Source organism: uncultured Deefgea sp., assembly GCF_947072475.1.
Taxonomy (GTDB): domain Bacteria; phylum Pseudomonadota; class Gammaproteobacteria; order Burkholderiales; family Chitinibacteraceae; genus Deefgea.
This window is the reverse complement of the sequence record NZ_CAMTIA010000020.1, coordinates 1-55,032: the sequence shown is the minus strand read 5'-3', so window position 1 is coordinate 55,032 and position 55,032 is coordinate 1. Positions and strand designations below refer to the sequence as shown.

At 48.0% G+C, this 55,032-nt stretch carries 45 protein-coding genes and 1 pseudogene; 35 read left to right on the top strand and 11 right to left on the bottom strand.

The features are described 5' to 3' along the window. A partial coding sequence (locus Q0V82_RS08730; protein WP_297574770.1) for an HDOD domain-containing protein occupies positions 1-2,188 on the bottom strand: 2,188 nt, incomplete at its 3' end. A 181-nt stretch (positions 2,189-2,369) separates the two neighbouring features. Here Q0V82_RS08730 and pnuC point away from each other — a divergent pair. The 12 genes from pnuC to Q0V82_RS08670 all read left to right on the top strand — a co-directional run bounded on the left by pnuC (position 2,370) and on the right by Q0V82_RS08670 (position 15,660). Then, on the top strand, positions 2,370-2,918 hold the full coding sequence (gene pnuC, locus Q0V82_RS08725) for a nicotinamide riboside transporter PnuC (protein ID WP_297574768.1): 549 nt from the start codon (positions 2,370-2,372) through the stop codon (positions 2,916-2,918). Next, positions 2,915-3,433 carry an ATP-binding protein gene (locus Q0V82_RS08720; RefSeq protein ID WP_297574766.1) on the top strand — a complete coding sequence of 173 codons (519 nt, stop codon included), beginning with the start codon at positions 2,915-2,917 and terminating at the stop codon, positions 3,431-3,433. The genes pnuC and Q0V82_RS08720 overlap by 4 nt, the downstream gene beginning before the upstream one ends. Before the next feature lie 279 nt (positions 3,434-3,712). Continuing rightward, positions 3,713-4,039, top strand: coding sequence for a preprotein translocase subunit YajC (yajC, locus tag Q0V82_RS08715; RefSeq protein WP_173534178.1), 327 nt, complete (start codon positions 3,713-3,715; stop codon positions 4,037-4,039). A gap of 48 nt (positions 4,040-4,087) precedes the next feature. Continuing rightward, positions 4,088-5,911 (top strand): protein translocase subunit SecD, encoded by a 1,824-nt coding sequence (gene secD / locus Q0V82_RS08710; RefSeq protein ID WP_297574764.1) that lies wholly within the window; start codon positions 4,088-4,090, stop codon positions 5,909-5,911. Positions 5,912-5,928: 17 nt separating this feature from the next. Next, positions 5,929-6,864: a protein translocase subunit SecF gene (secF, locus tag Q0V82_RS08705; protein WP_297574774.1), complete on the top strand. Its 936-nt coding sequence runs from the start codon at positions 5,929-5,931 to the stop codon at positions 6,862-6,864. Positions 6,865-7,028: 164 nt separating this feature from the next. After that, positions 7,029-7,670 carry a DedA family protein gene (locus Q0V82_RS08700; RefSeq protein ID WP_297574762.1) on the top strand — a complete coding sequence of 214 codons (642 nt, stop codon included), beginning with the start codon at positions 7,029-7,031 and terminating at the stop codon, positions 7,668-7,670. Beyond that, complete coding sequence (gene bioC, locus Q0V82_RS08695; protein WP_297574760.1) at positions 7,667-8,563, top strand: malonyl-ACP O-methyltransferase BioC; 897 nt, start codon at positions 7,667-7,669, stop codon at positions 8,561-8,563. Before Q0V82_RS08700 ends, bioC begins: the two co-directional genes overlap by 4 nt. Further along, the gene (bioD, locus tag Q0V82_RS08690; RefSeq protein WP_297574758.1) at positions 8,560-9,264 is read left to right on the top strand and encodes a dethiobiotin synthase; all 705 of its coding nucleotides are present in this window, start codon (positions 8,560-8,562) and stop codon (positions 9,262-9,264) included. Before bioC ends, bioD begins: the two co-directional genes overlap by 4 nt. An 18-nt stretch (positions 9,265-9,282) precedes the next feature. Continuing rightward, positions 9,283-9,849 (top strand): SCO family protein, encoded by a 567-nt coding sequence (locus Q0V82_RS08685; RefSeq protein WP_297574756.1) that lies wholly within the window; start codon positions 9,283-9,285, stop codon positions 9,847-9,849. A 22-nt stretch (positions 9,850-9,871) separates the two neighbouring features. Then, positions 9,872-10,633, top strand: coding sequence for a flagellar brake protein (locus tag Q0V82_RS08680; protein WP_297574754.1), 762 nt, complete (start codon positions 9,872-9,874; stop codon positions 10,631-10,633). Positions 10,634-10,880: 247 nt separating this feature from the next. Then, the gene (locus Q0V82_RS08675; protein ID WP_297574752.1) at positions 10,881-12,761 is read left to right on the top strand and encodes an MFS transporter; all 1,881 of its coding nucleotides are present in this window, start codon (positions 10,881-10,883) and stop codon (positions 12,759-12,761) included. A 118-nt stretch (positions 12,762-12,879) separates the two neighbouring features. Then, positions 12,880-15,660, top strand: coding sequence for a M16 family metallopeptidase (locus tag Q0V82_RS08670; RefSeq protein ID WP_297574750.1), 2,781 nt, complete (start codon positions 12,880-12,882; stop codon positions 15,658-15,660). A gap of 45 nt (positions 15,661-15,705) precedes the next feature. On the opposite strand, the gene Q0V82_RS08665 is transcribed toward Q0V82_RS08670, so the two are convergent. The 3 genes from Q0V82_RS08665 to Q0V82_RS08655 form a co-directional block, all read right to left on the bottom strand. Beyond that, entirely contained in the window at positions 15,706-16,197 is a 492-nt protein-coding gene (locus Q0V82_RS08665) for a TIGR02281 family clan AA aspartic protease (RefSeq protein ID WP_297574748.1), read from the bottom strand. 61 nt (positions 16,198-16,258) lie between these two features. Continuing rightward, positions 16,259-18,187: an ATP-binding cassette domain-containing protein gene (locus Q0V82_RS08660; RefSeq protein ID WP_297574746.1), complete on the bottom strand. Its 1,929-nt coding sequence runs from the start codon at positions 18,185-18,187 to the stop codon at positions 16,259-16,261. A gap of 332 nt (positions 18,188-18,519) precedes the next feature. Continuing rightward, positions 18,520-20,688 (bottom strand): DUF1631 family protein, encoded by a 2,169-nt coding sequence (locus Q0V82_RS08655; RefSeq protein ID WP_297574744.1) that lies wholly within the window; start codon positions 20,686-20,688, stop codon positions 18,520-18,522. A gap of 196 nt (positions 20,689-20,884) precedes the next feature. Between Q0V82_RS08655 and Q0V82_RS08650 the strand changes: the two genes are divergently transcribed. The 4 genes from Q0V82_RS08650 to Q0V82_RS08635 all read left to right on the top strand — a co-directional run bounded on the left by Q0V82_RS08650 (position 20,885) and on the right by Q0V82_RS08635 (position 29,812). Further along, complete coding sequence (locus Q0V82_RS08650) at positions 20,885-25,612, top strand: NAD-glutamate dehydrogenase (RefSeq protein WP_297574742.1); 4,728 nt, start codon at positions 20,885-20,887, stop codon at positions 25,610-25,612. A gap of 79 nt (positions 25,613-25,691) precedes the next feature. Further along, positions 25,692-26,795 (top strand): peptide chain release factor 2, encoded by a 1,104-nt coding sequence (gene prfB / locus Q0V82_RS08645; RefSeq protein ID WP_297574740.1) that lies wholly within the window; start codon positions 25,692-25,694, stop codon positions 26,793-26,795. A gap of 69 nt (positions 26,796-26,864) precedes the next feature. Continuing rightward, positions 26,865-28,385, top strand: a complete 1,521-nt coding sequence (gene lysS / locus Q0V82_RS08640) for a lysine--tRNA ligase (protein WP_297574738.1) — start codon at positions 26,865-26,867, stop codon at positions 28,383-28,385. Positions 28,386-28,549: 164 nt separating this feature from the next. After that, complete coding sequence (locus Q0V82_RS08635; protein WP_297574737.1) at positions 28,550-29,812, top strand: integrase arm-type DNA-binding domain-containing protein; 1,263 nt, start codon at positions 28,550-28,552, stop codon at positions 29,810-29,812. A gap of 163 nt (positions 29,813-29,975) precedes the next feature. On the opposite strand, the gene Q0V82_RS08630 is transcribed toward Q0V82_RS08635, so the two are convergent. Then, a complete protein-coding gene (locus tag Q0V82_RS08630; RefSeq protein WP_297574736.1) occupies positions 29,976-30,317 on the bottom strand; it encodes a hypothetical protein in 342 nt (113 codons plus the stop codon). A 607-nt stretch (positions 30,318-30,924) separates the two neighbouring features. Here Q0V82_RS08630 and Q0V82_RS08625 point away from each other — a divergent pair. The 11 genes from Q0V82_RS08625 to Q0V82_RS08575 all read left to right on the top strand — a co-directional run bounded on the left by Q0V82_RS08625 (position 30,925) and on the right by Q0V82_RS08575 (position 37,968). Next, positions 30,925-31,140, top strand: a complete 216-nt coding sequence (locus Q0V82_RS08625) for an AlpA family transcriptional regulator (protein WP_297574735.1) — start codon at positions 30,925-30,927, stop codon at positions 31,138-31,140. A gap of 17 nt (positions 31,141-31,157) precedes the next feature. After that, complete coding sequence (locus Q0V82_RS08620; protein WP_297574734.1) at positions 31,158-31,886, top strand: hypothetical protein; 729 nt, start codon at positions 31,158-31,160, stop codon at positions 31,884-31,886. A gap of 12 nt (positions 31,887-31,898) precedes the next feature. Then, complete coding sequence (locus tag Q0V82_RS08615) at positions 31,899-32,126, top strand: ogr/Delta-like zinc finger family protein (RefSeq protein ID WP_182077190.1); 228 nt, start codon at positions 31,899-31,901, stop codon at positions 32,124-32,126. A gap of 107 nt (positions 32,127-32,233) precedes the next feature. After that, on the top strand, positions 32,234-32,572 hold the full coding sequence (locus Q0V82_RS08610; RefSeq protein WP_297574731.1) for a hypothetical protein: 339 nt from the start codon (positions 32,234-32,236) through the stop codon (positions 32,570-32,572). Between the two features lie 89 nt (positions 32,573-32,661). Further along, positions 32,662-33,099 carry a hypothetical protein gene (locus Q0V82_RS08605; RefSeq protein WP_297574730.1) on the top strand — a complete coding sequence of 146 codons (438 nt, stop codon included), beginning with the start codon at positions 32,662-32,664 and terminating at the stop codon, positions 33,097-33,099. An 87-nt stretch (positions 33,100-33,186) separates the two neighbouring features. Beyond that, a complete protein-coding gene (locus Q0V82_RS08600; protein ID WP_297574729.1) occupies positions 33,187-33,708 on the top strand; it encodes a hypothetical protein in 522 nt (173 codons plus the stop codon). Further along, on the top strand, positions 33,701-33,973 hold the full coding sequence (locus Q0V82_RS08595; protein WP_297574728.1) for a hypothetical protein: 273 nt from the start codon (positions 33,701-33,703) through the stop codon (positions 33,971-33,973). Before Q0V82_RS08600 ends, Q0V82_RS08595 begins: the two co-directional genes overlap by 8 nt. Then, positions 33,973-34,344, top strand: coding sequence for a DUF1484 family protein (locus Q0V82_RS08590; protein ID WP_297574727.1), 372 nt, complete (start codon positions 33,973-33,975; stop codon positions 34,342-34,344). Before Q0V82_RS08595 ends, Q0V82_RS08590 begins: the two co-directional genes overlap by 1 nt. A 10-nt stretch (positions 34,345-34,354) precedes the next feature. Next, the gene (locus Q0V82_RS08585; protein ID WP_297574724.1) at positions 34,355-35,452 is read left to right on the top strand and encodes a toprim domain-containing protein; all 1,098 of its coding nucleotides are present in this window, start codon (positions 34,355-34,357) and stop codon (positions 35,450-35,452) included. Then, positions 35,445-37,286: a DUF927 domain-containing protein gene (locus tag Q0V82_RS08580; protein ID WP_297574722.1), complete on the top strand. Its 1,842-nt coding sequence runs from the start codon at positions 35,445-35,447 to the stop codon at positions 37,284-37,286. The genes Q0V82_RS08585 and Q0V82_RS08580 overlap by 8 nt, the downstream gene beginning before the upstream one ends. A 367-nt stretch (positions 37,287-37,653) precedes the next feature. Then, positions 37,654-37,968, top strand: a complete 315-nt coding sequence (locus Q0V82_RS08575) for a hypothetical protein (protein ID WP_297574720.1) — start codon at positions 37,654-37,656, stop codon at positions 37,966-37,968. A gap of 387 nt (positions 37,969-38,355) precedes the next feature. Here Q0V82_RS08575 and Q0V82_RS08570 read toward each other — a convergent pair whose 3' ends face one another. Next, on the bottom strand, positions 38,356-38,673 hold the full coding sequence (locus Q0V82_RS08570) for an HU family DNA-binding protein (protein ID WP_297574718.1): 318 nt from the start codon (positions 38,671-38,673) through the stop codon (positions 38,356-38,358). A gap of 170 nt (positions 38,674-38,843) precedes the next feature. Between Q0V82_RS08570 and Q0V82_RS08565 the strand changes: the two genes are divergently transcribed. From Q0V82_RS08565 to Q0V82_RS08550, 4 genes are all read left to right on the top strand, one after another. Next, positions 38,844-40,070: an MFS transporter gene (locus tag Q0V82_RS08565; protein ID WP_297574716.1), complete on the top strand. Its 1,227-nt coding sequence runs from the start codon at positions 38,844-38,846 to the stop codon at positions 40,068-40,070. Between the two features lie 174 nt (positions 40,071-40,244). Next, positions 40,245-41,942: an FAD-dependent 5-carboxymethylaminomethyl-2-thiouridine(34) oxidoreductase MnmC gene (gene mnmC / locus Q0V82_RS08560; RefSeq protein WP_297574713.1), complete on the top strand. Its 1,698-nt coding sequence runs from the start codon at positions 40,245-40,247 to the stop codon at positions 41,940-41,942. 114 nt (positions 41,943-42,056) lie between these two features. Continuing rightward, positions 42,057-42,323, top strand: a complete 267-nt coding sequence (locus Q0V82_RS08555) for a DUF2917 domain-containing protein (RefSeq protein ID WP_297574712.1) — start codon at positions 42,057-42,059, stop codon at positions 42,321-42,323. A gap of 140 nt (positions 42,324-42,463) precedes the next feature. Further along, entirely contained in the window at positions 42,464-42,763 is a 300-nt protein-coding gene (locus Q0V82_RS08550) for a hypothetical protein (RefSeq protein WP_297574710.1), read from the top strand. 25 nt (positions 42,764-42,788) lie between these two features. Here Q0V82_RS08550 and Q0V82_RS08545 read toward each other — a convergent pair whose 3' ends face one another. The 5 genes from Q0V82_RS08545 to Q0V82_RS08525 form a co-directional block, all read right to left on the bottom strand. Then, the gene (locus Q0V82_RS08545; RefSeq protein ID WP_297574708.1) at positions 42,789-44,252 is read right to left on the bottom strand and encodes a PLP-dependent aminotransferase family protein; all 1,464 of its coding nucleotides are present in this window, start codon (positions 44,250-44,252) and stop codon (positions 42,789-42,791) included. Positions 44,253-44,345: 93 nt separating this feature from the next. After that, positions 44,346-44,693 (bottom strand): cell division protein FtsB, encoded by a 348-nt coding sequence (gene ftsB, locus Q0V82_RS08540; RefSeq protein WP_297574706.1) that lies wholly within the window; start codon positions 44,691-44,693, stop codon positions 44,346-44,348. A 97-nt stretch (positions 44,694-44,790) separates the two neighbouring features. Next, entirely contained in the window at positions 44,791-46,086 is a 1,296-nt protein-coding gene (eno, locus tag Q0V82_RS08535) for a phosphopyruvate hydratase (protein ID WP_297574704.1), read from the bottom strand. 57 nt (positions 46,087-46,143) lie between these two features. Then, on the bottom strand, positions 46,144-46,983 hold the full coding sequence (kdsA, locus tag Q0V82_RS08530) for a 3-deoxy-8-phosphooctulonate synthase (RefSeq protein ID WP_297574702.1): 840 nt from the start codon (positions 46,981-46,983) through the stop codon (positions 46,144-46,146). A gap of 176 nt (positions 46,984-47,159) precedes the next feature. Continuing rightward, positions 47,160-48,815: a CTP synthase gene (locus tag Q0V82_RS08525; protein WP_297574700.1), complete on the bottom strand. Its 1,656-nt coding sequence runs from the start codon at positions 48,813-48,815 to the stop codon at positions 47,160-47,162. A gap of 592 nt (positions 48,816-49,407) precedes the next feature. Here Q0V82_RS08525 and phbB point away from each other — a divergent pair. The 4 genes and pseudogenes from phbB to Q0V82_RS08505 form a co-directional block, all read left to right on the top strand. Beyond that, a complete protein-coding gene (phbB, locus tag Q0V82_RS08520) occupies positions 49,408-50,142 on the top strand; it encodes an acetoacetyl-CoA reductase (protein ID WP_297574772.1) in 735 nt (244 codons plus the stop codon). A gap of 276 nt (positions 50,143-50,418) precedes the next feature. Further along, positions 50,419-51,579, top strand: coding sequence for an efflux RND transporter periplasmic adaptor subunit (locus Q0V82_RS08515; RefSeq protein WP_297574699.1), 1,161 nt, complete (start codon positions 50,419-50,421; stop codon positions 51,577-51,579). Between the two features lie 11 nt (positions 51,580-51,590). Continuing rightward, positions 51,591-54,719 carry an efflux RND transporter permease subunit gene (locus tag Q0V82_RS08510; RefSeq protein ID WP_297574697.1) on the top strand — a complete coding sequence of 1,043 codons (3,129 nt, stop codon included), beginning with the start codon at positions 51,591-51,593 and terminating at the stop codon, positions 54,717-54,719. After that, positions 54,712-55,032, top strand: a pseudogene (locus Q0V82_RS08505) (hypothetical protein); the annotation flags it as partial. The gene Q0V82_RS08510 and the pseudogene Q0V82_RS08505, both read left to right, overlap by 8 nt.

Below are 55,032 nucleotides of genomic sequence, written 5' to 3'. Positions count from 1 at the left end.
GTTTATCACCGTAAAATAAACCAATGGTTTTTTTATCCAACACCAAAGGAAAAACAATCAAAGTTTGAGCGGGTAACAGCGCTCGATACCAAGACGGAATACGCTCAGCAATATTTTTTGCATTAATGTCTTCAACCAATACATCCGCTTGCTGAGTCAAAACCCACTGAAAGAGATCGATTGCCGGCTCTAATTTAAATTGAAATTGCGGCAAAACTTGTTCAATATCCGCGCCAAAACCAAAACGCGCCACCATCGCAGCTAACTTGCTGTCACGAGTACAAAACAAAACGCGCTCAAAGCCCACGCTGCGGTACATGGTTTCTAATATCATGCGCAGTACATCGTTTAGTTTAAATTCGCCCACCAAGGTGTTGGTGATGTCTTGCACCCCTGCCGCTAAGCTTGCCGCCGTACTCGGCGTCGGCATCGCTGGCAGGCGAATCACGGCGGCTTGCATCCCGTCTATGTCTGCGTCTTCTGCAGGTATATCGCTATGCGCCACCAGCTTCTTAATGCTGCGGGCAAATACACTGCCTTGGACATCGACCCCTAGAATCGACAAATAAGACAAGTATTGCTGAGCTGCCGAGCGCAATACCTCATGATAAGCACTGTCTTTCCATGCTAATGCCCCGGCATAGCGCTGAATGACTTGCTGTAAATGCACCGTTGACGCTTTCCCCGTCAAGCTCACCAAGGGCAATAAATCGACCGATAGACTAGCAAATACCCGTAAACGTTCCGCTTGCGTTTGCGGCGTATACCGCGCACTGGGCAATGCCTGCAGGCTTTGGGTAATCCGTGCCGGAAAATGCCACGTCTGCATCACTGCAGCGGCCAGTTCGCGATAAGTCATCCCCAGCACGGCTTCTGCCGCCACGGTTTCACTTTCTTGATACTGCGCTTCGCGCTTATTGATTTCTAAGCTTTCTTCATGAAAATAATACAAGGTCAGTAATCGGCCTAAATGCTGAAACACCCCGCAAATCAGCAACTCCTCGACATCTCGCCACCCGCTTTTTAAACCCAGTTCGCGCGCTAAAATGCCGCCAAAAAAGCTTTGCAATACCGCCTCACGTACACGCTCGGCCTGCCCTTTGTTTTGCATGTGCTCAAACAACAATAAAGTAATGGCTAAATTTCGAACTGTATCAAAACCTAAAATGACAATCGCTCGAGAAATCGTACTAATTGACCCACCAAATTGAGCGTAGTTGGCAGAATTAACCATTTTGAGTAATTTATTGGTTAAAGAAAAATCCTGCAAAATCACACTCGATAGATTTTGCAAGCGCTCACCCTCAACATCGTTGAGTTTATTAATGGCGCATATGGTTTGCGAAAGCGATGGAAAATCGGCGGTATGCCGCATGCGCCGCAGCAAAAAATCCAAGGTGCTATTGCGCTGTGCGGCATGCTCATGCTGATGCTCGCTACTGAGTAGCCATGCGGTGAGTGCCGCTTGCAAGGCCACAATATCGGGATAAGTCGGCGTTTCGCCCGCATACAGCGCCATCATCAGCAACTGATCTAATGATGGATCAATCGCGGCATTGTACGTTGACGGCACCACCCCGCGATCAATGCTCGCCACTAACTCAGGCATGGCGTCTTGCGTTAAACCTTGACCGCTTAACATTTGATACAACATCAGGCCATAAGCAAAAACCAGCGCCGATGGCCCATCGGAGCGGCGGGCTGCTGCCTCAGAGCGCAAAGCCGCATCGCCATACAAAACACCGGGGCTGATGGCAAAATCCATTAGCTTTACTGAGCTATTCGCGGTTAAAAACACGTTATGCAACGCACTGGCGGCGGCATTGACGCCCTGCTGTGCCGCTGCAATGGCCGCGCTCAATATCTGCGATAGCCATTGCACAGCAACAACCGGCGCGACAGGGCCCGTCGCTTGCACATACTCAACCATCGTCTGGCCTTCTAGATACTCAAAAACAGCACAAGGATGACCTTGGTCCACCACGATTTCGTACAGCGTCACCCGATTGGGGTGCTTAAATTGGCATAAGGTTTGGGCCGCTTGCAGCTGATCAATCGCGTGACTATGCAGCACCTTGAGTGCGACTCGCCGCTGCTGCTGGGTATCGTTGACCAAATAAACTAAACCGTACTGGCCCTGCCCTAATTTTTTTTCAACGACAAAGCGGCCATTGGCAAAGCTTTTCATTTCTGGCTTCCTTTTTTTCTCTATTCAATATAGTCTGCGGCCTAAAAAACGCTGCCCTCGGGCGCTCGTCTGTTGATCTTCAGCATTTCGCGCTGCAGTGAGCAAACCGAGGTTTTAAATCCTGGCCGCGCCACTTGCTGTGCCACGCATTCACGACACAATGCATTAACCGGTAAATTGAATGAGTACGATTGAAATTTTTGGCTTTGTAATTAGTTTATTGGCTATTTATTTAGCCACCCGCCAGCACCGTTTGACATGGCCTTTGCAAATGATCGCCAGCTTGTTGTATGTGTATTTATTTTTAGAGGTCCATTTATATGGCGAAAGCCTATTGCAGTTGGTCTACGCCGGTATGGCCGCCTATGGTTTTTATCATTGGCGGAGTCAAACCCATCATGCAGATTTCAAGGTTGAACGCTTAACTCGCAAAGAATGGCTCTATATCAATGTCATTGGTATTGCTCTGTTATTACTGGTGGCGCAATTTCAAGTACAATTTTTGCCCACTGACGTGCCTTATTTGGATTCCAGTGTTTTTATTTTTGGCTTAATTGCACAGTGGATGCAAGCCCGTAAAAAAATCGAAAACTGGCTGTATTGGATTGTGCTCGACATTATTTCAGCCGGCATTTATTGGTATAAAGATTTGCATCTTACGGCGGTGCTGTATCTTATCTTGACCGTTTTGGCCATCACCGGCTGGCTTAATTGGCGCAAAAAAGCATGATGCGCATTGCCATTGTTGGTCCTGAATCTTGTGGCAAATCGACGCTCGGCAAAGCCTTGGCAGATCACTTTCAATGCGGCTATGTCGCTGAATATGCTCGGGAATATTTTGCGACCCATTCGCATCAAAATTACGACCTCCACGCGGTGATCACCATTGCGCAAACGCAATACCAACAAGAAAACGCGATGGCCGCCAAGCATGCGCATTTAATTTGCGATACTTCGCCTTTGGTGTGCCGGATTTGGGCGCAAGTCAAATTTGGCCACTGCCCGACAGAGATTGAGCAATTGGAGTTGGCCACATGCTATGACGGCATTTTGCTGTGCGCGCCCGATTTGCCGTGGCAAGCCGATCCATTGCGAGAAAACCCAGAAAATCGCGCAGCGTTATTTGATATTTACTTACAACACTTAAACGCGGGCAGTACCCCATTTCGGATCGTGACCGGTCATGGCGCGCAAAGATTGGCCTGCGCACGACAACAATTAAGCACGATGGGTATTGATCTGTAGCCTTTGATGCATAAAAGCCACCGGAATATACTGCAATATACAGTTGGTATTTTGCACAGAATGCCAAAGGGGCGTGTTGACGATGCGCGGCAATCACGACACACGCTCTTTTTTTGCCCCAAAACAGCGACTTCCCGTGAACTTTATGACCCAGCGCAGAACTTTTTACCCCCAGCTTAGTCATGATGAATGCCGCCGATAAAATGCAGAGCGGTGGATTTTAGCGGCGACACCCGCTAGAATAGTCCGCCTTTGTTTGGCTTACACACTGGAACCCATATGTTGATTGCACCTGCTTTCGCTAATGCTGCTGCGCCAGGCGCAGAAGCAAGCTTTATGTCATTTTTGCCAATGATCGCTATTTTTGCGATTTTCTGGTTTTTAATGATTCGCCCACAACAGAAAAAAGCAAAAGAACTTCGTGCCATGCTCGAAGCACTGCAAAAAAATGACGAAGTCATCACTACCGGTGGCGTCGTTGGTAAGATCGTTAAATTAAACGACCAATTTGTTACGCTTGAATTGTCAGACAATGTTGAGATCTTAGTTCAGCGTGCGGCCATCGGTCAGCGCCTGGAAAAAGGCACCCTAAAAAACAATAAATAATAATCAATGATACGGCAGCCTTGCTGCCGTATTTGTTGGGGCCCATGCATGAACCGCTATCCTCTTTGGAAGTACCTTCTTATTGTTGCGTCGATTCTGATTGCAGCGATTTACACGATTCCTAATTTCTACGGTGAAAGCCCTGCGCTACAAATCTCGAGCGCCCGTGCAACGATTAAAGTCAGCAATGCCATGGTGGCACGTGCCGACACCATCTTAAAAGCGATCAACGTCACGCCAGTTGACAGCTATTTCGAAGGCACTTCAGTTAAAGTTCGCTTTAAAGATACCGACGTCCAACTTAAAGCCAAAGATGCAATCCAAGCAGCCCTAGGCGACGACTATATCGTGGCGTTGAATTTAATTTCGGACACCCCAGTTTGGCTGACTAAGCTACACGCCAAGCCGATGGTACTGGGTCTGGATTTACGCGGTGGCGTGCATTTCTTGCTCGAAGTGGACATGAAAGCGGCCGTTGATAAAGCCCTAGAAAAAACCGCCGGCGATGTACGCCGCGAACTCAAAGACAAAAAAATCCGTTACGGCAAAGTTAGCCGCGAACGTGATCGCGTTGAAGTACAGCTACGCGACGAAGCAACACTTAAAGCCGCCAATTTCGCGGTGCGTAAAATCTTGGGCAATCTAAAAGTTCAAGACATTGCCGAAAATGGCACTTACAAACTCGTCATCACCTATCCCGCAGCCGAGATTACCAAACTTAAAAACGACGCCGTATTACAAAACATCACCACACTACACAATCGGGTGAATGAATTGGGCGTCGCAGAACCCGTGATTCAACAGCAAGGTGAAGGCCGCATTGTCGTGCAATTGCCTGGCGTGCAAGACACCGCCAAAGCCAAAGACATTCTTGGCCGCACGGCGACACTCGAAGTGCGTATGGTAGAGGACGATCAAGCGCTACTCACTGAAGCCATTAATGGCAACGTGCCATCTGGTTACGAGCTGATGAGTGAGCGCCGTGCTGATGGGCGTAATGTGCCGATCTTGTTGAAAAAAGAAGTTGAGCTCACCGGTGAAAACATCAACGACGCGCAAGCAGGCTTTGATGACAAAAACGAGCCTGCAGTACATCTGGGTTTAGATTCAACCGGCGCAGCGATTTTCAAAGTATTAACGCGTGATAACGTTGGCAAACGCGTTGCAATGATCTTGGTTGAAAAAGGCAAAGGCGAAGTCGTTACTGCGCCGGTAGTTCGTGGTGAGATTGGTGGCGGTCGCGTGCAGATTTCTGGCTCGATGGGCGTTGCCGAAGCCAATGACACCGCACTACTACTGCGCGCCGGCTCGCTCGCAGCACCCATGAATATCGTTGAAGAACGCACTATCGGCCCATCATTGGGCAAAGAAAACATCAGCAAGGGCTTTAACTCAACGCTGTATGGTTTCCTCGCGATTGCGGTGTTTATGATGTTCTATTACCGCGTATTTGGGGTGGTCTCTACCCTTGCTCTGGGCGCCAACTTGTTATTCTTGCTGGCTTTGCTGTCATTACTGGGCGTTACACTTACCTTACCGGGGATTGCGGCGATTGCCTTGACCTTGGGAATGGCGATTGATGCCAACGTCCTGATCAATGAACGCGTGCGTGAAGAATTACGCAATGGCGCAACACCGCAATTGGCGATCAAAAACGGTTATGACCATGCGTTTGCGACCATTTTGGACTCGAACATCACCACCTTGATCGCTGGTTTAGCGCTATTGATTTTTGGTTCGGGTGCGATTCGTGGTTTTGCTTGGGTGCATTGCATCGGGATTTTGACTTCAATGTATAGCGCAGTCTTTGTATCACGCGCCATGATCAACCTCATCTACGGCAACCGTCGTGTGAACACGTTAGCAGTTTAAGGCGGGAGCGAAAAATGATTGAATTTTTTCATGTAAAACGTGACATCCCATTTATGAGCTACGGCAAGCTCACCACAGCGATTTCATTGGCGACCTTTGTATTGGCGGTGTTTTTCTTGGTCGCCAAAGGCTTAAATTTTGGTATCGAGTTTACTGGCGGCACCGTCATGGAATTACGCTACCAAAAAGCCGCCAATCTGAGTGAAATTCGCCATCAAGTAGATGCTTTAAAGTACGGCGAAGCGCAAGTGCAATCGATGGGCACCACCACCGATGTCATGCTGCGTTTACCGAATATTAAAGACAAAAATAGCGCTCAACTATCCAATGAAGTTTTGACTGCGCTGCAAAAAGATCGCAGCGATGTTGAATTGCGTAAAGTGGAATTTATCGGCCCATCGGTTGGGGACGAGCTATTTACCCATGGTCTCACTGCGCTTATTTTGGTGTGCCTCGGGATTATCTCTTACTTGGCGATGCGTTTTGAATGGCGTTTTGCCGTATCGGCGGTGATTGCCAATATGCATGACGTGGTGATTATCTTGGGCTGCTTTGCGTTGTTTCAGTGGGAGTTTAACCTCACGGTATTGGCGGGGATCTTGGCAGTATTGGGTTATTCGGTCAATGAATCGGTAGTGGTGTTTGACCGGATTCGCGAGAACTTCCGTCAACCGGCTTTGCGTGGCAAAAGCGTGCCGGAAGTGATCGACAACGCCATTACGGCCACCATTAGCCGTACCATCATTACCCACGGTTCAACCGAATGCATGGTGTTATCCATGCTATTGTTTGGTGGCGCTGCGCTGCATGGTTTTGCCATGGCGCTCACCATCGGCATCGTATTTGGGATTTACTCATCAGTCCTTGTGGCCTCGCCGCTATTGCTGATGTTTGGCATCACCCGTGACAATATGATCAAACCCGTCAGAGTGAAAGAAGAAGCCGTAGTTTAAGCGCCTTCAATCGCATACAATCAGCGCCGACGAAGCTTCGTCGGCGTTTTTCTTGAGCCTTGGCCACTTTCTGGTGTCGTTGTGTCGCTTTTTCGTATCGTGACTAAGCCTACACTTGCGACGACTAGCATAGAAACTGACCACTACTTACCCCGGAGCCCTGCATGGACTTTAATCTCATCAATATTTTCTTGCATCTGGATGTGTATCTGGCGCAATGGGTGGCCCTATATGGCATTTGGATCTACGCCATCTTATTTGCGGTGATTTTTTGTGAAACCGGCCTGGTCGTCACACCATTTTTACCTGGCGACTCTTTACTCTTTGTCGCTGGAATGATTGCCGCAACAGGCGCAATGAATGTCCATCTTTTAGTTGCGCTGCTGTTTATTGCGGCGGTACTGGGCGATGCGCTCAATTACACCATTGGTAAATACTTTGGCCATCGTTTGTTTGCCAAAAAAGACTCAAAAATATTCCGCCCAGAATACTTAAGCAAAACCCACGACTTCTTTGAGAAATACGGCGGAAAAACCATTATCATTGCGCGCTTTGTACCGATTGTTCGCACCTTTGCACCGTTTGTTGCCGGTATGGCGGCAATGACGTATCGCAAATTTTTTGCGTATAACGTGATCGGCGGCGCAGCTTGGGTTGGCTCACTACTTTATGCCGGTTATTTATTGGGCGGCATAGAAATCATCCAAAAAAACCTTAGCGCGATCATCTTAGGGATTATTTTTGTTTCAATCTTGCCGGGCATCATTGAAATCGTAAAACACAAAATGGCGAAGGCGCCAACATGACCGAGACGTTTTACAATCAGAAAGACCGCATTCGCAGCGCATTTGACAAAGCCGCCAGCAGCTACGATGCGGCGGCGGCATTGCAAAGAGAAGTGGTTGAGCGCTTATTTGACCGCCTTGCCGTCATTAATCTGGCCCCCAAAGTCATTCTTGATGCCGGCAGCGGCACCGGTCATGCGCGCTCATTCTTACGCCAGCGTTTTAGTGACGCCCAGTATATTGAGCTTGATTTAGCGCTCAATATGCTCAAAGCGTCGCAAGCCAAAACCAGTACCCTCAAGCAATGGCTGTCGGTCTTTGACAAAAACAAAGCCAATTCGATTTGCGCTGATATTGAACAAATTCCGCTGGCCGACGAATCGGTTGACCTGATTTGGTCGAGCTTAACGCTGCAATGGTGCAATACGCCGGATGCTGCGTTTAAAGAATTTAATCGCATCTTAAAACCCGGCGGCGTGATTATTTTTGCCACTTTAGGGCCCGATACGCTCAAAGAACTACGTAGCGCATTTGTCGGCATTGATGGCCATCAGCATGTGAATCAGTTTATCGATATGCATGATTTAGGCGATGCGCTGGTCAAACATGGTTTGACGATGCCGGTGATGGACATGGAGTACATCACCATGACCTATGCCAAAGTCAAAGACGTGATGCAAGATTTAAAGCACATTGGTGCCAGCAACAAAATGGATGGCCGGCCCAATGGCTTACTGGGCAAAGCGGCGTGGTTAAAAATCCAAGCGCAATACGAAGCATTTCGCCGTGATGGCGTGCTGCCGTGCACCTATGAAGTCGTCTATGGCCATGCGTTTAAACCCACGCAAAAAAACAATGCGCGCTCCGATGGCAGCCAAATCATCAACTTCCGTCCGAGAACACCGTCAGAATGACCGCCAAGCTATTTTTTGTGACGGGCACAGACACCGACGTTGGCAAAACCGTTGCCAGCGCGCAACTGATTCGTGGTTTTGTAAATGCGGGGTTTAAAACCGTGGGTATGAAGCCAGCGGCCTCAGGTTGTATCAGGTCTGGCGATATACTCATCAATGCGGACGTAGAAATGCACCGCGCTGCCAGCAATGTTCAAGCGCCTGCGGCACTGTGTAGCCCGTATTTGTTTGAGCCAGCGATCTCACCCCATATTGCCGCCCAAGAAGCGGGTGTTGTCATTGACTTACAACACCTTAAAAATTGCGCGCAGCAGCTGACAACTCTTGCCGATCGCGTCATCATTGAAGGTGCGGGGGGCTGGTTCGCGCCATTATCAACTCAGGCAACGATTGCTGATTTGGCAACGATTTTGCAAGCGCCAGTCATTATGGTGGTTGGCATGCGGCTCGGCTGTTTAAATCATGCCATGCTCACGGCAAAAGCTATCGAGCAGCAGGGCTTAACGCTGGCCGGATGGATCGCCAATCCAGTCGACCCACTATTTAGCCGATACGATGAAAATTTAGCGCATTTAAAACAACAGCTTGCCGCGCCATTACTGGCTGAACTGAGCTATACGCCAGAAGCAACAAATGCGGCTATTTCGCCAACTGCAATCGCGCAGCTTGAACAATTTAAATTGCCACCCGATTCAATTTAACGCCAATTAGAGCAGCACATGAAAAAAATAATTCTAATGACTTGGTTATTGATTTTGCTGGGCGGCTGTAGCAAGCCTGAGTTTAAAGGGGCTGACATCAGCAATGGCCCCATTGGCGGCGATTTTAAACTCACCGATCACCATGGCAAGCTACGGTCACTGCAAGACTTTAAAGGCAAAGTCGTCGTTTTATTTTTCGGCTTCACCCAATGCCCAGAAGTTTGCCCCACCACACTCTCTGAATTAAAATCAGCAATGCAACAATTGGGCGAAAAAGCCAATCGCGTTCAAGTTTTATTTGTTACGGTCGATCCAGAAAGAGATAGCCAAAAGATACTCGCCGCTTATATACCCGCATTTGATGCTCGATTCTTAGGCTTACATGGCAATGCCGCGCAATTGGCCGACATGGCACAAAAATATCGAATCATTTATCAAAAGCAAATACAAGGCGATAGCTATACTATGGACCATACCGCAGGCAGTTATTTAATCGACCCACAAGGAAATACCCGCGTGATGGTTAATTATGGCGCTGGCGCAGCTGTATTTGCCCATGATTTAGATTTACTATTAGCAGAATAAAAATATCAATACAGGATATACGATGTCAGACGAAGAGAATGGCGGCATTGCCCCAATTGCCGAGCAAGAAGATATCGCGCCCTATCGCATTACAGCCACTATGGAAATCGCCTATGTATTACGCAATTTAGCGCAAAGCAATGCCAATTTAGCGCTTTACTTTAATGCCGGTCGAGACATGATGCTGTCGCGGGTACTCAATGTAGACACCAAAGCACAGCAATTTATTATTGACGTTGGTGGCCATGAGGCCAGTAATACGGCACTGACTCAAGCCAACAAGATTTTATTTGTTACCGCCCTCGATAGCGTTAAAATTCAGTTTTCAGTCGGCCATGCCAAACGCTGTCAATTTGAAGGTAAACCTGCATTTACAATTCAATTTCCTAGCGATTTGATTAAATTGCAGCGCCGAGAGTTCTTTCGCTTACTCACACCCATCACCAATCCATTAACTTGCGAATTAAATTTACCTACCGCGCAAAAAATGCAACTCGAGCTGCATGATATCTCTTTAGGTGGCGCCGGAATTTGGCTTAAAGATGAACCCAAAGATGGCTTTCCATCGGGTTTAGTTTTAAATCAAGTCAATTTTGATTTAGCCAGCGCAGGTTGTGCAACCGTGGATATTGAAATTCGCTCTACGCACGCGGTGACGATGGCCGATGGTAAGGTGCGTTGGCTATTAGGCGTTCGTTTTGTTGATTTACCGCGCACCGTTGAAAATAGCTTGCAACGTTTACTGGCCAATTTAGAACGCGAACGTAAAGCATTGATTGGTTAAGTAGGACGGTGCCAAATCATTGGAATGCAAAATCAATACGCCCATTTAAATCAATGGCCTGCATATCAGGCATTCAAACTGCGTGAGGCCACCGTATTGAGCTTTAGTCTATTTATTTTTGCATCCTTGGTGAATTGAGCACACCCTTGTACGATATGGGTTTTGCTTTTCGCTAAAGCCGATGCGCATTGCGTGTTCATCAATTGCGCATTGCAATCTATTTTTTTGTTGCCTCCTGTGGATCATCATGCACCAGCCCAATCAGTTTGACTTAATGAGTCAGAAGCGTTTTCTTCCCTTATTTCTTACTCAGTTTACCGGCGCATTTAATGATAATTTATTTAAAAATGCATTTTTGGTTTTAATTGCATTCTATGGACTCTCTACTGCGGGGCTCAATAGTGCGGTGCTCATTAATATGGCCGCTGGGATCTTTATCTTACCTTTCTTTCTTTTCTCAACGCTGGCTGGGCAACTGGCAGAGAAATATGACAAGGCGCTATTGGCACGCTGGATTAAAGGCTTAGAAATCATCATCATGCTGCTCGCTGGCCTAGGATTTATTTGGCATAATGCAGCGATTTTGATGGGCTGTTTATTTTTAATGGGCGTTCATTCAGCTTTTTTTGGTCCATTAAAGTATTCGGTTTTGCCACAATATTTAAAACAAAACGAAATCTTAGGCGGTAACGGCCTGATTGAAATGGGCACTTTTGTGGCTATTTTACTTGGGCAAATTGCCGGCACCTTGATTATTCAGCAACAGCCTTACGGTGAAATTTATATTATTATCGCCTGTCTGGGTTTTGCAATTATGGGTTATTTTTGCAGCCGCGCCATGCCGGCCGCACCGCCGACAGCACCGGATTTAAAAATTGGCTGGAATATATTTACTGAAACTGCAAAAATCATTTCCCACACCCGTAAAAATAAAACCGTTTTTAATAGCTTACTAGGTATCTCTTGGTTCTGGTTTTTTGGCTCCATTTACCTAACCCAATTCCCTCACTTTGCCAAAGAAACACTGCATGGCGATGCTTCGGTCTACACCTTATTAATGACCTTGTTTTCACTTGGCGTGGCCATTGGCTCACTCCTGTGTGAAAAACTATCTGATGCGACCGTTGAACTGGGATTGGTGCCATTCGGTTCAATTGGCCTTTCGGTATTTGCCATTGATTTATTTTTCGCCAGCCAAAATCTAGCTCCGGCCAGTTATACCGCTTATACATTCTTGACCGGCCTCTCTAGCTGGCGAATTATTATTGATATTTTATTGATCGGCGTTTTTGGCGGATTTTTTATTGTGCCTTTATACGCACTAATTCAAATTCGAACTGAACATGAATTCACTTCGCGCGCGATTGCAGCCAATAATATTTTAAATTCATTATTTATGGTCGTTGCCGCAGGAATGAGTATTGCCCTGCTTGAAGCCGGTTTGAGTGTGTCGCAACTATTATTACTCGCGGGCATTTTAAATATTTTTGTCGCGATTTATATTTACACGTTGATCCCCGAATTTTTAATGCGATTTATGGTATGGATTTTGACGCATACTTTATACCGAATCAAAAAGGCAGGCGTAGAAAACATCCCCGAGCATGGCGCAGTGGTATTAACCTGCAATCACGTTAGCTTTATGGATGCGATGATTCTCGCTGGCGCAATTCGTCGCCCAGTTCGATTTGTGATGGATCATCGAATTTACAATCTACCCATCATGAATTTTATTTGCCGCACTGCGAATGCCATTCCAATTGCGCCGACTAAAGAAAGCGCGCAAATGAAAGACGTGGCGTTTACCCAAATCGCTCAAGCTCTAGCGGATGGTGAAATCGTGGCCATTTTTCCTGAAGGGCGAATTACCAGCAATGGCAAAATCAATCGTTTCATGCCGGGGATTGAGCAAATCATTAAAACCACACCTGTACCAGTCATTCCGATGGCGCTACAAGGTTTATGGGGTAGTTTTTTTAGTCGTAAAGATGGTGCCGCCATGCTCAAGATGCCACGCGGCATTTTCTCTAAAATCGGCTTAGTCGTTGGTCAACCCATTGCACCGGAATCAGTGACCCGATTAAAACTAGAGCAAGAAACACATCTATTACGTGGCGATTGGCAATAAATTTATCGGTTTATTAAACCTATACGGAGTTGCATAAATTTTATTTTTGATTTTAATACTTGCACCCATTGAAATGATGCTGGAATATGCATCAAAAATTGATAAGGTGTGCGTAATAATGCGTAATTTTTGTGCGACGATATTTTTATGTTTGGTATCAGTTGTTGGCTACGCCCAAACCCAAGTTAAAATCCTACCGGTTCTTGCACCAGATATTATTCAGGGGCAACTAAACAACGGCCTACGTTATTTTATTAAGCCAAATCAACAGCCGAGCAATAAAGTTGAAATGCGTTTAGTCGTTAATGTTGGTTCAATGAGTGAAAAAGACGATGAATTAGGTGTCGCCCATTTGCTTGAGCATATGGCATTTCGTCAAACTAAAAACTTTAAAGCAGGACAAGTCAAAGCATTTTTAGATAGCCATGGTATGCGTTGGGGTGGCGATAGCAATGCCTTTACTAGTCATGAAAATACAGTTTATATTTTATCAGTTTCATCCGATGATGCGGCTCAGGCGCTGCTATTACTTGCAGATTGGGCATATCAAATCGAGTTCGATGAAAACGAGCTCAATACCGAGCGTGAAGTCGTACTGAATGAAGAGCGTATTCGTCGCTCCGACCATGCAATCTATCAATCAATATATAAAACAATTTATCCTAATCAAAACTACGCTAATCGAATGCCAATTGGTGATAGCAAAATCATAAAAAGCATTCCTCTCGAAAAAATAAATGCTTTTTATCAGCGCGAATATCAAGCTCAAAAAATGGCTATTTTAGTTTCTGGAGATATCAATCCACGTCAAATTGAAACTCAAATCAAAAAAAATTTTAATGCCGTGCCTGCCGGCAATCATGCCGTTAACTACCCAAGCCCAGCCGCAATCAATCAGTTACGCCTAGTTAATGAAAATGAAGTACAGTCTTTATCACAAGCACGTGTTGGCTGGAATTGGGTTTTACCTAGCGACTCCATGAGTGATGCAGACGCAGCTTTACGCGACTATCAACGTGAATTAATCGGCATCATTTTGCAGCGCCGACTTTCTAATTTGGCACAAAACCAAGACAGTGCACTCAGTGACGCCATTTGGCTAAATTCGCACGGCACGGATTTACCAACTAGACAAATTCAATATGGTTTTTTTGTTAATGCAAAAAACAATCGCAGCCAAGATGCATTGCGCCAGTTATATCGAGAAATTGTTCGCGCCAAACAATTTGGTTTTAGTGCTGAAGAATTAAACAGTGCATTTGAAACCAGAAAAGCCATGATTGGAACAAATTGGGATAACTTAGCTTGGGCCAATCAACTATTTATGCATTATCGTTTTGCTGAGTCAGTTCGCAATCCATCAGATTACCCAACTCAACACCAGCGTTTTTTTGATGCGACTCAAGCTGCTGATTTGCAAAAATTAATGGCAGATATTTTGGCCTATCCTGATCAAGTGGTTTACGCACTAAAATCCACGCGAGTTCAGTCTGATGACCATATTAACCGACTTTGGCTAAAGGACTTAATCGCTGAAGTCCAAGCAGAAACCTTAACGCCAGTAACAACGAATACCACACGAAATCAATTGCTAGACAAATTACCCGCCAAAGGTAAAATTATTCGTTCAATAGAGGATGCCGCCAATAAAAGTACACTTTGGCAATTAAGTAATGGCATTGAAGTCCTCACCATTGCTCCACAAAGTGCAACAGAAAACATTGGTTTTGCTGTGCAGGCTTTGGGCGGACTCACCGCGCTGAGTACTAATTTATATCCCGCAGCCAGAATATTGCCAGAGTATTTATTACGCGCCGGATTAGATGGAATGCGCCCAAATGACATTGAGCGCATCATGAGCAACAAACAAACCAAACTACTACCGTTTGTTGGCGTGGACACCCACGGTTTTTCTGGAGTGAGTATTCCAAAAGATATTGAAGCATTATTACAGCTCAATTATCTCGCATTGACCGCCGCCAGCGATGACAATGAAGAAGCTGCTATGGTGAGTCGTGAGCTGGCTTTACAAAACATGGCTAAAAATGATGAATTAAGTTTAGCCAATACCTTAAATCAATTACGCTATCAAACGCCGGATTTATTTCCTAGCAATCGAAAAATGCTCAACCCTTTTTATGAGGCCTCGTTAGCCCAATTAAAAACGGCCAAGCAGCAGCTCTATGGCAATCCGGGGGCGTTTCGTTTTGTCATCACCGGCGTCGCCAATGATAAAAAAACCGAAGCTTTGCTCGAGCAGTACCTAGCAAGCCTACCTACCCAGCATTTAAACCTGCCACAGATAAGTACACTACCTCAAGTGCCGGTCAAAGAAGTGCAATTAGGCTGGACCAATACAGGCGCATATAGCCATTGGCAAGCGTATCTACCTGTAAAGGCAAACGCAGGAAATGAATGGCAGTTAACCGCGATGGCTGATTTATTGCATCAGCGCCTTCTCGACGGACTAAGAGAGAAAACGGGCAATATTTATTGGCTTTCACTGGTTCCCAATCGCAATACACCGCAAGGTTTAACCCTAGGCTTTGCCTATCGTACCGATGCTGCGCACTGCGAACAAAGTAGCAAAACAGTTCTCAATGAATTAATTAAGCTGCGACAAACCGCGCCTAGCACAACCGAAGTTAGCGCCATTCATGATCGACTAAGAAAATCCAACGCCGAACGGGTCAATATGCCTATTCCATACGCACTGTCTTACGCCACAGCTTGGTTAAGAAATGGTAATACGTCGAGTAATCAACCCGATTTAAGCCAAATCACCGCGCAGTCTTTACACTCAGCAGCACAAACCTGGTTTCAGCCTCAGTACTGGGCGATTGGCAATTATATGTGTGACGATGTCGTCGATTTACAGCAACTAGTTACCACCCAATAAAAAATAGGCCGCTATCGAAGCGGCCTATTTTTTATTCACGATCAATCAATTTTGCTCGATCAGTTTTAAATGCATTTGCTGGTCTTGGGTGCGAAGATCAAAGTGACGAATGATATTCATCCCCAGTAAGACTTCATTGCCCAAATTAGGCAGCACCCCGACTCGGACATTGGTAAACCGAAATGGGCCAAAACTTAATTCGCTCAATCTGGACTCGTAACCGGCTACCTCGCCATTGGCGGTGCGCGCAATAAACGACTCGCCGCGTGGCAAATTAAGCCGTGCCGCCAAGCGCTCACTCAGCGTAATCGAGGTTGCTCCCGTGTCGAGCAATAGCGTGACCGCAGCACTATTGATATGGCCGTTAATGCGAAAATGGCCGTCTCTGGCTCGCTGCAAAGTGAGCTCAGCGGCATTATCTGTTTGGACGATCTGCATTTTGGGCTGATATTGCTGAGCAATAAAGCTACTAAACACCCAGTAAATCAACGCTAACACCAGCGCCCAAACCAAGAAAATAGCCCAATTTGATCGCATATCTACCCTTAGGTATTACCCGCCAGATCAATACCATCATAGCTTGGCGGGCAATACATCATCAGACTGACAGGTTGTCGATTTCTTCGCTCACACTCACCCAAGCGAGCTCACGCTCGGCGAGTTTTTCTTTGAGTTTGATTTCGCTGGCCAAGATTTTTTGCAACGCATCTTTACGCTCAGGCAAATACAAGGTTTCATCGGCCAAAGTGCTGGTAACGGTGGCTTGCTCGGCGTTAATTCGGGCCATTTCAGCTTCAATTCGCGCCAAATCTTTTTCCAGCGGTTTGCGCGCATTGGCTAATTTTTGCCGTGCTTCGGCTTCAAGGCGTTTTTGCTCTTTACGATTCACCGTTGGTGCCGCGCTATTGCTCACCGTATTCGCCGAAATGGTGGCCGACTTGTCGCTACTGCGTTTTTCTTGGCTGTAACGCGTGTAATCGTCCAAATCGCCATCAAAAGGCTGAACTTTACCGTCTTCGATCAACCAAAAATCATCAACCGTGGCGCGCAAAATGTGTCGATCATGCGATACCACAATCAAAGCACCATCAAAATCTTGCAGCGCAAACGTCAGCGCCTCACGCATTTCGATGTCCAAGTGATTGGTCGGCTCATCGAGCAGCAACAGGTTCGGCTTTTGCCAAATCAGCAAAGCCAAAGCCAAACGCGCTTTTTCGCCACCAGAGAATGGCGCAATCGGATTGAGCGCCATCGCGCCGTGGAAATTAAACCCACCCAAGAAATTACGATGCTCTTGTTCACGCGTATTCGGATCGATTTTTTGCATATGCCATAGCGGTGACTCGTCGATGCGCAAGTATTCCAGCTGATGCTGCGCAAAGTAACCAATTTTCAGTCCTTTACCTTCGGTACGAATCCCCGATAGCAAGTCTTGTTCACCGGCTAATGAGCGAATAAACGTTGATTTACCCGCGCCATTCACCCCGAGCAAACCCAGACGCGCTGAGTTATCCACGGAAAGATTAATGCCCGATAAAATCGGATGCTCGGCACTGTAACCTGCCGATGCCATTTCCAGATGTACCAAAGGATTTGGGCTGGAATCGGGCTCGCGGAACGAGAAATTAAACGGCGAATCCACGTGTGCGGCGGCGATTTTTTCCATCTTTTCCAAAGCTTTTACCCGGCTTTGCGCCTGCTTGGCTTTACTGGCCTTGGCTTTAAAGCGGGTAATAAAGCTTTCTAAATGGGCAATTTGCCGTTGTTGCTTGTCAAAAGCTTGCGATTGCTGTGCTAAGCGCTCAGCACATTGATTTTCAAAATCTTCGTAAGTACCGGTGTAAACGGTGAGTTGCGCGTTATCAACGTGCAAAATTTGCTTGATGGTGCTGTCTAAAAAGTCGCGATCATGCGAAATAATCAACAACATGCCTGGGTAGGTTTTGAGCCATTCTTCCAGCCAAACTACGGTTTCTAAATCCAAGTGATTGGTTGGCTCATCCAGTAGCAATAGGTCTGAGCGGCACATCAACGCTTGCGCCAAATTTAAACGCATCCGCCAACCGCCGGAAAAACTCGATACCGGGCGTGAATTTTCTTCTAAAGAAAAACCCAAACCAGCGAGTAATTTAGCCGCACGCGCTTGCGCGGTATAGCCATCAATGGCTTCAAGGCGAGCAAATAGCTCACCATGCGCCATACCGTCATCATCGGCGTCGTAGGTGATCGCCGCAATTTCGGCTTCGATTTTGCGCAGCTCAAGATCACCATCCAGCACGTAATCAAGCGCCGAGCACGGCAAGGCTGGGGTTTCTTGCGCCACGTGCGCAATCGCCACCCGAGGTGGCATTTCTAAATCGCCTTCATCGGCATGAATTTCATCACGCAATAAGGCAAAAAAACTGGATTTACCCGCGCCATTGGCTCCAACTACCCCGGTTTTTGAACCAGGTTGTAGTGTGAGTTCGACACGATTAAGGAGCACCTTGGTGCCGCGACGGAGTGTGAGTGTTTTAAGTCTGATCATGGGGCAAGATTCTAACAGAGCTAGCCGCCTTGATTGCCTTTGCGACCAGGAAAATTACCCAGTTTACTGAAAAATAATGCCACTTGAATGCATCTAACGCGAAGATCGGCCCAATCCATGCCGATCAACCCGCTAAATCACGGAAATTGCCGGTCAAGAATGATCGCCGTGCGCGATGAAGGCTTTGACTAAGCACCGCGCGACGCGACCGAGTCCACATCATAACTGGGTCGCCGTGTTATGGACAAAGGTCAATACCACCAACTCCGCTACATCCCAAGGCCATGCCACGATAGCCATGCCACGACAACCATGCATTGTGGTCGCTCGATTTAGTTTAAATTGCTTTTTAATTCATCCAAAGCTTGCTCCATCAAACTACTGCCGGTTTGGATGCGACGAATTCGGCCGCTATTGAGCGCTTCGAGCAATTCGGCGTGTAAAAACGCTTGGCTATTGCCGCCGTGCCGATTAGTAAACAAATAACGCGTCGCCTTCGGGCTAATCCACGACAAACGTAAACGTAAAACTTCATTTTGCTCACCGACCCACTCCACCCACTCACCCCGAACCGGAAAATCACGCTGCGGCGGCAAAGATGCACACGGCAAGGTGTCTTTATTTTCTTTGGCTACCTCATTGTCGATCGATGGCAAAATCAGCTCGGGAGGTGCCACAACGGGGGTAACGGCGGGACGCAAACCATTGCGAATCGCGGCCGCATGGCAATGCACTAATTCGGCAAAAAAAGCCTTGGCTGCGACATCACTCATGCCCTGCTCGCGAGCGATGTCTTCTAATGATTTAAGCATGCCGGGCAATACGTTGACCAAGGCAAACCGTGCATCTGCGCCCTGCTTGGCTTGCACACTCCAAATCAAATCGTCCATGGTTTTTAGGGCGGCGATAAACGCAGGCGCACGCTCACCAATACGACCAAAACTCTGCGCCAAAGCGAGGGGCCAATATTGCGCTAAAAAATCACGCACCAAAGGCGGCAACTCCGACTGGTTTAAGCGCGATGCCACTAAGGCCTCGCTGGTGGCGGTGGCCAGCTCGGCCATTTCGTTTTGCAGTAAAGCTTGGGCATTGCTTTGCAGCGCAGCGTCAAGTGCCGCGACTTCAGCGTCTTGCAATGCGCTTAGTGCCGCCAGCGCTTGCTCAAAAACGACCACATCATCAGTAAATTGCTGACCAATTTGCGCCACAATCAGCGCAATTTGATCGTAACGCGCATCGCCAGCCCGCATATCGGGCTCGTCGAGCGTGATTTCCGCCAAGGTATCCAGTAAAACCCGCGCGCTGTGTTTTTTATTGGCAAAAAACCCAGCATCCAGCATGGCAACTTTTAAAATTGGAATTTGCAGCCGTGCAATCAAGCCCTTCACCGAAACCGACAATCGCGCATCATCAAACATGCGCTCAAACAATAAAGCGATGAGCTCTAATGTCATTGCATCCATTTGCGCTAGGTTTTTGGCCCAACCCGAATGCCGCAATACGCCTAACAGATTGCGCTCAAAGGCCGCTTCATCTGCGCCATTGAGCGCACTGCCCACCGGCGGCTTATGTTGCAACACCTCTAAAAATGACATCCAACTCGGCGCGGCATCTGCCCCGTTATGCTGTACCGGCGTTTGTGTCTGTGGTGCCAAGTGCGCTGCCATACTCGACGTTGTGGTCTGCGCGGTATTGGCATTGGTACTGGTGCTGGCTTGTGGCTCAAATGAAGACGGGGTTTGGGCTTGCCGCTGGATCGAGCCTGGCATCACCCGCTCAACATGCTGAGTAATTAAGTATTGATTGACATGCCGATACACGTCGGCCACTTGACTAGATAGTTCACTTTCAAAGGCTTTGAGCGCCACTAAGCGGGCGTCAATCCCAGTTTCAAGCTGTTTGCATGCTTGCATAAACGCGTCGCAAATCGCCTCTGGCGACAGCGGATTAGTCGCACCATCCGCCTGCGCAGGCATTAAACTGGCAAAACGCTGCTCAAGCTCGGTCAGCGCCGCTCCCCCAGTATGTTTAAACGCCTTAACGACCAAATCGGCGGAGAGGTTTTCTTCGTACTCGTCATTGGCCACCAAGCTCAATTGATCCAAATTGGCTTGAACCCGATAAAAAGGACTTCTCGTTTCTGACGCATCAAGACGCGATGCTGGATTCATCCGATCATTAAAGCCCGACAAAAAATGGTGCTTAAATTGCGCCGCCAGCACATCGCGCTTCTGGTGCGTAGCTTCTCGCGCGGCGAAGTAGTCATCGCGCAACTTACGATCAAACGTGGTATCGGCCAGTTTAAAATAAGTCTCTTCTAGTCGCTCAAAAAAACCATCCATGGACTGGCTCAGCATGTCGAGCGCCAGATCACGACACATGAGCAACATGGGGTCGACCTCGGCCGATGCGGTCATTCGCGCTGAGATTGGATTAGCAAGGATAGAGCAAGCTTGGCTCATAACTACGGCCTCTGGGTTGGCGACGGGCAAGGCACACATTAGCATTCTATGATATAGAACTATTACCCGTCAGTCATTTTAATTGCGTCTTTTATTCAAACGTTCATTACTTCAACGCCTTAGATCTCTGTCACCAAAGCAATTAAGCCATTAAATAGGTGGTAACCCTTGTTGGAAGGATCCTCAACACCGTCTACAGTGGAGGACTGCATCCAGTCGATAGGCACCAGTCAAAATGAGCACAGTCACGCCTTTGCAAGCCCTCCACACCTGGGCCACCGAACACACCACTGCCGATATCGCCATGGCGCTACAGCAATATTATGCCAACGTACCTGAAGATGACTTACAGGCCCGTGCGACCGAAGATTTAGGTGGCGCACTACTGGCGCACTGGCGCATGGCTGCGCCGCGCCTGCCACAGCAACGCCTTATTCGCGTTTACAACCCCAACTTAAGCGAACACGGCTGGCAATGCCCGCACACCGTCATCGAAATCGTTCAAGACGATATGCCGTTCTTAGTCGATTCGGTGGGTATTGTTCTAACCCGCTTAAAATACACCGCGCACAGCGTTATACATCCGGTATTTAAAGTGCTACGTGACACTGAGGGCCGAATCAGCCGACTCGATCCACAAGGCTGCGCTGAGTCATGGATGCACTTTGAAATCAACCGCATTAGCGATGCGGCCGATATGGCGCATATCGAACAAGAGATCAATCAAGCGCTCGATAGCATCGCCACCTCCGTCGCCGACTGGCCTGCCATGACCGATCGTGTGATGGCGGCACTCGAACAACTGCGTAGCGATCCACCGCCACTGCCTCGCGCTGTTGTGACTGAAACCATTGCCTATTTGGAATGGCTATTGTCTGGGCATTTTGTTTTCTTAGGCTTGCGCGACTACCAATTTAATGACGAGTCACTCAATGTGGTTCCGCATTCAGGCAAAGGCCTGCTGCGCGACAACGGACTGGCCGCGCCATCGCACGTTTGGACGGGGCTTTCGCCCGATCTGCGACAAATCGCTTACGCCCCCGAGCGCCTATTAATGCTCACCAAGTCGGACCATCGCTCCATCGTCCATCGTCCGGTGTATTTAGATACGGTATTGCTGCGCAACGTGAACGCTGCCGGCCAATTAATCGGTGAATTACGCATTGTTGGCCTGTATTCGGCCAGCGCCTATACCGCACCGCCGCGTCAAATCCCAATTTTGCGGCAAAAAATTGATCGCGCTATGGCCCTTTGCGGAGCCGAGCTGACCGGTTATCGCGGCAAAGCCTTGCTCAATGTGCTCGATACCTATCCGCGCGACGAACTCATCGAAATTGAAGCCGCTGAGCTGGCGCGTATTGCCAGTGGCGTGGTGAATTTGCACGAAAGAAACCGCGTGCGGGCGTTTTTTAGAGATGATATTTATCGACGCTACGTCTCGGTCATGGTCTTTGTGCCGCGCGACAATTACAGCACCGACGTGCGCGTTAAGATTGGCCATCTTTTAATGCAACACCTCAACGGCAGTGCGACTGAATTTAATGTGTTATTGAGCGACAACCCGCTGGCTCGAATTCATTACATCGTTCGCCGCTCAGCCACCAGCGCCACGCAATACGACGCCAAAGCCATTGAAGTCGAAATTGAACACCTCGCACAGCGCTGGCAAGATGGTCTGCATCAGCAATTAATCCAAAGCTTTGGTGAAGAAAAAGGCGGCACGCTGCAGCAAAAATACATCAATGCATTTCCTGCTGCTTACTGCGCTGATTTTTCGGCCCGAGTGGCCATCCACGATGTGGAAGCCCTCGAACGAGCACTGCAAACCCAGCAACTGGTCGCTACGCTCACCCCAGGCAGCGCGCTGGACGAAATGGTCTGGCGCTTAAAACTCTATCAACATCAAACCATTGAACTGTCCGACTTTTTGCCGCTGCTTGAAAGCCTTGGCGTACGCATACTCGATGAGCGCCCCTACACCATTCACTTTGAGGCGCAAGCGGCATGGATTGTCGACATTGGCATACGTCTACCAGCACAAGCGTCGCTTGAGTCGGCCGAGCAACGACTCCGCTTTTTAGCCGCTTTTATTGCGCTATCCAAAGGCGCGGCCGAAAACGACAAACTCAATCAACTGATTTTGCATAACGGCCTAGCGTGGCGCGACGTGCTGATTTTGCGCGCCTATTCGCGCTTTTTAAAACAAGTTGCGCTCAAGTACGACATGGATACGATTGCCGATTGCCTGCTGCGCTATGGCACGCAAGCCCAGCAATTGGTGCACGCTTTTGAATTACTGCAGCACCCACGACAAGCCGAACCCGCAGTCGCTGAAATCGTACTCGAAGAAATCGCGCAAGCGGCGCGCGCCATGCCCAATATTGATGATGAAAAAATCATTAGCGGCCTGCTATCGGCCATTCAAGCCACCTTGCGGACTAATTTTTATCAAGACGATGGCAACAAAGCTTACTTATCGCTCAAAATTGCCTCTGGCCAAATGCCGATGATGCCGCAGCCGGTGCCACTGTATGAAATTTTTGTGTACTCGCCGCAAGTTGAGGGCGTGCATTTGCGCGGCGGCAAAGTGGCGCGTGGCGGTTTGCGCTGGTCAGATCGGCGCGAAGACTTCCGTACCGAAGTGCTTGGCCTAGTAAAAGCACAAATGGTCAAAAACACCGTGATTGTGCCGGTGGGCTCAAAAGGGGGTTTTATCGTTAAAAACCCACCGCTTGAGCGCGAAGCCTTGCTCGCTAGCGGTGTCGCCTGCTACCAGACCTTTATCCGTGGCTTGCTGGATTTAACCGACAACTTTATTAACGGACAAGTTATTCCACCGGCCGATGTCTTGCGCCGCGATGGCGACGATCCTTACTTGGTGGTTGCCGCCGACAAAGGTACGGCCACCTTCTCAGATATCGCCAACGCCATCTCGCAAGAATATAACTTCTGGCTGGACGACGCGTTTGCCTCCGGCGGCTCGGTGGGTTACGACCATAAAAAAATGGGCATTACCGCCAGAGGTGCATGGATTTCTGTCGAGCGCAGCTTCCGTGAAATGGGCATCGACACCAATACGGACCCGTTTACCGCCGTTGGTATTGGCGACATGTCGGGCGATGTATTTGGCAATGGTTTGCTGCGCACACCCACGATCCAGTTAATTGCCGCCTTTGATCACCGCCACATTTTCCTCGACCCGCAACCCAATACCGCGATCGCGTTTGCCGAGCGCGCACGCATGTATGCACTACCGCGTTCTTCATGGGCTGATTATAATCCGGCGTTGATTTCAGAGGGTGGCGGGGTATATGCCCGTAGCCTGAAAAAAATTAAGCTCTCCGAGCAAATACGTCACTTACTGCAAATTGAAGACAAGGAACTCGAGCCCGATCAGCTGATTCAAGCACTACTCAAAGCGCCGGTCGATTTGCTCTACAACGGCGGCATCGGCACTTATGTAAAATCGAGCGCGCAAACTCACGCTGAAGTGAACGACAAAAACAACGACGCCGTTCGCGTCGACGGCCGAGACTTACGTTGCAAGGTGATCGCCGAAGGCGGAAACCTAGGCTTTACGCAATTGGGGCGCATTGAATACGCCCTCAATGGTGGGCGAATTCATACTGACGCGATTGATAATTCTGCAGGTGTGGATTGTTCAGACCATGAAGTGAATATCAAGATTTTACTGGGCCGCATCGTCGCCGATGGTGATTTAACGCTCAAGCAGCGCAATGAAGTGCTCGCCAGCATGACTGACGAAGTGGGTCATATGGTATTGCGTGACAATGAATTGCAAACCCTCGCCATCTCGCTGGAGTTTTCGCAGTCGCTGTCTTTGGCTTCAGTTCATCTGCGCTTAATGCAATCGATGGAAGCTGCGGGCAAGCTCTCTCGCCATATCGAATACCTACCGAGCAACAATCAACTGATTGAGCGGCAAACACTCGGGCTCGGACTCTCTCGGCCGGAAATTGCGGTGCTAATGGCTTATGCCAAGATTGTCATTAAGCAAAATCTGCTCGACGAATCGTTAATTGACGCCAGTAAATGGGATCAACGCCTGAGCCAGTACTTCCCAAGCCGCTTACGCGAGTCTTTTGCCGCCCAACTGCCTTTGCATCCTTTACGGCGTGAAATTATTGCCACTGTGCTGACCAATCACATTGTCAATCGCTTTGGCACCAACTCGGTTTATCGCTTACAAGAAGAAACTGAGCGCAGTTGCAGCGATATTGTCGATGCTTTAATTGCCGCCGAAAGCTTGCTTGACAGTGAAGCGCTGGCACTTGAAATCGAACTCAACGTCGATCAATGCAGTAGCGAAGGTCAAAACACCCTCTTATTGCAAGTGCGTCGTCAAACTGAGCGTGTGGCTCGCTGGTTACTACAACAAACCTTAAGCAAGCCGGCGCTCGATCACATGCGAACTTGCGCTGCATTGGCCCTACCCCAGCTGCCACTCTGGTTGGCCAGCAGTCCAAGCCACCAAACGCAAGCCTTGCAGTGGCAAACCACTGGCGTAAGCACCGGATTGGCGATGAAGGTGCTGGCGATCCAAGAGGCGCAATCTTTGCTTGAGCTCAGTCAGTGCAGTAATGACTCCGGGCAATTGGCCGAGCACATGCGGATGTATTTGGCGCTGGGCGAGGCTTTAGAGCTGAAATGGTTGGCACTCGCCATCGAGCAATTGCCGCGTGAAAGCCGCTGGCAAACGCTCGCGCGTTTGGCAGTGCGTGATGATTTGCAACGCCTACATAAAGAGCTATTTATGCAAGCATGGCAACAAAGCCCCGACAATCTGAGCGATTGGCTGGCGCATAACAGCAACGCCCGAGAACGAGTTGGCGCTATGTTTACCGAGCTGCGGGCCGCCACCCCAGATTTGGCGATGATTTCAGCGGCGCTGCGCGAGCTACGCCACCGATTAATCGTTAAAACTGCACTTAGCGAGGTTTAGTTATGCATTTCCGCTACTGCGAAGGCGCACAGACTGATATAATTCACGGTTTTGCAATAGCAAACGCGGATTCTATCGCATGGAAGCGGAACAGCTTAATCAGATTGAAAACCAGCTCAAAGAGCTAGGCGTACGCGCAGACGAACTTAAGCGCTATCTTGACTACCCCGGTAAAGTCGATCGACTCGAAGAAGTCGTTCGACTTTCTGAGGCGCCAGAAACCTGGAATGACCCCAAAAAATCCCAAGAAGTTGGTCGAGAACGAAAAGCCCTAGAGGACATCGTTCTGGTTTTGGATCGTGTCGCCGATGGCGTCAACGATTCGCTTGAGCTTTTTGAAATGGCCAAAGAAGAAAACGACTTTGGCACCGCCGAAGTGATCGCGCAAGAATACGCCGTACTTGAAGCCGAAGTGGCCAAGCTCGAGTTTCGCCGGATGTTCAATAACCCAATGGATCCCAATCCTTGCTTTATTGATATTCAATCTGGCGCTGGCGGCACCGAAGCGCAAGATTGGGCTGGCATGCTATTGCGAATGTACGTTCGCTATGGCGAGCGCAAAGGCTTTACCGTTGAAGTGATGGAGCAGTCCGATGGCGACATCGTCGGCATCAGCCAAGCCACCATCAAACTGACTGGCGATTATGCTTATGGCTTTTTGCGCACCGAAACCGGCGTTCATCGCCTAGTTCGCTGCTCGCCATACGACTCAAACAACCGTCGCCACACCTCATTTGCTTCGGTCTTTGTGTATCCCGAAGTCGATGACAGTTTTGAAATTGACATCAACCCGTCTGATGTGCGCACCGATACCTATCGCGCCTCAGGCGCTGGTGGTCAGCATATTAACAAAACTGATTCGGCCGTTCGCCTAACGCACATTCCGACCAATACCGTCGTGCAATGCCAAAACGATCGATCACAACATAAAAACCGTGATGAAGCGTGGAAAATGCTACGGGCCAAATTGTTTGAGCTTGAGCTACGTAAACGCATGGAAGCACAGCAATCGCTCGAAGCGACCAAGTCTGACATCGGCTGGGGGCATCAAATTCGCTCTTACGTGTTCGACCAAAGCCGCATCAAAGATTTACGCACCAGCTTCGAAGTCGGCAATATTAAAGGCGTCATGGATGGTGATCTAGACAACTTTATTGCAGCCAGCCTGAAACAAGGCGTTTAATTTTTAGTATCCCAGCAGGGGGCGATCATTCGCTCCCTGATGTCATTAAGTGTATTGAGTGGAAAAACGATGAGTGAAAATCAAGTTGCAAGCCAAGCCGTCGAAGTAGCGGTTGATGAAAATCAAATTATCTTAGAGCGCCGCGCCAAGCTGGCCGCCATTCGCGCCAAAGGCATTGCTTTTCCCAACGATTTTAAGCGTGAGCACCTCTCTGGCCCGCTGCACGACCAATACAATGCACTCGAAAAAGCCGAACTAGAATCGCAAGCGGTGATGGTTGCCGTGGCCGGTCGCATGATGCTCAAACGTGTCATGGGTAAAGCCAGCTTTGCCACCATTCAAGACGGCACTGGCCGCATCCAGTTTTACATCAGCAAAGAAAGCGTCGGCGAAGCCGTGTATGACGACTTTAAAACGTGGGATTTGGGCGATATCGTTGCTGCACGCGGCACGCTAATGAAAACCAAAACCGGCGAGTTATCGGTCCTCGTGACTGAATTGCGCCTCTTGACCAAATCATTGCGTCCATTGCCAGACAAACACCACGGCATGGCCGATCAAGAGCAAATTTATCGTCAGCGCCATCTTGATCTGATTACCAACGATCATAGCCGCAGCACATTCATCAAACGCTCAAAAATCATCCAGCGCTTGCGTGAATTTATGGTGCACGAAGACTACCTCGAAGTCGAAACCCCAATGATGCACTCGATCCCCGGTGGCGCAACGGCCAAGCCATTTGTGACGCATCATAATGCGCTCGATATGCCGCTGTATCTGCGTATTGCGCCTGAACTTTACCTAAAACGTCTGGTTGTTGGTGGCTTAGAGCGGGTATTTGAAATCAATCGCTCGTTCCGCAATGAAGGCATGAGCACGCGCCACAATCCAGAATTCACCATGATCGAATTCTACGAAGCGTATTCCGACTACCAACGCATGATGGAAATGGCCGAAGGCATTATTCGTGCCTGCGCCAAAGAAGTCTGTGGCGGCACGGTGATTGAATATCAAGGCAAACCGGTTGATTTATCCAAAGCATTTACCCGCTTTACCATTGCCCAAGCCATTCAGCACTACAACCCAGAATACACCGACGCGCAATTGATCGACGCGGATTTCCTCAAAGCCGAAATTGCGCGTCTAGGCGGAAAACCAGTGCTGACTGCTGGCATTGGCGGCTTGCAATTGAGTTTGTTTGAAGAAAACACCGAAAGCAAACTGTGGGAGCCGACCTTTATCGTTGACTACCCTGCTGAAGTTTCGCCACTGGCGCGTGCTTCGGACACGCAAGCGGGACTCACTGAGCGCTTTGAATTATTCATCGTTGGCCGTGAACATGCTAACGGTTACTCAGAGTTGAACGACCCTGAAGACCAAGCAGCGCGCTTCCAAGCTCAAGTTGATCTGAAAGACAAGGGTGACGACGAAGCCATGCATTACGACGCCGACTATGTTCGCGCACTTGAACACGGCTTAGCGCCAACGGGCGGCTGCGGGATTGGCATTGACCGCCTCGTGATGCTACTCACCAACGCGCCAAGTATTCGCGATGTGATTTTGTTCCCACAAATGCGTAGGGAAGACTGACCGATACACCCCGATACATGCCGACAAACCCGCACAAACCCTAGGTTTTGCGGGTTTTTTATTTCGATACGTTCCGGTGTATTTCGATACTATCCGCATGTTTTTGGGGGTATCTTTGGGGGTATAATTTCAAAATACCCCCACCCAGATACCCCCAAGGTTTTATGCCACTAACAAAACTCGAAGTAGACAAAGCCAAGCCCAAAGATGATGGGAAAATTGCAAAAATAGCTGATGGTTTAGGCTTATCGCTCTGGGTTATGCCCAACGGGGCGAAATATTGGCGTTTCAAGTATCGCTGGGCGGAAAAAGAGAAATCATTAGCGCTGGGTGTTTACCCTGAAGTTTCGTTAAAAGCGGCACGAACAAAGCGCGATGAGGCAAGGCGGATACTGTCAAGCGGCACTGACCCCAGCCTGCAACGGCAAAATGACAAACTTGCACGCAAAATGGCTGAAAAAAACAGCTTTGAGGCCGTGGCGCGTGAATGGCACCGGATTAAGTCAGCGGAATGGGCAACTAGACACGCCGAATCAGTATTGCTTTCACTGGAAAGATACCTTTTCCCCTCACTAGGCAATCGCCCAGTCAATGCGATTGAGCCACAGGACGTATTGGAGGCGCTGCGAAAAGTCGAAATGAGCGGCAAACGCGATACAGCCAAGCGACTTAGAGAGCGATGCAATGCCATTTTTCGCTTGGCGATTGCATCGGGGCTAGCCAAGTACAACCCCGCCGCCGATCTGATGGACGCATTGCAACCACCAGTTAGCACCAAGCACCCCGCCCTGCGGTTTGATGAGCTGCCAACCTTCCTGAATGCGCTGTATTCCGGCGACAACTTCACACTGCAAACACGATTGCTACTGCAAATCATCATGCTTTGTTTTACTCGCGTCGGCGAAACCGTGCGAGCCGAATGGGATCACCTTGATTTTGAGGCAGAGCTTTGGACGATTCCTGCGGAAAATCGCAAGCTAGTGCACAAACTAAAAGCATCGGCCAACCCCCACCTTGTGCCACTTTCTAAGCAGGTTTTGGCTGCATTCAGGGCGCTTGAGCAGCACAGAAACCCAAACAGCCCTTATGTTTTCCCGAGCTTTTCAAATCCACATGGCTACATGAGCACCGCCACACCCGGCAAAGCCCTGGAGCGGATCGGCTACGGAGGAAAAAACAAAACCAATGGGCACTTGGTCACGCATGGTTTTAGGGCAACAGCATCCACCATCTTGAACGAGGCGGGATTTAATCCTGATGCGATTGAACGCCAGCTTTCCCATTCTGAGCAAAACCTAGTCAGGGCAGCTTATAACCGTGCGGAATATTTGAACGAGAGAAAATCAATGCTGCAGGCGTGGGCAGATTATTTGGACGAGGTACATCAGCGGGGCGAGGCAAAACCGCTCACACTGATTGGCCCTTAAAATCTTCTCCGTGTGCGCGTAAAAATAGCCTGATACACCTGACAACCTGATACAGACTACTTAACCATATGTATTTAAAGGTATTTACTGTATCAGGCATGTATCAGGTTATATGTTTAAAAACTCGAAAAAGTGCTTCTATTTTATGCTGTACAGATAAAAATCACGCCTTGCCGCTCTTCATTCGGTAGCAGTTCGGGCAAATCCAACCAACATTGCGCCGAACCCGCATGGCCTTGTCGTCGTAAAGTTCCTGCATGCCAAAATCTTTGACATTGGTAATCGCAAGCTGACCCAAACCATGCGTGGCAAGCCATTGGCGAATTGCAGGAAGCTGCGCTGGGTCGCTAGCTCTCGCAGTAAAAATCCGTACTTCTCGCCCAGCGTCCAACCACTCGCGAACACGCAACATCATCGGCTTTACTGGTTCACCAATCGCCGAACCCATCGCGCCGTGGTACTCAGCTAACGTACCGTCCAAGTCAACGCCAATCCATTTGCTCATAAAACCGCCTATTAAAAAGTGAGTGCAACAGCAAAACAAGGCGCATAAACGCGATATACGGACATACAATCAAAAGACACACCAACACACAAAAAAACAAAAATAATCGCGCATACGTGGACTGTGAGGCCATGAAGCAGGATTTAACCCTAAACCCCGAGGCGCGCGATTGATGCCCCGCCTCTCCTCCGCCCCTCTTGGGTCGCTTGCTATGCACCTGCATAAGTCCGATCGAGCCAATGCCAGCACAGCTTGCCCAGCAAATTTCACTTTCAAAAATCTATGCGGATTTATGCAGAAATGCAGGGTACGCATGCAGTGATTTGCCTCGCATGGCACGAAGATCAATGGGCGGTCGATTTGTTGCTGTCGATGTATGCCGATATCACCTGATAGCCGCTTGCTGCAGCTATTAAATTTAAAAAATTGCGGCCAACTGCTACAGCTTGCCAGCCAAAACACCACTTTTTAAAAAATCCGGTTGTGCCAGCGCTGGCACAACCGCAACTAGATGCCTGTTTTTGCCCTCGCTGGAATACTTGCCCCTGTTGCCATTCGGTGCACACCGGAAACGACCAAAACAGAAAACCAGCACAGGAGCAAAACAATGTCAGACAGCAACGCGCCGCGCTTAGAGCGCTTTATTTCACGAACTGCACTCAAGCATTTAATTGGCGACATTGCTGATTCGACCTTGTACGAGTGGCAAGCAAAAAACCTTTTTCCCAAGCCTGTACCGCTAGGTGCTCAACGCGTTGGCTGGCTAGAAAGTGAAGTCATCGCATGGCAACAAAGCAAAATCGCCGAACGCAACGCCAACTAAACCCAAGGGACAGCACAATGCAAAAAATTCCATTTACGGCTGAACAAGAAGCCGAAATAAAAAATCTACAAACGCGCTATCAGGAAGCGATCAGTATCCATAACGAAAAAATTGCTCACTACACAGTAGCGAAAGAAAAACTAGACACCTTAGATCGAACTATTGCGGCAATTGAGAATGAAGCGCGTGAAGCACGAGAAAATAGCAAATCGCTCATTCGATCTTTAATTTTTGAAACCAAACAATTACTGAATGCCAAATCGAAAGAACAAGCCGCTTATAACTTGGTAGAGGATTACCAAGAAATCCGCACCGAACTTGTTACCGCATTAGAAATTCAATCCTTTGTTTTAGAAAAAGCCAGAAACTCAGTTGCAACATTGCGATTAAAAACAGCGCACGAAATAGGAAAAATTATTTTTCGCGTTGCTATTGATGAATTACACAAAAACAATGGCTTTTCATTATTACGCACCGCTTTAGAGCTAACGCATAACGACACCAATGCCAACCCAGTTCAAGCACTGAGTTACTCGGTCATTTCAACCCAAGACAAAAAATACATTGACTATGACTATTTTAAAGATTTTATAAAAAAAGTGGGTAATGAATTAAGCAGCAGCGAGCCACTTATTAATGACTGCTTTTTAGAGTTAATTCCACCAATTCAAAACCAATACGCAACACCTAATCTATCAATTGTTGCCACAAACAAACGCTGTGCCGAACTGGGTATCGTCTACTAAAAGGAATGCGTAATGAGTATGAATTGTCCGCACTGTGGCGAAACCATGCACATTCGTTCTAGCCGAGAGACATCGTTAATTAGTCGTGAAATTTATTACCGCTGCACCAACTTGCATTGTGGGCATATTGCAATTGCGATTACTGAGCTAATAAAAACCATTGTGCCAGCACAGTTTCCTAACCCGAAGTGTCATTTACCCGTTATCAAACCGGAATCATCAGCGCCACCACGCGGCTAATATACAAGCGATATAAATACAAAAACCTAATAGCTCACGCCTTAATTTATTGCGTGCGGGGATTGCTGCGCCCTATTTAAACCGCAACAACACAGGAGCAATCAAGAGTGAATCATAAGCAATTTATCAAAGACAACCAGCACGAAACTCACACTTTTACCGCAAACACAGAAGACAGCAAACTGATTTTTATGATTAAAAATTGGTTAGATGATAACGGCATTGGCGGCTGCAAAATCATCAAAGAAGAAAATGGCGATACGTTTGCACTATTTGAAAATATTTCGATTCGAGTTGAGGATGAAACCGAGAAAAACTGTGCCGAACGACATACTTTATTAAGTAAATATAAACACAAATTTAATTCTCAATTAAATAATCAGCATGAGACACAACACACACCGAAAAAACATTTTATGCACGATGAATTCTTAGCCGACTGCTGATTAATTTAATCCTTACCTCATTCAGAATGATCGCGCATGGGAATTGCTGCACCCAATTTAAATGGCAGCAGTATAAAAAGGAATTAATTATGGATCAAAAAAAATGGATTGGTGTTGATTTGGACGGCACATTAGCCAAATCCAATAAGGGTACACGCAACAATACAATTGGTGGGCCGATTGAAGCCATGTTGAATCGTGTCAAAAAATGGATTGAAGACGGTGAATATGAAGTGCGTATTTTTACTGCGCGTGCCAGCGACAGCAAACAGATTTTTGGCATTCAGAAATGGCTAGATGATAACGGCATTGGCGGCTGCAAAATCACCAACCAAAAAGACGGCGATATGCTCGCACTATTTGACAATATTGCAATTCGCGTCGAAGAAGACACCGGCAAAATTTGCGATGAATGCCTTAATTACTTGGCTGATTCTAATTACAAATTTAACTCGCAATTAAATCACCAACCAGCAGCAATAAACCAAAACAATTTCATGCGTCATGATTTTTTAGCCGATTGCTAATTTAATTAACCCGAATTTATTTAATTAAAACCATAAAAAAGCCCCCAAAGTAAAGGCTTTGGGGGCTCATCCACACAAGGACACACCATGAAAATCAATTCTCACACAGCCAATTCATTATTGGCAAGCCCTATTGCAATGTGGCCTACTTCACTTGACGCACTCAAACAAATGATGAAAAATGCAGGTCTTGCGTTCAATCACGCAAGCAGCTTTGACAGGCTGAATGAAAAAGCGGGACAACCGCTGCGTAGCGGTTTTTTTACGTCTGAACGCCTTGAGCGTCCGTGCGTACCCGAACACGCCATAGTTGCACCTTCACTGGTGGGACGTGGTGGGGAAGCCTTCGGGCTTGCTGGTTTACTTTTTCGCCAGTCTGTCAACCCTGCCACGTTCTCGCCACCTCCGTTTGACAGCGGATGGCGGGGATTTAACCCCCATGAAAAAGGTGCATTCATCATGCCAAAACTCGCCCGTACTTTCCTGACGTATTCCCTCTTGGCTATTACTGTCATTGCGTTTGAGCGCAATACCCCCTTGATCGTTGTTGCATTGTCGTTTGCTGCTTTCTGCCTTGCCCACGTTATCGGAGGGGCTCGCCATGATTAAGCCATTCGATTTAGATCAAGCCATTGCCCTGCCGCATCCATACACCGCGCCACTCATGGGTGTAGCAAATTACACCTCTGAGCTATCCGCCGAAACTGCGCTCTTGATGGCGTTGGAATATCTACAGGACGCACAAAAAGGCGGCGTTGCTGATTTTAAAACACTGGCCGCACTGGAATACATCAGCGCCATTGTGACGGCAGCAGGTCTCAACCCAGACGCGCTCAAGCCTTGTCCCACCACCGCCATTGGAGGGACTCAATAATGTGCGTTCGCCCTTACCAACTCCCTGCCACATTACCCAGCAATCCATCCGTACCTGCTTTGCGTTTTGAACAGCTCACTCAAGCTATTGACGGCCTACAGCGTGGCGTCGCTCACTTGCCTGACGGTGGCAGCAAAAAGCAGCTCAGCGAACATGCCGCGCTAATGCAGGCACAAAACCAACAACTTATTGAACTATTGCACTGTGTTAAAGAGCAACTCACGCTTTGTGAAGACGGCCTTTTAGCACTGGCTGAGCTACTCGAAAGCAGCGACAACCGAGCCATGCTATGTAGTCGCCTGCATAGCCTGCTAACGCCTTTGCTACAGCGCCAACAAGACGCCACCAATTACCTAACTGACGCGCTGTGAGGAGGACGCAATGAATTCCAATACCCAGCCCCGTGGCAAAGTCACGCAGCGCTTTAGCCTTGAAATCAAGCAAGCTGCACGCGGCCTATGGCCGCATATCTTGCAAACTATGGGCATTCCCGCCAAAACCTTGGATGGGCGCAATCATCCTTGCCCCGCTTGCGGCGGCACGGATCGCTTTCAATTTACGGTGCGCGGCACTGCCGCGCCGTATGGCCGCTTTGCTTGCCGTGGTTTGGACAAACAAGGCGGCGATGGCTTTGCTCTCGTTATGCACGTTTTTAACTTGAGCTTTCCGGAGGCCGTACAAGCCGTCGCCAATGTGCTGGGCTTAGGCTCGCATCGCGTAACACTGACTTTACCCAAGCAAATTGAAGCGGCACCAATACCGCAAATCAATCACTCAGAAAAACTACAGCGATTATTTGATGCTGGCGACGACATCGGCATGCACAACACAGCGGGGCGTTACCTCTATCAACGCGGCATTCGTGAAGATCTGATTAATCGAACCACGCAACTGCGCTATTGCGATGTGCTGGACTACTGGCATGTTGTCGATGGCAAACCCCAAAGATTAGCCAGCGGTGAAGCGCTGATAGCCAGAATCCAAAAGCCATGCGGGGCGCTGGCTGGATTGCATCGTATTTACCTTGATGTGGATGCCAATAAGCTGGCTTTGCTATATGGCGACAATAACGAAGTCCTTCCCGCCAAAAAGCTACAAACGGCACATGACGGCGCTTTAGCCGGCGCAGCTTGCAGATTAAGACCGCTGACTGGCGAAGGACGACTGGCGCTCACTGAGGGCATAGAAACGGCACTGGCTGTGCATCAACTCACCGGCCTTCCCGTTTGGGCTTGCATCAGCGCTAGCGGCTTAAAAACGGTGCAATTACCCGATACAGCGCGTGAAGTCTTTATTTACGGCGACAACGACCAGCCCGACCACAAAGGCCGCAACGCAGGGGCAGAAGCGGCTTACATTTTGGCAACTCGCCTACTCGACGAAGGCCGTAAAGTAAAAGTCATTTTACCGCCGCAAGCGGGGACTGATTGGCTAGATGTGCTGAATAACAATAAAACCGAGGCTAAACACAATGACTGATTTGTCACAAAAACAACTGAATGCAGATACTGCAAAAAGCATGACTGAAAGCGTTACCATCACTTTGCCACGTGGCGCGTTTGAATTGGCCAACCCTGATAACGCGGCGGAATTCACCCCTAAAAGCAAGGCCGAATTACTGGGTGAAATCAAGCCATATTACGAGCTAATCGACGGTGAACTGGTCTACATCGGCACCAAAATAGACCGTGATACCGGAGAGAAAGAGCACTTAGCCCCTGTTCGACTCTGCCGCGAATTGGAGATCATCGGGCAAGGTATTGATAGCTACGGCGATTATTACCGCTTGATTCGTTGGAATGATTGCATCACCAACTCAGAAAAAACCACCGCAATACCCTGCAGCAGCATTGGCGAGCGCGAATGCTGGCAATTACTCAATGGCAAGGGCTTGGCAATTGCCACCAACCGCGCATCCCGTGAGCGGCTAGCAGATTATTTACACAGCGAAGGCAGCAAAGAGCGCTACACAATCGCTAGTCAAAGCGGCTGGCAACAAGGTGCTTTTGTCTTGCCGACAGGTGAAATTATTGGCGAAGCCAACACTCGACTTTTTTATCCTGCAGCAGGAACCTACCGCGAAGCCTTCACCCCGAAGGGTAGCATGGCCGAATGGCGTGACAGCGTAGGCGCACTAGCAAAAGATAATCCCTTAGTCATGACCGCCGTAGCTTGCTCACTGGCTGGCGCGGTACTGGGCTTGATCGGCGCACGGGATGGGATTGGCCTGCATTTGCATACGGAAACCTCAAGCGGAAAATCAACGTGTGCCGACGTTGCGGCCAGCGTTTGGGGCAACCCTAAAAGCCTGATGCAGTCGTGGGATGGTACGGGCATTGGCCTGACAAATTCAGCGGAATTTGCCAACAGCATGATGCTGTATCTCGATGAAATTGGCGCAGGTGACGCCAAGAAAATGGGGAGCATTATTTACACCATGCTCAACGGTGTTTCCCGCACCCAAGGCCGCAAAGAAGGCGGAAACCGTGCTAAAAGAACTTGGTTAATGACACTCATCTCGACGGGTGAAGTTCCGATCAGCCAGTTTCTCAACGAAGGCGGCCATATCGTGCGCGGCGGCCAAGAAATACGCATGCTCGACATTCCGGCAGACGTAGGCAATTACCGCGCCTTTGATTGTATTCACGGACACAAAAACGGCGGTGCATTCTCAATTGCACTGACCGAAGCCGCAAGAACGCATTACGGCAGCATGGGTCGCGAGTTTGTTGCATGGCTAATTCAGCACAAAAATGAAGTAAAAAATCGAGTCACTGCCTCTGAAAAACGCTTATTGGCTGAACTTCCCGACCACGCCGCGCCAACCGTTTCAAGAGCTTCTAGAAAATTTGCAATCTTGGCTGCGGCGTTAGAAATGGCTGCAGATGCAGGTTTAACGGGCTGGACATGCGAAGAATCATTCCAAGCCGTACACACCACATGGCAGCGTTGGCTGGTTGAATTTGGTATTGATAGCCGCGATGACGAGCGACTTATTGAGCAAGCAAACAGGGTATTAGCCGCAGCACAATATGGGCGTTTTTTGCTCTTGCCACTCCAAGACCAAGAACCCACGATGCAAAACGTGATGGGCTACAAACGAATAACAGAGGACGGCGGCTATGTATTTTTTGTATTGCCGCACGCTTTTAAGGACGAAGTCGTCAAAGGTTACGAGATTAAAAAAGCATTTAAAGTCCTGCATGAGGCAGGGGTTTTAGATAAGCCCAAAGGGCATGATGGCTGGACTGTTGTATTTGAGCGGGGCAAGGGGCGCGGCTACAAAATGAAGCTCAGCGCCTGTAAGGAATGATAAAGAGGTGATCAGTTATTTTTGAATAAAAACCAGAATAACTTTTTTATCAAAAATTTCATTATTTGCCTGATACCCTGATACAAGAAGACTATCTAACTGTATTTAAACATTTTAATTGCATCAGGTACACGCATCATGTTTTTTATCCAACCTGATACCCTGATACAAACCTGATATTTAAAAACCCAGCATCTATGCGGGTTTGAGGTATGTGTATCAGGCAATCAGGTGAATCAGGCATTTTTTCTACGTATATAGGAGTGCGGGGAAAAATGTACTTTCATTACTGTAAGTATTATGCAATTTATCCACCGCACGATATGATTCTTTCCCCACATGAAAAAGCCCCCGAACGAGCATAAAAATGATGACCAACACAACCAGTAGCGAGCAGCAAATCGAACCCCAAAAAAAACGCCGTGGCCGCCCTCCTCTACCGGATAGCATGTCCCGAAATTCAGAAAGAACAAAAAGCTATCGAGACCGACTGAATGCAAAAGCAGCACGCGAAAGTAAAGACGGTGTTTTAAATGAAGTCGTGCAACTCAATGCCGTGGTGCTGGGACAAACCCGTGAACAGTTAAAAATGTGTGCCAAGCAGAACAACATGACCATCGGTGAGTTACTCAACCACTTGGTAGAAAAAAGTGACTTAACCGCCATTTTTGAAGTAAAGTGATAAAATGTTGGAAAAGACCAAGCCGCTTTGCCGTCTAAATAAATGTCTTTTATTTGCAACAAGCATCCCAACAGCGCCTGAAATAACGTTCAGCCCACCCCTTCTTTAACAATTCAGAGATTTACTCCGCCATTGGCCTACAAATGCCCAATTTTTGCCTTCTTTAAAATCATTTGGGGGTATCAACGGGGGTATCTCTGACAGCAATCAAAAATTATTTGTTTGTTTTCAACCAGTTAAACGATTATTTTTGTTCCCACAAATGCGCCGCGAAGACTAAGCCAACAGACCGTATTGCCCGCCAGCCCTTTTGAAATAAAGCTTTGCGGGCAATACTGACAAAATAAAACCGGCCATGGCCGGTTTTATTTTTTTAAAGCTTTATTTTTATACTGATTTTTCTTGTGCCAGATCTTGCTGCGCAACCGCGTCTTTAAGTGCTTTTGCTGCGGTAAATTTAAGCACCCGCTTCGCTGGAATTTGCACTGCTTCACCGGTACGCGGGTTGCGTCCGACGCGGGCATCGCGCGACTTTAACGCCACTTTGGCCACGTTGGGCAAAACTACTTCGCCGCCGCCACTGACGGTCGCCAAAATCACCTCCGACAAAGTCTCGATTGTGGCTGCAACTGCTTTTTTTGAAACTTCCGGATGATCAATCGCTACTAAGTTATGGACAATCGCAATCAATTCAGTTTTATTCATAAAAGACCTTTTAATGGGCGCAGCGCATAGAATAGATCAGCCATTATGCCGCAGCCCAAGAAAATAAGCTTTAGCTTTGCGCATAGTTTTCCATTTATGCAAAACGCACTATTTACCTCGCTTTTAAATAGCAATCAGAGGAAAATGTGAATGTCACACAGAGAGATGACATGAACACCAGTAGCCAATCGCCAATTCCCAATATCACATTCTTAGCGCTTTTATTTCCTCTTGCCTTAGTTTTGTTTGAATTTGCCACTTACATTTCAAACGATATGATTCTGCCGGCAATGCCGACCATTGTTAATTCATTTGCAATTGATCCAATTCATATTCCATCGGCAATGTCGATTTGTTTATTGGGTGGCGCCAGCTTGCAATGGCTGCTTGGACCTCTTTCGGATCGAATTGGCCGTCGCCCAGTGATGCTGGCGGGCGTACTGCTGTTTATTCTGTCTTGCATTGCCATCGTATTTTCTGAATCTTACAGTTGGTTTTTATTTTGCCGCTTTTTGCAAGGCACCGGCATGTGCTTTATCGGCGCAGTCGGCTACGCCGCAATCCAAGAAAGCTTTGCTGAAGCCACCGCCATTCGCGTGACCGCATTAATGGCCAATGTGGCCTTGATTGCGCCACTCATTGGCCCTTTGGCGGGCGCCATGGTATTGCAAGTGGCCAGCTGGTATTGGATTTTTATTTTTGTCGCCATCATCGCCAGCTTTTCAGCCATTGGTCTTTGGCGCTTCATGCCAGAAACCTCACCCAAAATAAACACGCCATTGCGTATTGCGCACTTGCGCCAAGACTATACCGCCGTACTCAGTAATCGGCGTTTCTTAGCCGGAGCGATTTCTATCGGTTGCACCTCCGCGCCTTTATTGGCTTGGATTGCATTAGCGCCGGTGATTTTGATGCAAGACGCACAACTCTCCACCATTGCCTATGGCTACTGGCAAACGCCGGTGTTTGTTGGCTTAATTTTAGGCAATCTTATTTTGGCCAAAGTCGTAACCAGCGTACCGATTTACCGCATTATCAAGCTAGGCTCCATACCGCTAATGGTCGGCCTAACGATGCTGCTGTGGTTATTTAAATCGCCAATGGACTGGCAATGGCTGATTGCGTCACTCTCTATCGCCGCCATTGGGATTGGCATTATCAATGCGGCACAATTTAGATTGGCCTTGTTTGCCAGCGATCAAAGCAAAGGCACGGTTGCTGCCATGCTGGGCATTATTATGATGGTGATTTTCTCAGTCGCGATTGAGGCTGCCAAAATCGGCCATGAGCTGTGGGGTAATCGCGGATTTATCATTGTCTGCTTAGTCATGGGCACTTGCGCGATTAGCGCCAGACGCTATTTTTTACGTGGCCCGCATGGCGAACAAGCGGATTAATTGAATATATCAATGCACGAAGGCGCCCCCCTTATCCAGACAAACTCTGAATGGCAATCTATATTTCGGACTTCGCTATACCAAGCGCAGGCTGCATTACTTCGTAATCTTGCCATTCAGACCCCATCGCCGCGATCGATTTTCAGCCTCGATTGGGCGCAGGGCGCCGTCTTCTTGGCGACGTGTCAGCACTGGATAAACACGCGCCAGACCACCGAACGACTGCACTTTTTAAGCTTGATCCCCAGCGAATTTCAAGTCGATCAGCTACAGGCCATCGCCCAGCAACACCCCGAATTTTCGGCACTGATTGATCAATTACAGGCCATCTGGCCACGCTGGCAAACGGGATTTCATCGACTGCATTTAGCACTAGGGCAAATCAGCCTTACCCTTGTATTTGGCGATCATACGCAGCTCAGTGAAATCAGCGGCCCAATCGATCTGATTTACCTAAATTTAGCGTCACCAACATCGCTGACGCTGATGCACTGCAAGCAATTGCGCCGTCTAGCTACGGCACATAGCGTCGTCATTGGGCAAGGCAATCACCCGCTACACCGCCAGCATTTAGCGCAAGTTGGTTTTATATTGCCACCACCATCCACAGACGACTTTTGGGTGGCAACAACGCGCCAACATCGCCAGTCAAGCCACGCAGCGCCAATCGAGCCCGAGGCCATCATCATTGGTGCCGGCCTGGCGGGCTGCGCCATGGCTAACCAGCTCGCTGCACGCGGCTGGAAAATCAAACTGATCGACGCTCAAGCGGATATTGCCAGTCAAGCCTCAGGCAATCATATTGGTCTTTGTCATCCAACATTAAGCCGCGACGATAACTTCCAAGCCCGCCTGTCGCGCGCCGGTTTTGCGGCCACACAACAAAAACTAATGCAACTGAGCCAGCAAGGTCTAAGGATTGATTTTGGTGTCGATGGGCATTTGCAATTGGCCAAAGATCAGGCTGCGGCGACGTTGATGCAATTGATCAGCACTGAGCAACCGCAACTCCATCAGATGGTTCGCTGGCTAGATCGACAACAATGCCAGACTCAGCTTGCGATAGATTGCGAATTGGGTGGCTGGTGGTTTCCCGAAGGGATGTGGGCCAATCCCTACAGTATTTGCAATGGGTATATCAATCAGTACCATGATTTAATTGACCTTCAACTCAATACCCATGTAAATCTAATTAGACTATTTGATCAATGCTGGCATCTTTACGATGCGGAGCAGCAACTGATCGCCTCGAGTAAAACATTAATTTTAGCCAACGCAACGGATGCGACCCGCTTGATTCCGGATGCCCAATTGCCGCTCTCGGCGAGTTTGCGTAGCGTCTCCACATTGTGGAGCGGCGACTTACCGGCAAGTACTTTTAGCCTATCAGGACAGAGTTATTTAACCCCCGCATTGGCGGGCTGGCGCTGCGCCGGTGCCAGCTTGGTCGACGTGCAGCATCCACAGCAGGCTGAACAACAAAACCTCGACGACTTAAGTCAGCTTATTGGTGCCGCCGTTGTCACCAGTAAACCGGTCGAAACTCGGCTTTGTTTTCGCCCCAACTCATCGGATCGTCTGCCTTTGACAGGTCAAATCCCACAGCGTAGCCACATCCCTCACTCAGTCGATCAGCTCTTTCAAATACCACGTCAACCCGGTTTATACGGCCTATTAGGCCTTGGGGCGCGCGGTATAACATGGCATGTTTTGATCGCCGAAATGTTGGCATGTCAACTCAACCAAGAGCCGTTCGCGATTGAGCGCTGCCTAGTCGCCGCGATCGATCCTGCACGATTTGCCTTGCGTGAGCTGCGCAAAAGCCCCAACCACGCCCAAAAACAATGCAGAAAGCCTGCAAATCGAGCATAACAGTCGTGAAATCATCACAATTGAATGCTCAACTTGCATACAGTTTGCCACTGAGCAGCTGGGCGGAATCGACGTATAGTTGATCTCATCGCAAACCGTTTTGAGGGTTTTATCATGCAAACCATGCAACTGAGTCGCACCCAAGTGAGCGCCTTTCAAGCCCAACACTGCTGGATACATTGCGAGGCCGGTCAGCTTTGGCTTAGCCATGATGGCGAAGATATTGTGCTGGAACGAGGGCAAAAATACTTTGTGCATAGCGGTGATTTAATCGTGATCGAAGCGCTACAAGATGGCCGTTATCGAGTGCAGCCCAAGACCACCATCAAGATGAGCCAAGCGCCCAACAAGGCGGCACCGACTGCCGCACTCGCCCAGTAAGCGGCAGGATTAACCGTTAATCTGCCATTCTGAACGCTTAAGAAGCCTAAGATTGCCAATTAAAGATCAGCCTGCCGATAGTAAAGGCAGGCTGGCAGTTGCACTTCAATCGAAGCGCAGTCCGCCATGGGAGGTGGGCTATGCGCGGAAAATGGCTTCTGATGACACTGCTATTCGGATTTACGGCCTTAAGCAGTCATGCACAAATAATTGATGACATTCTCGAGGTCAACGGCATTCTGTCCGTGGCTTGTGGTGAGCGATCTACTGTACTTTGGGTCGATGAAAGCGAACAAATAGAACCCTGTTTAATGGCCTACTCTGCGCGCTGCATTGAAGTTCAATCTGATGAAGCCCAAAGCTGCCTCAATGTGATGCAAAAGCACGAAGCAGCAGAAAACAAAGTCAATGACGCCTCAGTACAAATGACTGCGTACTAATACGTCAACAGGCCCTAGCCATGCACTAAACAGCCTGATTGATATAAGCTTGAGCCATCTGACCTAGTCGTTCGATGGCTTTTTCATGTTTCACTGTCCAAGGTTCACCACAGCAAATACGCAAACAATTGCGATAACTTTGACTTGGCGAAAACATCACCCCTGGCGTAAAACTAATGCCTTCAGTTAATGCCTGCTGCAATAACTGCAATGTATCTACTTTTTCATTGAGCTCTAGCCATAAAACATATCCGCCTTGCGGTACATGCAAACGCGTATCTGCAGGGAAAAACCGTTGAATAGCATCAACCGCATCGTTAACCTGCTCGGCACAATGTTTACGCAAGCGTCTTAAATGATGATCATAACCGCCACTTTCTAAAAAGTGCGCGATGGTTCTTTGCAATACCAATGAGGTCGAATAGGTATTAATAAATTTAAGTTGCTCAATTTGTTTTTGCCAACGGCCACCAAACACCCAACCAATTCGAAACGCTGGCGCTAGTAATTTAGTAAAGGACGCAATCAGCATCACATTGCCCGTTTGATCATAGGCTTTGGCTGGGCGCGGGCGATCACCTTGATAGCAAAACTCGCCATAAATATCATCTTCAATTAAAGGGATATTTCTTTGTTCTAATAACTCAACTAATTTTTTTTTGTTTTCATCGGGCATTAAACTGCCACAAGGATTGGAATAATTTGGTAATAAAACACAAGCGGTCACCGCCCCATTTCTTGATGCCAATTCTAAGGCTTCAATCGAAATCCCTGTTTTGGGATGCGTCGGGATTTCTAATGCTTTTAATTTAAAACTTTCTAGAATTTGCAATAAACCAAAGTACGCTGGCGACTCAATCGCGACCACGTCACCCGGCTTGGTCACCGCACGCAAGCAAAGATTAAGCCCTTCAATTGCGCCATGGGTAATTAAGACATCATCCGCTTCAATTTGCCCACCCCACGTTAAAGAGCGGCGTGCAATTTGTCGCCGTAACTGAATATCGCCCAATGGCTCACCATAATCGGCAATCATATCGGGATCATTACGCGTCACTTGTGACAAAATGCGCTGAATTTGCTGATTTGGGAATAGTTTTGGCGACAAAATCGCCAAGCCAAAGTCGACTTTCAAAGCATTAATTCGCGCCAAAACACTGGGCGTTAGCAATGGGTCAATCACCACATGGGAAGGCCGCTTCGGTGGCTTGGTCAGCTCTGGTGAGGCTAGGTGGCGAATGGCACGAACATAAAAACCAGACTGTGGCCGCGCCTCAACCAAACCACGATCTTCCAGCTCTCGATAAGCTTCCATAATGGTTGAAAGACTTAAATGGCGCTCTGAGGATAATTTTCGAATGGATGGTAGTTTTTCACCGGCTCGCAACAACCCAGCATGAATCGCTTGTGCTAGCTCTTCGGCCAATTGAAAGTACAGTGTTTCTGATTTTTTTCGCTGTGATTGATCCAGCAATGTAAGGTCATTCATTTCGCCCCTCCCCCATAGTCAAGACACTATAACTGAGGGTTTAGAAAAAAAACAGTTTTACATTTTTGGCGGCAACAAAAATAGTGTACCGGATCAGTCCGATTTCGATGGCGAACTAGGGGTGGCTGTATTGCTTACGTTGGGTTTGATTGCGCTGATATTGACTGGCGACTGATCGAGCACTTGGAAAAAAACTTCGCCCTGCCGAATCATCCCTAATTCATTACGCGCACGCTCTTCAATGGCATCAGTACCATTTTTTAAATCCTGCACTTCGGCCTCGAGCGCGTCATTGCGCTCTTTAAGTTTGGCATTGCTTTCACGATGCTGGCTTAGTTGCGAATCAAGCTGCCAAACTCGCAACCAGCTCCCTTTGCCAACCCATAGCGGCCACTGTAAAGCAACGATAATAATCGCAAAAAAAATTGCCAGTATGCGCATACAAACCTTCGTGACAAAATAAAACCGGAGCTAGGCTCCGGTTTTACATCTTACTACAGACGTTTATTTACGTCGAAATAATTACCAATATAAAGGCTTAACCTTTCAACTGATAAAATGCACCGATACCTGGGTACACCGCTGCATCACCCAACTCTTCTTCAATACGCAAGATTTGGTTGTATTTTGCAATACGATCAGAACGGCTCAATGAACCTGTTTTGATTTGCATGCAGTTCGTTGCAACCGCCAAATCAGCAATCGTTGCATCTTCAGTTTCACCGGAACGATGACTCATAACTGAAGTGTAGCCATGACGTTTAGCCAAATCGACAGCAGCCAATGTCTCAGTCAAAGAACCGATTTGATTCACTTTAATCAAGATTGAGTTGCAAATGCCGCGCTTGATACCTTCAGCCAAGATTTTGGTGTTAGTTACAAACAAATCATCGCCGACGATCTGTACACGCTTGCCCAAACGATCGGTCAAGACTTTCCAACCATCCCAATCGCGCTCGCCCATACCATCTTCAATCGAAATGATTGGGTATTTGTTAACGAGGCTTTCAAGGTAATCAACCATCTCAACTGAATTGAAAGTGCGATTGCCTGATTTTTTGAATACATAATTGCCAGTGGCTTTATCAAAGTATTCAGAAGCAGCACAATCCAAAGCGATACGGAAGTCAGTACCGGCTTTGTAACCCGCTTTTTCAATCGCGGCCATTAACATGTCCAGCGCTTCTTCAGGACCCGCAACGTCAGGTGCAAAACCACCTTCGTCACCCACCTGAGTTGGCATGCCTTTGTCGTGCAAGATTTTTTTCAAGTTATGGAAAACTTCTGCACCGTAACGCATTGCTTCACGGAATGTTGGCGCGCCAACCGGAACAATCATCAACTCTTGGAAATCCAAGCTGTTTGATGCGTGCTCACCACCGTTGATCACGTTCATCATTGGTACTGGCAAAGCCATCGGGCCTGAACCACCAATGTAACGATACAGCGGCAAACCCGCTTCTTCAGCAGCCGCTTTTGCCACTGCCATAGACACGGCCAAGATGGCATTTGCACCTAAATTGCGCTTGTCTTCAGTACCATCCAAATCGATCATGGTTTTGTCGATAAAGGCTTGATCTGCAGCATCTAGACCAATGATGGCTTCGCAGATTTCAGTGTTGATGTTTTCAACAGCTTTCAATACGCCCTTACCTAAGTAACGTGCTTTATCGCCATCACGCAACTCAAGCGCTTCGCGCTCACCGGTTGATGCCCCAGACGGTACTGCGGCACGGCCCATGACACCTGATTCTAGAAGGACATCGGCTTCTACGGTTGGATTGCCACGTGAATCTAAGATTTCACGTGCGATCACTTCAACGATTGCGCTCATCGGTTCTATACCCCTTAAAACGGTTGAATTAATACTGCGAAAAAATTACACAACATTTTACAATGTATGCTCAATAAAGGAGTGTGCCTTAACTGCACGGTCAATGTCTTTGAGGACGATCAGCAATTCCTTCATTCTCGCGATGGGCATGACATTTGGACCATCGGACATGGCATTACATGGATCAGGATGGGTTTCCATAAAGACCCCAGCTACGCCAGAGGCGATTGCCGCACGGGCCAAGACTGGAACAAACTCACGCTGACCACCCGATTTATCGCCTAAACCACCGGGTTGCTGCACCGAATGGGTGGCATCAAACACCACCGGGCAATGCGTATCGCGCATAATGGCCAAGCCGCGCATATCACTCACCAAGGTGTTGTAACCAAAAGAAGTGCCGCGATCACAAACCATAATATTGTCGATGCCGCCATTGGCTTCTTTGGCTTTTTCAACAACATTCTTCATATCCCAAGGTGCCATAAACTGACCCTTTTTGATATTCACTGGCTTACCCGTGGCACAAACCGCATGAATAAAGTCGGTTTGGCGCGCCAAAAAAGCGGGGGTTTGCAATACATCCACCACTTGTGCCGCAATGGCGGCCTCAGCTTCGCTATGAATATCGGTCAGGACTGGCACCCCAAGCTGACGCTTCACTTCCGAAAGGATTCGCAAGCCTTCATCAATACCTAAACCTCGAAACGATTTGCCGGATGAACGATTGGCTTTGTCGAAGCTAGATTTATAGATAAATGGGATGTTTAACTCAGTAGTGAGTTCTTTTAAATAACCTGCAGTATCGATTGCAAGCTGTTCACTTTCAATCACGCAAGGACCGGCGATGAGAAAAAAAGGATGCTCAATACCCACATCAAAGCCACATAACTTCACGCCAACCTCCTTGGGTATATCGCCCTAAATTAGATTTAATATAGGCTAGCAGCCAATACCCATTAGGGCAATACACAAATACACATCAAATATTTGGAATCACCTCGAGCAATTGACATTGCATCGAGGCTTCCAAACGACACCATGCGCCGTCATCAAGGCCGCATTACTGATATTTATTTGCAGCTCAAGCCTTCACGGCCATTTTCTTTGGCGTACGCAATGGCCGCTTGCACGTAAGAAATAAACAGCGGATGACCGTCACGCGGGGTTGAAGTAAATTCTGGATGGAACTGACAAGCAAAGAACCAACGATGATTTGGCAATTCGATGGTTTCAACCAAAGCTTCAGCGCCCATTGACTTACCACTGATTTTCAAGCCAGCCGCTTCTAAACGCGCCAAATAGTAATTATTTACTTCGTAGCGATGACGATGACGCTCAATTGCGGACGTGCCGCCATAGATTTTAGCGGCCAAAGTACCCTCTTCAAGACGACATTCTTGCGAACCCAATCGCATTGTGCCACCCATATCCGAGTTTTCATCGCGCTTTTCTACTTGGCCATCATGATTAATCCACTCATCAATCAAGGCGACGACGGGGTATTGTGTTGCTAAATCAAACTCGGTTGAATTCGCGCCAGGCATACCGGCCACATCGCGAGCATATTCAATCAGCGCAATTTGCATCCCCAAACAAATCCCCATGTATGGGATATTGTTTTCGCGCGCAAAGCGAACGGCAACAATTTTACCTTCAACACCGCGCTTACCAAAACCACCGGGCACCAAAATGGCATCCATATCGCGCAAGCACTCAGCACCTTCGGTTTCTAGTGATTCAGAATCAACAAAGTGAATTTTGACTTCTGAGTGGGTATGTAAACCAGCGTGCCGTAATGCTTCAATCAGCGACTTATACGACTCGGTTAAATCGACATACTTACCAACCATGGCAATATTAACAGTCTGCTGTGGGCTTTGAACCGCAGCGACAATCTTGTCCCAAACCGACAAATCAGCAGCAGGCAATTGCAGATTAAATTGCTTACAGATGATTTCATCAATACCTTGCTCAGATAAAACACGCGGTATTTTGTAAATAGAATCCACATCAGGACAAGAAATAACCGCTTTTTCTTGAACGTTAGTGAATAAAGCAATTTTACGGCGTTCTTCGTCTGGCACCATGCGGTCAGCACGGCAAATTAACACGTCAGGCATGATGCCGATTTCGCGTAATTCTTTAACACTGTGCTGGGTTGGTTTGGTTTTAATTTCACCCGCAGCAGCGATATAAGGCACGTAAGACAAATGTATGAAACAGGTGTTGTCTTTACCCAGCAAAACGCCCATTTGGCGAATCGCTTCAAGAAATGGCAGCGACTCGATATCGCCGACCGTTCCACCCACTTCAATCACCGCGATTTCAGCGCCTTCTGCGCCCAGGCTAATAAAATGACGAATTTCATCGGTAATATGTGGAATGACTTGGACCGTCTTGCCGAGGTATTCACCGCGACGCTCTTTTTTAATCACCGAGTCATAAATTTGACCGGTGGTAAAATTATTGCGCTTTTTCATTTTAGCGGTGATAAAACGCTCGTAATGACCCAAATCTAAGTCAGTTTCAGCGCCATCTTCGGTAACAAAGACTTCGCCATGCTGCATTGGGCTCATCGTGCCTGGATCCACATTGATATATGGATCAAGCTTCATCATGGTGACATTAAGACCGCGTGACTCTAAAATCGACGCGAGAGATGCGGCGGCGATGCCCTTACCTAAGGAAGAAACAACGCCACCGGTTACGAATATGTACTTGGTCATGTTGGTGCGCACAAGTTTGAATCCCCTATTCTACCTGAACAACAGCGCACCCTCAATTCTGGACAAGAACAAAAAAATCTGAGCGCAGCTATTTTCGCCGTTTAAAAGCGCAGCAAATGCCGACTAAGCCCCCAAAAAACCAAGTAAAAATGCGCTTTAATACGCCCAGCCAAGCACTTTAAGGTACGCAACAAAAAACCTTCTTGAGCACTGCACAACCTTCTGCAGCAAGCGCTGACATCCCAAACAACATTCCAAACGGAGCCATCCAACGTCTTTACGCCATCATTTCACCACACAAAGCCCCCACCTTTTTCGCCATATACCAATGAGCTGCATACATCGCACAACCAAGTATGACGCTCGATGATCCACCCAACTCAACGCCGTCACCCAAACAAGACACGCCCAACGATCGAAGGCACTTTGCCAGATTGGAGCTGTCTCAAAAATGTCATCATTCCAAACGATAATCAGCTTTTGCTTACGCACAATTAACACCGCATGATAATCTTTGAAAGGTGACGGGCGATACAACCAATCACACCCACACAAGAATCCAAGCACATCACTCTCTAGGAAATATTCGCGTATGACAAAGGTTGCACTAGTAACAGGCGGCATGGGTGGCATTGGCACGGCAATTTGTCGAAAGTTGGCCGACGATGGCTTTCACGTTGTAACGACCTATTCAAAACCTGGCAAAGAAGCGAGCTGGTTATCTGACAATCAATCTGCAGGCTATCATTTTCACGCCTATGAGTGCGATGTCACTGATTATTCGGCTTGCACCGCCTTGGCAGAAAAAATCACCCATGAATTGGGCCAAGTCGACGTCCTAGTCAATAATGCGGGCATTACACGGGATGCTTCTTTTAAAAAACTCAGCAAAACAGACTGGGACATGGTGATCGGCACCAATCTCAACTCTGTATTTAATATTTCCAAACAGTTTGTTGACGGAATGGCCGATCGTGGCTGGGGCCGTGTCATCAATATCTCGTCAATTAATGGCCAAAAAGGTCAGTTTGGACAAACCAATTACTCGGCAGCTAAGGCGGGGATGCACGGTTTTAGCATGGCACTAGCGCAAGAAGTCGCCAAAAAAGGCGTCACCGTCAACACCGTATCACCTGGCTATATTGCCACCGAAATGGTAATGGCCGTGCCGGAAGAGGTTCGAAATAAAATCATCGCCAATATTCCAGTTTGCCGCCTTGGTCTCCCTGAAGAAATTGCTGGCTTAATTAGTTATCTAGCATCCGATCTCGCTGGATTTATGACGGGCGCCAACCTTGCAATCAATGGCGGGCAACATACCTGCTAAATCTAGGGTTGATTATTGATTTTTGCGACTTCAAACCGGCCATTACATGACCGGTTTTTTTACTTATTGCTGCTGCACATTGCTAAATACTCAGCTGCCGGCTTGATCGATGGGCATCTGCAATTGTGTACAATTACAAAATTTTAAGGGCTCATCAGTTTCGCCTAAGCTGTTAAACTACGCGACATTTTGCGCAAGTTGATCTCTCATACAGTCAAATAAATGCAATATTTCTTTCAATCCCCAGACAATTTAAATTCATTTGGAGTGCTTTGCATGCACCACACCACGACGACGACATTTCGAAGAATATCGATCAGCCTACTCATCGTTTCGGCATTAGCGGCGTGCGACAAAGCGCCAGAAAAAAAAGAACGCCCACCCGCCCCTGTCTCCGTCATTGAAGCAAAACCATCCGATGTCCCACTCACCTCAGAGATGGTGGGAGAAACGGCAGGCTATCGCGACGTGGATGTGCGTGCACGCGTCAATGGCATTTTATTAAAGCGGACGTATGTTGAAGGACAAATTGTTCAAGCAGGCCAAGTTTTATTTGAAATTGACCCCGAGCCGTATAAAGCAGAGCTAGATCAAGCCAAAGGCATCTTGTCGCAAGAAGTGGCCAAGCTTGAAAAAGCGCGCGCCGACCGCGACCGTATTGTCCCGCTATTTAAAGAAAACGCAGTGAGTCGCAAAGATTTTGACGATGCCAACGCCGCCTACAATACTGCGGTAGCCAGCAATAGCGCCGCGCAAGCTCGCGTAAGACAAGCCGAGCTTAATCTAGGCTACACCAAAGTGACTGCGCCAATCTCAGGAACAACCAGCAAATTGGTTCAATCAGAAGGCAGTTTAATTACCGCCACGGGCGACTCAGGCAAACTCACCACCATCTCGCAACTTGATCCACTCTACGTCAATTTTTCGTATTCAGAACAAGACAAACAAGAACTTGCCGCAGCGCAACACAGCGGTTCGATTGATTTAAAACCTGGCAAAGATGTATTTGCTAAATTAAAGCTCGCCGACGGCAGTCAATACAACCAAGTCGGCAAGATTAACTTCTCCGACAATCGAGTTGACCCAAAAACCGGCACAATTCGCGCCCGCGCTATTTTTAGCAACCCAAAAGGTGAGCTACTACCAGGTCAATTCGTTCGCGTAACACTCGATCTTGGGACGCGTAAAAATGCCATCTTGGTGCCTGAGCGCGCCGTAATGCAGTCACAAACCGATCATATCGTCATGACCGTGGATAAAGACAATAAAGTCGTGCCTAAACCAGTAACACTGGGCTCTATCTATCAAGGTCAAGTCGTCATCAAAACCGGCTTAAACCCTGGTGACACCGTGATTGTCGAAGGTCAAATGAAAGCGCCTCCTGGCTCTATTGTGAAGCCTATTGCTGCTAGTTCACCTGCTACGATCAGCAAATAATCGGAGTCCGCATGTTTTCTAAATTTTTTATTGAACGCCCCATCTTTGCCAGCGTCATCTCGATCATCATCGTGATCCTTGGCCTTGCTGGGATGAAATCGTTGCCGATTGAGCAATATCCCGGCATCACTCCCCCTGTCGTTTCGGTTACCGCGTTTTTCCCAGGTGCCACACCCGAAGTCATTGCCCAAACTGTTGCCGCACCACTTGAGCAGCAGATTAATGGCGTAGAAAACATGCTTTATGTGCAATCTGGCTCCGCCTCAAACGGCCAGATGAATATGAACGTTTACTTCGCCATTGGCACTGACCCCGATCAAGCCACCATTAACGTGAACAATCGCGTTTCTGCCGCCATGGCGCAATTACCTGAAGAGGTAAAGCGCCAAGGTGTGACGGTGAAAAAGAAATCAACGTCGATCTTGAACGTGATCGCAATCAACTCACCCAATGGCCGGTACGACACAACTTACTTATCAAACTACGCACTACTTAATATCGTTGATGAGATAAAGCGTATTCCAGGCGTGGGTGATTTAACCATGTTCGGCGGCACCGATTACGCAATGCGTGTCTGGTTGCGTCCCGATCGTTTAGCCCAACTCAACTTAACGCCAAACGATGTAATCGGCGCGATCCGAGAACAAAATGCACAATTTTCAGCGGGTAAAATTGGCGCACAACCCACCACCGAAGCCATTGATTTCACTTATACCGTCAATGCGCAAGGTCGCCTCAAATCAGTTGAAGAATTCAACAACATTATTGTTCGCTCAACGGCTGATGGGGCAACAATTCGGCTAAAAGACGTCGCTCGGGTTGAAATCGGCGGCAAAGATTACGACCTGAAAGCCAGTATTAATGGCAAATCCGCAGTCGCAATGGGGATTTATTTACAACCGGGCGCCAATGCCATCGGTGTTGCTGATGCCGTCACCAAAAAAATGGACGAAATCAAACAGCGCTTCCCAGAAGACATTGAATACTCGATCCCTTACGACACCACAACATTTGTTAAAATTTCGATTAAAGAAGTGGTCTACACGCTAGCTGAAGCCATCGTGCTGGTGTTTTTGGTAGTGTATCTATTTTTACAAAACTTTAGAGCAACACTCATTCCGTGTATTGCTGTGCCGATTTCATTAATTGGTACTTTTGCAGGGATGCTGGCTTTTGGTTTCTCGATTAACTTATTAACCCTCTTTGGTTTGGTATTGGCCATTGGTATTGTGGTCGATGATGCGATCGTGGTGCTTGAAAACGTCGAGCGAATCATGAGCGAGACCAAGTGCTCGGCCAAAGAAGCCTCGATTAAAGCCATGGAAGAAGTGTCTGGCCCCGTTGTGGCCATCGTTTTGGTGTTGTGTGCGGTGTTCTTACCCGTCGCCTTTATGGGCGGCATGACCGGTGTGATGTATCAACAGTTTGCCGTTACCATTGCGATTTCAGTCGTGATTTCCGGCATCGTGGCATTAACGCTCACACCCGCGCTGTGTGCGATTATGCTCAAAAGCACGCACCACGAACCTAATCGATTCTTTAAAGCCTTTAATCGCTACTTCGACCAAGTCACTAACGGCTATGTTAGCGGCGTGTCATTTCTAAATCGCCGAGTTGGTATTGCCTTTTTGATCTTTGCCGGTATTTTGGTTTCGATCTTTGTCTTACTCAAATACGTGCCAAGCTCTTTAGTGCCCGATGAAGATCAAGGTTACTTGCTCAGTGCAGTCATGTTGCCTGATGCCGCTTCACTCAATCGCACTGAAGCCACCAGCGCCAGCTTTGACAAAATGCTGATGAGCAATAAAAACGTCGAGAATGTCGTGTCATTTGCTGGTTTTGACCTGCTCTCTGGTGCAGTCATTAGTAGTGGCGGCGTTTCTTTCGTCACCCTTAAAGACTGGTCTGAACGACAAGGCAAAGGCGACAGTTCATTTGATCTAGCCAATACCTTCCAAGGCATGGCGTATATGGGCATTAAAGACGGCTTTGCCGCCACCTTTAATCCGCCACCCATTAGTGGCATGTCAACCACTGGCGGTATTGAGGGTTACTACCAAAATCGTGGTACCGGTGACATTGCCACCTTCTCTGCGGCAGTGAATGAGTTTGTTGCGCAAGCAAAAAAACGACCTGAGTTTGCTAGTGTTTCAACCACGTTCCGTGCCACTGTGCCACAAATTTATCTCGATCTCGATCGTGAAAAAGCCAAAGCACTGGGTGTGAATGTAAACCAAGTTTTTGATGCGATGTCTGCCACATTTGGTCAAGTTTATGTCAATGACTTTAACCAGTTTGGCCGTACTTACCGTGTTCAATTGCAATCGGAAGCCGACTTTCGTGCTCGCCCAGACGATATTCGTAACGTCTATGTTCGCTCGGACAAAGGTGCGATGATCCCGCTCACCAGCTTGGTTCACGTTAAGACATCAATGGGTCCAGAGTTAGTTGAGCGTTTCAATGTATTCCAAGCGGCAAAAATCATGGCAACGCCAGCGCAAGGCATCAGCTCGGGCCAAGCAATTAAAGCGCTAGAAGAAGTCGAAGCTGAAATGGGTGCCACGGACTACAAGCTGGAATGGACCGGTTCGGCCTACCAAGAGCAAGCATCAAGCGGCACCGCCGCGACTGCATTCTTGATGGGTATTTTGATGGTGTTCTTGATTCTAGCTGCGCAATATGAACGCTGGAGTTTGCCATTTGCGGTCATTACTGCCGTGCCATTTGCTTTGTTTGGTGCCCTATTAGCGGTCTATCTAACCGATCAAACCAATAACGTCTACTTCCAAGTGGGTTTAATCACCTTGGTGGGTTTGGCGGCAAAAAATGCGATTCTGATCGTTGAATTTGCCATCATGAAATACGAAGAAGGCGAAACACTCCTCGATGCGGCACTAGAAGCAGCTCGTCTGCGGTTTAGACCGATTGTGATGACCTCATTGGCCTTTATCTTGGGTTGCGTACCACTGGTGACATCCAGCGGTGCAGGTTCAGGTAGCCGCTTTGCATTGGGTGTGCCGGTAATTGGCGGCATGTTGGCAGCCACATTTATTGCAATTTTCTTTATTCCACTCTTTTTCCGCCTGATCATGCAAATGACCGAGAAAAAATCAACACCCGAAGGAGAGAATCATGCTTAAAACCATTCTTTCCCTCAGTGTCGCCCTCGCCTTTACCGGCTGCGCGTTCACGCCAGACAATGTATTGCCAAAACCTGAGCTCCCCACAGCAATGGAAGCCAAGGTGTCGGTAGAAAAAAACTGGTGGGCTCAATTTAATGACCCAGTTTTAAATCAACTGGTCGCGACGGCGCTGGAAAACAGCCAAAACTTGGCTTTAGTCACCGCCAAAGTTGATGAAGCTCGCGCTCGTTTAGGGATTGCAGACTCAGCCAAACTGCCACGGATCGATCTCAGTGGTCGTGGCGCACGCGCCCAGGCATCGCAAAACAGC

What these genes read in the sequence shown, in the direction of transcription:
- pnuC (WP_297574768.1), top strand. Translation starts at nt 2,370, where the DNA reads ATGAGTACGATTGAAATTTTTGGCTTTGTAATTAGTTTATTGGCTATT.
- Q0V82_RS08720 (WP_297574766.1), top strand. Translation starts at nt 2,915, where the DNA reads ATGATGCGCATTGCCATTGTTGGTCCTGAATCTTGTGGCAAATCGACG.
- yajC (WP_173534178.1), top strand. Translation starts at nt 3,713, where the DNA reads ATGTTGATTGCACCTGCTTTCGCTAATGCTGCTGCGCCAGGCGCAGAA.
- secD (WP_297574764.1), top strand. Translation starts at nt 4,088, where the DNA reads ATGAACCGCTATCCTCTTTGGAAGTACCTTCTTATTGTTGCGTCGATT.
- Q0V82_RS08700 (WP_297574762.1), top strand. Translation starts at nt 7,029, where the DNA reads ATGGACTTTAATCTCATCAATATTTTCTTGCATCTGGATGTGTATCTG.
- bioC (WP_297574760.1), top strand. Translation starts at nt 7,667, where the DNA reads ATGACCGAGACGTTTTACAATCAGAAAGACCGCATTCGCAGCGCATTT.
- bioD (WP_297574758.1), top strand. Translation starts at nt 8,560, where the DNA reads ATGACCGCCAAGCTATTTTTTGTGACGGGCACAGACACCGACGTTGGC.
- Q0V82_RS08685 (WP_297574756.1), top strand. Translation starts at nt 9,283, where the DNA reads ATGAAAAAAATAATTCTAATGACTTGGTTATTGATTTTGCTGGGCGGC.
- Q0V82_RS08680 (WP_297574754.1), top strand. Translation starts at nt 9,872, where the DNA reads ATGTCAGACGAAGAGAATGGCGGCATTGCCCCAATTGCCGAGCAAGAA.
- Q0V82_RS08675 (WP_297574752.1), top strand. Translation starts at nt 10,881, where the DNA reads ATGCACCAGCCCAATCAGTTTGACTTAATGAGTCAGAAGCGTTTTCTT.
- Q0V82_RS08670 (WP_297574750.1), top strand. Translation starts at nt 12,880, where the DNA reads ATGCGTAATTTTTGTGCGACGATATTTTTATGTTTGGTATCAGTTGTT.
- Q0V82_RS08665 (WP_297574748.1), bottom strand. Translation starts at nt 16,197, where the DNA reads ATGCGATCAAATTGGGCTATTTTCTTGGTTTGGGCGCTGGTGTTAGCG.
- Q0V82_RS08660 (WP_297574746.1), bottom strand. Translation starts at nt 18,187, where the DNA reads ATGATCAGACTTAAAACACTCACACTCCGTCGCGGCACCAAGGTGCTC.
- Q0V82_RS08655 (WP_297574744.1), bottom strand. Translation starts at nt 20,688, where the DNA reads ATGTGTGCCTTGCCCGTCGCCAACCCAGAGGCCGTAGTTATGAGCCAA.
- Q0V82_RS08650 (WP_297574742.1), top strand. Translation starts at nt 20,885, where the DNA reads ATGAGCACAGTCACGCCTTTGCAAGCCCTCCACACCTGGGCCACCGAA.
- prfB (WP_297574740.1), top strand. Translation starts at nt 25,692, where the DNA reads ATGGAAGCGGAACAGCTTAATCAGATTGAAAACCAGCTCAAAGAGCTA.
- lysS (WP_297574738.1), top strand. Translation starts at nt 26,865, where the DNA reads ATGAGTGAAAATCAAGTTGCAAGCCAAGCCGTCGAAGTAGCGGTTGAT.
- Q0V82_RS08635 (WP_297574737.1), top strand. Translation starts at nt 28,550, where the DNA reads ATGCCACTAACAAAACTCGAAGTAGACAAAGCCAAGCCCAAAGATGAT.
- Q0V82_RS08630 (WP_297574736.1), bottom strand. Translation starts at nt 30,317, where the DNA reads ATGAGCAAATGGATTGGCGTTGACTTGGACGGTACGTTAGCTGAGTAC.
- Q0V82_RS08625 (WP_297574735.1), top strand. Translation starts at nt 30,925, where the DNA reads ATGTCAGACAGCAACGCGCCGCGCTTAGAGCGCTTTATTTCACGAACT.
- Q0V82_RS08620 (WP_297574734.1), top strand. Translation starts at nt 31,158, where the DNA reads ATGCAAAAAATTCCATTTACGGCTGAACAAGAAGCCGAAATAAAAAAT.
- Q0V82_RS08615 (WP_182077190.1), top strand. Translation starts at nt 31,899, where the DNA reads ATGAGTATGAATTGTCCGCACTGTGGCGAAACCATGCACATTCGTTCT.
- Q0V82_RS08605 (WP_297574730.1), top strand. Translation starts at nt 32,662, where the DNA reads ATGGATCAAAAAAAATGGATTGGTGTTGATTTGGACGGCACATTAGCC.
- Q0V82_RS08600 (WP_297574729.1), top strand. Translation starts at nt 33,187, where the DNA reads ATGAAAATCAATTCTCACACAGCCAATTCATTATTGGCAAGCCCTATT.
- Q0V82_RS08595 (WP_297574728.1), top strand. Translation starts at nt 33,701, where the DNA reads ATGATTAAGCCATTCGATTTAGATCAAGCCATTGCCCTGCCGCATCCA.
- Q0V82_RS08590 (WP_297574727.1), top strand. Translation starts at nt 33,973, where the DNA reads ATGTGCGTTCGCCCTTACCAACTCCCTGCCACATTACCCAGCAATCCA.
- Q0V82_RS08585 (WP_297574724.1), top strand. Translation starts at nt 34,355, where the DNA reads ATGAATTCCAATACCCAGCCCCGTGGCAAAGTCACGCAGCGCTTTAGC.
- Q0V82_RS08580 (WP_297574722.1), top strand. Translation starts at nt 35,445, where the DNA reads ATGACTGATTTGTCACAAAAACAACTGAATGCAGATACTGCAAAAAGC.
- Q0V82_RS08575 (WP_297574720.1), top strand. Translation starts at nt 37,654, where the DNA reads ATGATGACCAACACAACCAGTAGCGAGCAGCAAATCGAACCCCAAAAA.
- Q0V82_RS08570 (WP_297574718.1), bottom strand. Translation starts at nt 38,673, where the DNA reads ATGAATAAAACTGAATTGATTGCGATTGTCCATAACTTAGTAGCGATT.
- Q0V82_RS08565 (WP_297574716.1), top strand. Translation starts at nt 38,844, where the DNA reads ATGAACACCAGTAGCCAATCGCCAATTCCCAATATCACATTCTTAGCG.
- Q0V82_RS08555 (WP_297574712.1), top strand. Translation starts at nt 42,057, where the DNA reads ATGCAAACCATGCAACTGAGTCGCACCCAAGTGAGCGCCTTTCAAGCC.
- Q0V82_RS08550 (WP_297574710.1), top strand. Translation starts at nt 42,464, where the DNA reads ATGCGCGGAAAATGGCTTCTGATGACACTGCTATTCGGATTTACGGCC.
- Q0V82_RS08545 (WP_297574708.1), bottom strand. Translation starts at nt 44,252, where the DNA reads ATGAATGACCTTACATTGCTGGATCAATCACAGCGAAAAAAATCAGAA.
- ftsB (WP_297574706.1), bottom strand. Translation starts at nt 44,693, where the DNA reads ATGCGCATACTGGCAATTTTTTTTGCGATTATTATCGTTGCTTTACAG.
- eno (WP_297574704.1), bottom strand. Translation starts at nt 46,086, where the DNA reads ATGAGCGCAATCGTTGAAGTGATCGCACGTGAAATCTTAGATTCACGT.
- Q0V82_RS08525 (WP_297574700.1), bottom strand. Translation starts at nt 48,815, where the DNA reads ATGACCAAGTACATATTCGTAACCGGTGGCGTTGTTTCTTCCTTAGGT.
- phbB (WP_297574772.1), top strand. Translation starts at nt 49,408, where the DNA reads ATGACAAAGGTTGCACTAGTAACAGGCGGCATGGGTGGCATTGGCACG.
- Q0V82_RS08515 (WP_297574699.1), top strand. Translation starts at nt 50,419, where the DNA reads ATGCACCACACCACGACGACGACATTTCGAAGAATATCGATCAGCCTA.
- Q0V82_RS08510 (WP_297574697.1), top strand. Translation starts at nt 51,591, where the DNA reads ATGTTTTCTAAATTTTTTATTGAACGCCCCATCTTTGCCAGCGTCATC.